Consider the following 57671-nt stretch of genomic DNA (forward strand, 5'->3'; position numbering starts at 1 on the left):
TACATTCACTGCCATGGTGATTTCTCCAATTGATTTTCCGGTATAGCGGTTTCCGACGTCTCGGAAAACCAAGTAGTTCTCTCAAAGTTACTTTTAATAACGGCGCGAAAATCAGAAGCTTTAGAAAAACTTTCAAAAAACCACAAAAAAAATATTAATCTGATATTTATCAACAACTTAATTTTCATCATTTTCTAATACAGCGATAGATTTCAATTGGAAAAAGATCTTAATCTGTTCAGAAAGCGTACGAACCGCCGTCTAAATGGCTCAAGGTCGAGAAATGATCAATCGCCAAAGATCTCTGACTTACGCAAATCTTGTGTAATAGATGACATTATTTGTCGTGAAGAAGAACCATCAAATAGAGATTTGGAAAAGGTAGTGCGAGAAAGTTCACAGGAAAATAAATAGCAAAAACAAGAAATACAGAAAGGAAAAAGCCCCTTTTCCTTTGAGAGAACCGGGGCTAGTTGGCGCGTCAGAGCCTGTGTGGAGATCATCGAGAAATGAACACATTTCCGACTTGCCGTTGCATTCTTACTGCAAAAATGGATAGCAGGTGAGAGATGAGAGAGCTAAACATTCAATAGTAAGTATGCTTGCCAGTTTCCCTTGCTGCATGGCTCACGTCTGAACACGAGCAGCAAGTTCAACCAATAACTATTGCAATAATGACATTGCAGAGTTAGGCAACTGTTTTGCTTGAGCAAGTATTGAAGTACCTGCTTGTTGCAGAATTTGTGATTTGGTCATTTGCGTCGTCTCTTTCGCAAAGTCCGTATCTTTGATTCGGCTGTTTGAAGCGTCTACGTTCTCTTGTACGTTTGCCAAGTTATTAATACTGTGGCTTAGACGGTTCTGTTTTGCACCCAAATCAGCACGCTGTGAATCCACGTACTTCATTGCAGAATCAATCACGCTGATCGCGTTCTGTGAACCCGCAACGCTGGTTAAGCTAACATCTTGAACCGAGGTTGCGCGGCCTTCACTCTTAATACCTAGCTCAGACGCTAGACCACCAGAGATAGACATTGGGCCGTCAAGGTCAGGTTCAGCAACGAACAGTTGAATGCGACCATCATCAGTAACCGATGCGTTCACAAGATCAGACTGACCATTAATGTAAGTCGCAAGCTCTTCGATATCATCGCCCGCTTTGGTATTGATATCTAAAACGATGTCTTCACCCGCTTTGGTTTTGAATTCGAACTTAAGATCGCTCGCTGTTGGCGGCACTTCCCAGTTCTTATCTTTCGCGTTTTCTGAATCGAACGTAGTACCACCCATACGGTAGTCATCTGCACGGATACTTGTCAGAGCCATGATCATTGCTTCACCAGAGTTAGAACCGATCTGGAATGAAGCTTCACCGAATGAACCGTTCAGTAGACGACGACCACCAAACGATGTGGTTTCCGCAATACGGTTAAGCTCATCTTGAAGTGCCATTGACTCTTCGTTCAGTGCAGTACGCTCTGCCGGCGAGTTAGTGCCGTTTGATGATTGAATCGCTAGATCACGCATACGTTGTAGTACGTTAGTCGATTCGTTCATCGCGCCTTCTGCTGTTTGAGCAATCGAAATACCGTCGTTGGCATTACGCATTGCCACATCAAGACCACGAGACTGAGCGGTTAGACGGTTCGAGATTTGCAGACCTGCCGCATCATCTTTCGCGCTGTTGATCTTGTGACCAGATGACAAACGCTCCATAGAAGTCGCTAAGTCATTAGATGCTTTATTCAGGTAACGCTGTGCTGTCATAGCAGATACGTTAGTGCTTACATTGATAGCCATTTTGCTCTCCTTATGAGTTCGCAAAGTTTCTGCGAAGCGGCCAGCTTTACTCTCATATGGATAAGCACTGACCGTGTATTACTCGATAAACCCTATACAAGGTTTAAGATCTGTATTAATCATTTATAACCAACACAGATACAAGTTGTATGCCAAGTTTAATATCATATAAATAATTTTTTAATTATCTAAAAATCAGAAGCTTACAAACAACACTGCGCAATTATGATTTTCTACTATTAGAAGATGAAAAACATTCACCTTCCTTATTGCCGTTTTTTGCCGCTATTCTAGAAACATCATGCTTCGTACAAAAAAGCGGCAAACTGTGGCGTCATTCGCACGTATGGCATAGCACATACGGCAAGGAATCAACGCCATGGTGATCGACAAGCCACCATTAAATACCGATTGATCATTAAATATAGTTAAACAAGGTCAGGTCTTTGGTTTTGCCAAACGCTTGTTGAGAAGCTTGTAGTGCTCGAGAGTTTTCATTGAACTCAATGATCGCTTTCGAGTAATCCAAGTCTTCAAAGTTGCTTTTTGCTTTTGCTAAAGACAACTTGAAATCTTCATGTTGTTGCTCTTGAATATCCAAAGTACTCAAGCGTGCACCAACATCGGTTCTTGCCTTGGTCAAATGGATAAACGCAGCGTGGAACTCTTCAGTTACTTGGTGCAGTTTCGCTGTTGCTGATGCATCCGATACCGGGTTTTCAGCCTGCTCAGCAGCCTCTTTGAACGTATCAAAGATAGAGAAAGTCTCTCGTGGTTCTAAGGTGATCGAATCACCTTTAGTGATTTGGCCTTTGATTTGAATATTCAGCCCTTCATAAACAATGCCTGTCGAAGGATCAAAATCTTCTGCCGCAACCACTGCGCCGTCTTTTTCAAGCTGATAAGCGAAATTGCCCGTCTGCATGTCGACAAACGTCACTTTATAAGTAGACCCATCTTCATCGCTGTTGGTCGCACGCCCGAGCAATAACTCAGACGCAGATTCAAGCTCGTACTGAGGTTCGTAGTCACCGAACGGGTTGTCTATTTCCATAAACATCTTGCTGCCCGGATCATTCATTGCCATTTCAAAGCTGCTTGCCACACGCATCTTGCGTTGGTAGTCATCACCTTGATATGTCACATTCCCTTCGTTATCTCGAAAGAAAGGCTGATTTTTCGGCTTAGTGCCTGCAAACGTGTAGTTACCCGACTCATCTTGAGAGTTGGCTAAATGCAGGAAGTTATTCGCCAGTTCTTGAATTTCACGCTTCTTAGCTAAACGGTCTTCCGGAGAAAGCGCACCGTTGATCATTTCCATCACGGTTCGTTTTGCTTCATCAGCAAAGCCTTCAGTGTTAGAAACCAATACTTCATGATGCTCAAGACGGTTTCTGACTAGAGTAATCGCATCGACATACTGTTTAAGCTGTTCTGACTGCTGACCAATGTTCTGTAAATAGTGCGTCGCTAATGGGTCATCACTTGGCGACTGTAACTTCTTACCCGAAGCAAGTTGTGCTTGGTTGTGATGCACCTTGTTCTCTTGACGGCGCAAGTCGTTTTGTACTGACTGATAATTATGGAAGCTAGAGATACGATTCAACATTTATACCTTCCTATCTCAGAGCCAAAATAGTGTTAAACGTATCGTTGGCTGCTTGCATGATACGTGAAGAAGCCATATACGCTTGCTGAAATTTCATCATGTTTGCCGCTTCTTCATCGAGGTTTACTCCCGAGATAGAAGCAATACGTTCTTGAGCCGACTGTTTTTCTAATGTCGCAATATCACTCAGGCGATTTGCCGTTGAAGACTTCAAGCCCGTATTAGTATTCAAGTTGTGGTAAAGGTCTAAAATCGTAGACTCACCATCATTCAACAGCTTTCCTGTTTGAAGATCTTGTAGCTTACGCAGGTTACCGTTGTCACCTTCTGATGGGACAAGGTTTGCCGTAAACTTATCATTTGCCACCGCACCGGGTGTGAGCTCAAACGTTGTACCGTTGATGGTCACTGGCCCTTGTGGCGGATACGGTTGAGGCTGCATTAAAATGTTACCCTTCGGATCCGTCACAGCAAACTGCTCACCTTTTGGTGAGACAATCACTTCAAACTCACGCAGTTGACCTGCTTCTAGGATTTTAAATCCCGCTGTACCCTTGGCAAACGTGGTCGATGCCTCATAACTTTGCGCAGCAATGTCTTTCGGGTCTTTGGTTTCCATATGAATCTGCGCAGCAAAATTACGCGTTGGACGCAGTAACAGTTTCTCTCCTAGTTCAGGAGGGTTACGTACTTCCACTCGCATGCCATCAAGATAAAAAGCACTACCGCTAGAGTCGGTCGCCATCTTAACGGTCTCACCGTTCGGCTTAGTCACGACATAATCACTGCCATCGTATTTCAGTCCATACTCACCGCCTTTTAAGGCAGAAGTATCATCAATGTATACCGCAACATCGGCTTTCGATTGCCCGCTAGCCGTGACACGAGATTTTGCCACCAGCTCTGAGTTCACGTCGGTAAACAAGTCCTTACCTACGTTGCCGTTAAGATCCAAACCTTGTTCTTGAAGACTATTGACCTCATATGAAAACGCGGTCGCCAAACGACCAAGCTCATCCATGATTGCTGGGATATGTTCGTCACGCATGTCTAGCATGGCGCCGATTTTTCCGTCGATATCACTGCTGGTGATCGGTTTTAAAGACTTACCTTCAACAATCGCTAGGCGGCGCTGATGTGCATCGGGTAAGCCATCAACCATCTTCAGCTGACTCGCTTCACTACCAGAAACCAAGGTATGGCCATTACCAATATGGACATTAAACCCTTCGGCATTTGAGCGTGGTGTCACCGTAACTTTGGTGTAACCAGAAAGCTCATTAATCAACTTTTCATGCTGATCTCGTAGGTCATTATGAGGCCCAGGAGTTCGCATCATTAAACGCTGAACATCACGGATCTCGTACGCAAGTTGGTTAACTCGCTCGATACCCATATCTAATTTTTTATTCGTAGAATCAGACTGTTGACGAACTGTTTCATGAAATTCATTCAAGGTTTTAGTTACAAGCCCTGCTTTCTCTAACACGACCTTACGCGCACCCACATCATTTGGGGTATCGGCGAGAGTCTTAACGGAATCAAACCATTCGTTGAGGTTTTCTGGAATCTTCTTTGAAGCGACCGACGACAACATGCTCGACAACATATCGAGGTTGGCTTCGGTATCGCCTTTGTTGGCGGCATTGGTTGTCGATAAGTTAAGTTCTTTGACGGCAAACTGATCCCAAGAGCGGCGAACATTTTCCACATGTACCCCCATACCGTAGGATTGCCCACCGTACTGGCGCGGGTCATTCACACCTTGAATCACAGACTGGCGGCTATAGCCCTCTGTGTTAGCGTTAGAAATGTTATGACCTGTGGTGTTGAGCTGTCTCTGAGCCGTAAGAACACTTTGTGCCCCTACATTCAGAAGATCCGACGCCATAATGCCCCCAAAAAACTTAACAAAACCAGAATGAACTGATTAACTACAACCGTATATTACTAAGATAAATGCAATATATGTGCCAACAAAAACAATAGGAAATTAAAAGACGATAATTTATTGAAGTGTAAGGAGATAACTATGGATTACGCGTAAGAACTGAAGGGGCGGAGAAGAAAAGAGCCTGCCAGTAGCAAGCTCTCTATGTTGATTTATGACGCTAGTTCATCTCATCAATCTTGGCTTTAACTCGTAAAACCTTGTCTGCATAGTTAGGGTCAGTTGCGTAACCAGCCTGATGAATACCTTTGATGAAATTCTCTGAATTGCCTTGATGCTGTAGCGCCGTTTCGTATCTTGGATTTTCGTTCAAGAACTTCACGTAATCATTAAAGCTATCTTCGAAATTAGAGTAAGAACGGAAGGAAGCTGACTCTTTAACGGCGGTTTTGCCATGGAACTCAAGAGTTTGAGTCGCGACCTTATCGCCCTTCCAACTTCTATCTGCTTTGATGTTAAATAAGTTATTGCTGTTGCCCAAAGAGTTCTTAACCATTTTAGAACCCCAACCCGTTTCAAGGGCAGCTTGTGCCAATAGAAGAGACGAGTCCACACCAAGCGCACTTGCCGCTTTTTCCGCGTAAGGCTTCATTGAGGTCACAAACGATTCTGGAGAATCAAAGGATACTGGCTGTTTTGCTGCTTGCGCAGGTTGAACGTCTGACGCTCGCTCTTCCGAACGGCCTGAATATTGCGGTCTTTGCAATGAAGCATCAAAGCCTTCACTGCGAACCTTCTCTTCAGACGTATCGCTTGCTTGGCCAGCGCTTAGTTGAGCCACGATCATATCTGCAAGACCTAATGAACCTGAAGCGCTTAACTCACTCGCCATTTGGTCATCTTGCATCTGACGATAGAACTGCTCGTTCTGGCTGTTCAACATATCCGACTTAAAGCTCGAGTTAGCATCGCGCATTGACTTAAACAACATCGAGGTGAAAATCGATTCAAACTGTTTTGCCGCCGCGGTTAATGCTTCTTTCTCGCTACCTTCTTCACCGTTTACCGCTTGTTGACGAAGACGGTCTAAACTACCGATGTCGTGAATAAAGCCGATGTCATTGTTATTCTTAATCATGCTTTATTCCTTAGATAATGATCAATTGGCCTTCAATCGCACCCGCTTGTTTCAGTGCTTGAAGGATTGCCATTAAATCAGAAGGTGCAGCGCCCACTTCATTGACTGCGCGTACCAAATCGTCCAGCGTTAGGCCAGGTTCAAATTTGAACATCTTACCATCGCCTTCCGTGATTTCGATATCAGAATCAGGGACCACTACCGTTTGGCCACCAGAGAATGCATTCGGTTGGCTTACGTTTAGATTTTCTTTAATTGCAACCGTCATACCACCGTGGGTGACCGCCGCCGCTTTTAGGCGAACGTGCTTACCAACCACAATCGTACCTGTACGAGAGTTGACGATGATTTTTGCAGAGCCTTCAGCAGGGTCGAACTCGATGTTTTCGATAGCCGACAAGAATGCTACACGCTGGCTGATTTCACGCGGTGCACGAACTTTTACTGAAGTTGCGTCTACCGCTGAAGCCATTTGTGGGCCTAGGAAATTATTAACCGCATCAGCCATACGCTGAGCCGTTGTGAAATCTGATTGGATTAGGTTGAAGGTGATGTAGTCACCACGACCGAATGGCGTTGGGATCTCTTGTTCAACCGTCGCACCGCTAGAGATGATACCAACGTTAGGGTTGTTACCGACAATCTTAGAACCGTCGTTACCTTGTGCACTAAAGCCACTTACCACCAAGTTACCCTGCGCGACCGCATACACTTGACCGTCTAGACCTTTCAAGAAGGTCTGTAGCAAGGTACCACCACGAAGGCTTTTTGCTGAACCGATAGAAGAAACGGTTACGTCAACTTCTTGGCCTTGCTTAGAGAATGCTGGCAGTTCAGCAGTCACAATAACAGCCGCGACGTTTTTGGTTTTTGGCTTAGTGCCGGGCGGCAATTGGATGCCAAAATTTTGCAGCATTGCGTTAAATGTTTGATCGGTAAAGGGAGTTGTCTCACCAGTACCCGGCAAGCCCGTGACCAAACCATAACCGACAAGTTGGTTACTACGAACACCCGCCACTTTTGCCACGTCTTTGATTCGCGCAGCATGGGCACTGGTGGCAAGAAATAGCATGCCGAATAGTACGAGTGTCAGTTTTTTCATTGAGTAACCTGTCTGTATTGCTTTAATTTATAATAGCTTAGCTAAATGTGGCTCAGTGATAGAGGCTGTCAGTATGTCGTCGTCCTATCAAGCTCTACAGAGATACATTAAAGAATCGTGCCAAGAATCCAGGCTCTTGCATATCTTTCTGCACGCCCGTGCCCGAGTACTGAATTCGTGCGTTAGAAACACGGTTTGAAGCGATGGTATTTTCAAAATCAATATCATCAGGACGGATGGTGCCGCTTAGGCGGATATACTCATCGCCTGTGTTCAGTGTCATCCACTTCTCACCACGAACCACTAGGTTGCCATTGGCTAATACTTCGATCACTTCTACGGTGATATAGCCGCTGATGCTGTTACTTTGGTTGGCTGATGCATCACCAGCGAAGGTATTGGTGTTGCTCAGATCGTAAGAGAAGTTGTACTTATCGATCGTCAGCTCTTGACCACCAACAGCCAGCGGCTCCATCGATGCATCATTCGACTTAGACATGTCTGCGTTGGCTTTTTTGGTCGCTCGAGTATTCTCATCTAGCGCTACAGTGATGATGTCACCAATACCACGAGGCTTTGAGTCGTCATACATGCTGCCAATGTGGTTCACATTAAACAGTGAGCCCGTTGCCGCTGCGTAATGCTCTGGCTTCTGCTTGGGGTTGATTGGCGCCCATGCAGGGTCACCAGCAATTGGATCGGTTCGCCCACGAAGCGTGTCAATAATGCCAGAGCTCTCTTGTGCCGACTTATCACCTTCCACAGCATCAACCACTGTGGTTGCATTTTCTTCCGCCGGAGTCTCGATCGGGTCCAGAACAGCACACCCCGACATAGACATAAACAAAGCTAAACAAAAAATACGTTTCATGGCGATATACTCTCAGCAGGCAGTGGTAAATGGGGCAATTAGTAAAAACAGATCGATTAATTAAAAAAGTAAACGGCGAATAAACCAATTACAGCTGTTGGTTAACAAAGCTCATCATCTTGTCTACCGACGAGATAACTTTCGAATTCATTTCGTATACACGCTGAGCTTCAATCATGTTTACCAGCTCTTCGGTTACGTTTACGTTCGATGTTTCTAGCATCGATTGGCGGATGTTACCTAGGCCATCAAAACCCGGAACCCCCTCTTGTGGGTCGCCACTCGCGCCAGTTGGCAAGTAAAGGTTTTGACCTACTGGCTCTAGACCACCTGGGTTTACAAAGTCAGTAATGGTAATTTGACCAACCACGACGTTGTTTTGCTCGCCACGTAGACGAACCGATACTTCACCGTCGTTACCAACCGTTACCGAGATCGCGTCTTCAGGAATCACAATTTCTGGTTGTAGAGGATAACCTTGGCCCGACGTTACGATCGCGCCTTCACCGTTCAGTGTGAACTGACCATTGCGGCTGTAACCTGTTTCACCGTCTGGCATTTCAACTTGGAAGAAACCGTCGCCTTCAATCATCATGTCTAGGCTGTTAGATGTCGTTTGTGCGTTACCGTGAGTGTGCACTTTTTGAGTCGCGACGACCTTAGAACCGGCACCCAGCATCAAACCACTTGGCAGCTCAGTATTCTGAGACGATTGACCACCCGGTTGATTAATATTCTGGTAGAACAGATCTTCAAATACCGCGCGGCTCTTTTTAAAACCAATGGTTGAGGCGTTGGCAAGGTTGTTCGAAATCGTTGAGATATTGGTTTGTTGGGCGTCTAAACCCGTTTTACTTACCCATAATGCTGGATGCATAGCAATGTCCTTTAAATTCTATTAGCTCATACGAAGCAGTGAATCAGACGACTTGTCCATTTCCTCTGCTGTGCTCATCATTTTGACCTGCATTTCAAACTGACGTTGTAAGTCAATTAGGCTGGTCATTTCACCTACGGCATTTACGTTACTGCCTTCGATAGCACCTTTTAGCAACGTTACCGCTGCATCTGCTTCGTATGCCTGATCTGGGTTTTTCGAACGGAATAGACCATTCGTGTCTTTAAACAAACTTTGGTTGTCTGGACGTACAAGCTTAATACGATCAACCACGGCCAATTCTTCAGCTGGAGCGCCTTGAGGAATCACCGAAATCGTACCGTCTGTACCAATTTCTACTTTGCTGATTGGGATTGGCAGCGTGATTGGTGCATCGTTTTCACCAAGCACTAAGTGACCGCTTGCGTTGGTTAGTAAACCGTTTTGGTCAACCCTTAGGTTACCGTTACGTGTTAAACCTTCACGGCCAGTATTGTCCATCACTGAAATCCAACCATCACCTTGAATGGTAACGTCTAGATCTCGGCCAGTAGTAACCACACTACCCTGAGCGAAATTATGACCCGGACGCTCTGTCATGCTGAAAACACGAGTAGGCATGCCTTCGCCATACGCTTGCATTGAACGTGCCTGTGCCAAATCAGCACGGAAACCCGTTGTACTTACGTTGGCAAGGTTGTTTGCACGTAGCTGCAAAGCTTGCATATTTTGCTTAGCGCCACTCATGGCAAGAAACAGTGCGCGATCCATAATTTTGCTCCAAAAATCATCTTCTGGGGCTAATAAAGCAAACACTGTGCCAATATTTTTAACTGTTATTTATCAATAATTTAAATAGAAAACGAACGAAGATGGGTGATCATCAAAGGATCATTGAGGAAGAATTGTTGCCAGTGGCATTACCGGGCGGCAATAGGGGCGGCAAATAAAAAGACAAACAACAATACCCAATTCAATAACATTGAATTGGGTATTCGCAGATGATTCAAACGCTTTAAACGATTAACGAATCTGAAGAATATTCTGTTGTAGCTGGTTGTGTACTTCTAGAGAACGCGAGTTCGCCTGGAAGTTACGTTGAGCAGAAATCAAATCAACCAGTTCTTGAGTCATATCGATGTTCGACTGCTCTAGCGAGCCGTTGTTGATGCTACCAAATGAACCTTTGTTCGATTCACCCCAGATCTTGTCACCAGAGTCGTTGGTAGAATCCCATTGAGTACCGCCTTTCTTATCCAGACCTTGCTCATTTGGTACACGAACCAAGCCTACACGGCCAAGCATCACGTTTTCACCATTTGAATAAGTACCTAGAACACTACCGTACTCATCGAAATCGATTTTTGTTAAGAAACCTGTTGTCGCGCCATCTTCATCAAACTTAGTCAATTCAAACGGAGCGGCAAACTGAGTTGAAGAATCTAAACCAAACTTAAGCACTTGAGTTGGATCAGCACCGTTCAAGTCAATAGGGTTCGCACCAGCACCCAGTGGTTCCGAGTTAATCGGCTGACCATTGTTTAGGCTTGCTAACGTACCGTCATTGTTGAACTTCATTGTGTGACCAACATGACCTTGTGCATTCGTCGCATCACCACCAGTAATGTTGACCGGCTTTTCACCGTTCTCATCTGACATGGTGTAGTACGTTTGCCAAGTGTTTGGTTGAGTCTGATCTTTGAGGTAGTAAGTCGTTAACTTGTAAGACTGACCCATAGAATCGTATACCGTCGAAGACGTTGCACGGTTATAAGTATCAGCATCTTTGAAGTTAAATGCAGCCGGGTCTTTAAGATCACCGTTTGCAGGAAGGTTAACTCCTACTTCAATGTTTTCTGTCTGTTTTGGTTTACCAAACTCAGCAGGAATGTCGAGAGGCTTTGGCGCGTAAGAAAGAACTTCACCCGAGTTTGGATCAACATCGTAACCTAAAAGAAACTCATCGTTAGCGGTAACCATGTAGTTGTCTTTGTTTAGGTGAAATGCACCATTACGCGTTAATTCGTTAATCTCTGGCACCATGCGGTCTTTCGATACTGCAAAGAAACCTGTACCACTTACACGTAAGTCCATTGGGTTGTTCGTATAAATACTTGAACCTTCGTGGAACTGTTGCGCCACTTGGCTAGCTTGCGCACCGCCACCTGCCGTCGTTTTTGCGTTAGTGAACAACGAGCTTGAATAAACATCACCGAACTCGGCACGAGACTCTTTAAAGCCAAATGTGTTTGCGTTCGCAATGTTGTTACTGGTTGTATTAAGATCTAATTGTGCAGCGGATAGGCCGCTTAAAGCTACATATGACATTCCATTATTCTCCTAATCTATCTAGCTAGCATAGTCACTCAATAAAGAGCTACGCTTTACCAACTTCTAGTACTTCAGCAAGTCGTACTGGCGATGTGAAACCAGCCAGATTGAGTAGTACGTTGCCATCGCCCTTACCAAGAAGCACACTGTTCACGTTCGCATAACTGGAAACTTGGAACTCTGTGTTCTCGCCATCCAGCAAACCCGACGCTTTCACGTTGTATTTACCGGCCGGCAATGGGTTACCGTCTTCGTCTTTTCCGTCCCATTCAACACGTGTATCACCAGATGGTTTAGAGCCGATATCAAATGTGCGAACCAATTGGCCAACTTCGTTCTCAACACGGACCATTACATTGTCCATTGCCTGAGGAAGCTTAACCATTGCCGCCATACCGCCATCACCGGGTTTTACACCTGCCGCACCAGGAACCAATACATCACGCCCAACTAAAGAGGAGGCCTGAAGAGCTTGGTTAGAGGTCATTGATGAATTCAAGCTTTCAAACTGTGTATTCATTTTGCCAATGCCATCTACGGTCGCAAATGAAGCCATTTGCGCAATCATCTGGTCATTGCTAACCGGCTTGAAAGGGTCTTGTTGTGCTAGTTGCTTAGTCAACAAAGATAAGAAGTCTTCTTGTTTAAGATCCTGCTTACCTGTTGTTTCGTCGGGCTTTTTAGCGCCATCTTGAAGACTCTTCAGCTGGTCAACATAGGACAAGCCGCTTTGACCAACATTGTTGTTGATTCCAGCCATGTGCTACCTCCTTATCCTTATTGACCCATCTGCAGCGTACGCAGCAGCATTTGTTTACTCGAGTCAGCAACCTGTACGTTTGTTTGGTACGCACGTGATGCCGAAATCATGTTTGCCATTTCTTCCATAACGTTGACATTAGGCTTGTAGATATAGCCTTCGTTGTTCGCTAATGGGTGATCCGGGTTGTACTCCGCGCTTAGCGGCTTATCGCTTTCCACAATACCTAATACTTTCACAGGCACAGTGTGACCACTGTTGCGTGCTTTATTTAACTCAGCGCCGAACACTGCGTGACGAGCCTTGTAAGTTTCTTCAGCAGAACTACTTACACTGTCCGCGTTCGCAAGGTTGCTCGAGGTCGTATTTAGACGAACAGATTCAGCACTCATCGCAGAACCAGTCACATTGAATACATTGAATAAACTCATCTAATTATTCCCCTTTAATCGCTTTAGTTAAATTCTTGAACTTACTTCCTAAGAAGTCGAGAGAGGCTTGATGCCTAATTTGGTTTTGCATGAAAAGGTTTCTTTCCAAATCCAAATCAACCGTGTTGCCATCTCCTGTATCAGGTTGGGTAGGAATGCGATACTTCGTTTCCCCGTTCACCGTTGTTGAGGCAGAAATGTGCCGACCATCTGTACGGCTAAGACCAATGCTTGCCCCAGAACTTGCCGCTTGCAGTGATTTCTTAAAGTCTAATCCCTTTGCTTTATACCCAGGCGTGTTTGCTTGCGCGATATTGGTGGAAAGCACCTCAGCGTTACGCTCACGTACACCAACTGTGTGCTGGTGAATGCCCAAAGCATTGTCAAAAGAAATAGCCATGTAAACCTCAACTCAAGAACTGACTGTTATGAAATAACCAAAGCAATATATATACCAACTTTTAAAACAAAGCGGGCTATCAATACTTTTACAGGTTACTCGTGGGTAAACTTGCAATATACAAGCCAAAAAATAGAGTAAATTGGAATGTCACTCTGACTTAAAGATATAGGTTAAGCCGGAAAAAGAAAACCCAGCACTTGGCTGGGTTTTGAAATTAGGCAGTAACGTTGCACCTAGTACTGGTGCCACTCATTACTTTAATTTGTAGATGATGCCTGGATTACAGCGAACCATTTCAAAACGATCCGTTAAGCCTGTTAACGATTCAGACGCACCCAATAATAGGTAACCACCAGGATTCAGGCTGTTTGCCATCTGGTTAAGTACCTTTGATTTCATATCAGGCGAGAAGTAAATCAGCACGTTACGACAAAAGATGATGTCGAACTTACCTAACAATGCGTAGCTGTCCATCAGGTTTTGAGGACGGAAATTCACCATGCGCTTAACGTTATCTTTCACTTTCATGCGGCCATCGCCCGCATCTTCAAAGAAAGTACGACGACGCTCAGGAGAAAGTCCACGTCCCAATGCAAGGTTGTCGTAAGCGCCAGTGCGGCACATATCCAACATACTTGCTGAGATGTCAGTTGCGGTAATCGATACATTTGGCAGCATACCTGGCTTACGAGCTTGAGTTTCAAGAATCGTCATTGCCATTGAGTATGCTTCTTGGCCTGAAGAGCTTGCCGCAGACCAAATCTTAATAGGACGTTTATTTGCCGCTATTTCCGGTAGAAGCTTATCCGCAAGCACAGCAAACGGGTAAGTATCACGGAACCAAAGTGTCTCGTTCGTCGTCATGGCATCGACAGCAGCCACACGCAGCTCACGGTTTCGACCTGTTACTACATCTCTCAACAAATCAGACAAAGAAGCTAACTTAAACTTCGTTACTAATGGGCTTAGACGACTGCGCACTAAATACTGCTTGCTGTCACCTAATACAATGCCACATTGAGATTCTAAGAAACGGCTGAAATCGCGATACTCTTGATCACTTATTGTTATAGCAGTCATTAATGTCTCTTTTAGTTAGTTAACGCAGCTTTTACAGCTGCACCAAGCTCATCTGGGTTGAATTTAGCGATGAAGGAGTTAGCTCCAACACGCTCAACCATGGCTTGGTTAAATACACCACTCAACGATGAGTGTAAAATTACGTATAGATCTTTAAGTTCGGCGTGACGACGAATCTCAGCAGTCAGCGTGTATCCATCCATTTCTGGCATTTCGATATCAGAAATCACCAATGAAATCTGATCGTAAATACTGCCTTCTGATGACATCTGTATCAGCTTCTCGTAGGCTTCTTTACCATCCTTCACCGAGATAACTTCAAAACCAATCGACTCAATAGCACGTTGAACCTGCTTACGAGCAACGGTCGAGTCATCAGCAATCAAGATGCGGCGAACCAGTTCTTTCTCTTGTTCTACTTTCGCAATATCTTCAGCAATCTTGCTGTCCATTGTTTCATCAACAGGAGAAATTTCTGCAAGGATCTTCTCAACATCAAGAATTTCTACCAATTCATTATCAATGTTGGTTACCGCTGTCAGGTAGTTAGCTCTACCTGCGCCATCTGGCGGCGGAAGAATCGATTCCCAGTGCATGTTAATAATGCGCTCAACTGAACTTACCAAGAAACCTTGAATGGTTCGGTTAAACTCAGAGATAACCACAAAACACTTTTCAATATCCGTTGTAGGACGGCCACCAATCGCTAAGCTCAAGTCGATCACAGAGATCGTTTGGCCACGAATGTGTGCTACACCTTTAACCAGTGGGTTCAAGTTTGGCATCTTTGTCAGCTTAGGGCATTGCAGCACTTCTTTTACTTTAAAGACATTAATGCCGTAACGCTGACGCCCCATTAGGCGAAAGGTTAGTAATTCTAATCGGTTTTGACCGACGAGTTGCGTACGCTGATTCACCGAATCAAGAATACCCGTCATGAGCTCATCTCCATATCAAACTTTTTTGTATAAAAAGTGTTAGTCTACTGCAGGCTACGAACCACCAGAGAAACGGAATGACGTATTATAAAACAAATTTGCCACCTCTTTCCATAGCAATGTGTAGAGCTACTTTTAAAACTGTCGCTAAGTTTATCGGCATTTTATCAATATTGTTTAGTTTTTTTGTACAAGCTGCGACCCCAGAACAAATTGAGATGATTCAGTCTGCAGCGGAGCAACATATCCTTGATACAGTTGAGCAGCCACAAGGTGGCGAACTCTTTGTTAATTCAGCAAATGTTGACTCAAGAATCAAAGCGACAGACTGCCCAGTGCCTTTAGAGACCAGCGCTTCAACGACCACCAATACCCGCAGCAGTATTACGGTTTTAGTGCAATGTGTTCCTGATGAGTGGCGAGTTTATGTACCGGTGCGCCTTTCGATGTCGGTGCCTCTTGTCACCACCACTCGCTCACTCGCGAGAGGCGAAATCGTCGGTCAATACGATGTCACCACCGCTATGATTTCTCTTAACAAGTTTCGTCGCCAAGGTTTCACAGCTCCACATCAGGTCATCGGCGCTAAGGTAAAAAAGAACCTAAGACCGGGCGATGTTGTAGAAAGAGGTGATATCTGTGTCGTGTGCCGAAACGAGAAGGTTATCATACAGGCAGTAAAAGGTGGCATGACCATTACCACCAAAGGAACTGCGCTTACCGATGGCTCTATGGGTGATCAAGTAAGAGTGAAAAATGATAAATCACAGCGTATAATTGAAGGGATTGTTACCAGCATGTCTGAAGTCACGGTTTACTTTTAACTCTTTACTTCTAAATTGACGGTATCGTTAGCGATTTCACCCTCAACTCTAACGCCAAATATAACGGCTGCGGTGTTTTGTCCCTTTTCGACTATTGAGCTAAAAATTGCTAAAGTATTCGAACCCTTGGTCGATATTGACTGTACAGGTTCCCATTTTTGAAGAAAAAGGCTTAACTATGGCAGGCATTGATAATATTCGTTCAGGGCAAACCCTAACGACCACTAACCGATCAGCAGTACGCTCTGATTCTAGTTCTGAGGCATCACGCTCTGATGTATCAACTAAATCACCAGCAAGCAAAGATGCGGTTTCACTGAGCCAACAAGGCAAAGCGATTGGTCAGCTCCACCAAGATATGGCAGCACAGCCAAGCTTTGATTCTGTGAAAGTAGCAGCGATCAAAGAAGCAATTGCGAATGGTTCATACACTGTCGATCCAGAGAAACTGGCTGACAACATGATCAAGTTCGAAGATGAATTAAAAGGCCTTTAAGAAAACACTAACTTTTCATTGAAGTTATTGTCTTAAAGTACACGAGGTTATGAATAGGTTTACGTTATGGCGGCACTAGCAGATTTAGTTAATTTTCAACTTCAAAATGCCAAAGCCTTATCTGAATTACTAAGTTCAGAGAAAACCGCTATTACGAGCCGACAATCAAACGATATTGAGCGAATCGCCAAAGAAAAAGTGGTCCTAGTTGAACAACTAAGATCAACCGATCAGCGAATCGCAGCCCATACCAATATCTCAGAACTGACCGAGAACCCTGAACTTGCTCAGTTAGTCACTAAGATCCAGTCCATAGTGCACGATTGCCAGCAAGCGAACCTTGTGAATGGCGAAGCCTTAAATCGAGCGCACCTTAGCTTCAAAAAACTCAGCAATATGATGCAGCAAAGTCACGGAAAAATTGGCATGACCTACAATGCCGGTGGTCAAACGCATACTATCTCTACGCTGGGAACCAACGTAAAAGCCTAGTTAAGTTAACTCTTCCTCTTCAGTAATACCCCTTGTTAACCGTTTATCTGTACCTCAGACTATTCCTGTCGTTATCTTTTATTAAAACACCTAATCAGCCTTTGAACGCCCTGACAAAATCGATAAACAAAAAAGCGGCAAGTATTTTCATACTTGCCGCTTTTACATTCATATTAGTTATTGGTTGCCGATACGCCATCTGGAAAACGAAAGCAGCCAATATAACTGGATAGTCCTATCGCTAGACGCCCCTTGGGCTAGAACAGCGTTTGTTGTCTCTTTTCAGGTACAGGTTGAACTTCACCGTAATTACGTAGCTGTTCCATCTTACGGATATCAAGCTGAAGCTCAGTAACATAGCTATCGCCCACAGGGTAGCTGCGTACCACTTCTGCACCGCGGATTACGCCATCAACCGCACCAGAAGTACGTTCCGTACCAAGGCGTTGATCTTCCAACTCTGCCCGACCACTCACTCGCATACCGTAAACTTGTTCTGCAAGTTCACGATAGGCGTCGATCTTAGAAGCTCTCATCGCACGGATACGTCTTTCTTCATCGTTACGTCCTTTCTGCTCACTGATACTCGCGTAGCCAACGGCAACTAAGTAGTCGTCTGGCCTCATGTTTTGCAGTGGCTGACAGCCAACAAGCAGTAAAGCGGCAACAACAAATATTAACTTCTTCATCTCGAACTCCTAAGGGCGAAGAATAACAGTATAAGGCTGGCTGATCGTTGGGTCAGAACGAATGATAACGCCATCTTGAGTTCGAATACTGTTTAGAGTATCTAGGTCACGACCAATACGGTCTGCAGGCAAGAAGCCTTGTGCCGTCGCCACGACAATGCGAGTTTGCATGCCAACAACACGAGCATTGACTAACACACCACCTTCTTGGCGAAGCATAGTGCCTGTCAGTACGTACTGTACGTCTTGTTCTTGAGCTAAGTCTTTCCAATCGCGGCTTAACGCAAAGTCACCTTGATGAGTCACTTGAATAGAACCTGTTGTTTTGAAATCAACAACCTTGAAGCCACGACGCTGAAACTGATGAATGAAACCTTCTGATACCGAGTTTCCTAGCCAGTTCGTTGTGTCCATGTGTTGCAGGTCAACAAACGACGTAATCGCTATCGGAGTTCTTGCTGAGATACTCGTATTCGAAATGATCAGATCTTCGGTCATACTTTCCACGAAGAAATCCATGGTATGACGAGGGCTATCCATCAACATAAACTGACTGCCTGAATATTCAGACTTGCCGTTATAGATTGGCGAATAAGCGCATGAGGTCAACAACATGACACTCATTACTACGAGCCATTTTTTCATTCTCTTATCTCCAGATAGGTTTAGTGCTCCCTGTTCCAATATGTTCTCACCATTATTCTTTTCAATGGATTACAATGTTGGAACAGTCTTTGCTTTTCATTAATGGTTCAGATTAAGAAAAACGCACTTAAGTCAGCTTCAAGCTTATAGTTATTTGTTAAGCAATATTTATACCCAACTGGTAACGAATAGATGAAAAAAATAATTTCTTACTTATTTTCAATAAGTTCACTGATAACCATAAGCTTCAGTGCTCATGCCTCTTGGTATGAAGTTACCGGTACCGCAGCCATCGTATCCTCAGAGGAAACGGCAAGGGTTCATGCTCTGGAAGACGCGGTATATAAAGCGATCCAGTTCTCAGGTGCTGATATTGGTAGTATCTCCAACCTCACGCCGTACCTCGACGCAAACAAGAAAGAGTTTCAATTTACCAATCATGAAGTGCGCTACATCTTGGTAGAGAAAGAGAAAAAACGCAGTGGCAATATAATGATCACCGCAAGGATCGATATCTATCCTTCGGCAAATGCTTGCCATGAGAGCCAATACAAGAAGACATTTTTAGTCGGCAACATTGATGTGACCTCCCCTCAGCAAGCTGTAATGGGCAGAATCTATAACATTGGTGATGATTTTGGCCATGTCGTGGACCGACAGCTGGCGCAAGAGTCTCGCAGCTTTGTTTCCGTTGGCACGACCAATTACGATATCGACAAGCGTCGACCAGAGGTGATCAAGATGATCGCCCAAGACACTGGCGCGCAGTACATCATTGGTGGCGACATTACCGATTTAACCGCGACCATCGAATCCAAGCTTTTGAAAGACGACATCATCAATCGTCAGTTTGCGTTAGAGATGCAAGTCTTCGATGGTAAAACAGGACATCAGGTTTACAACCGTAGCTATCGTGAAGTGGCAAAGTGGCCATTTGCTAAGACCAGTGAAGTGGACACCCGCAGTGCTCGTTTCTGGGCATCAACCTACGGCAGTATGATGCTGCGTGTTAGCCGCAATATTATGTTGGACTTGGAATCTGAAGTGTCATGTAAGATCACGCTTCCAGAGGTGGCAGCGGTATTTGGTAACACGGTGACCATTGATTTAGGTCGAATGCATGGTGTTCAACAAGGTGACAAACTGCAACTGTGGCACACAGGTTCGTTTATCGACCAACGCGGCTTGCCACGTAATAAGGTATCTCAAAGCGATATCACACTGACCGTTTCTCGCGTTTATGAAAACGAAGCAGAACTGACGATCGACCAACCAAGCCTTGCTGGAAGCATTCAAATTGGTGATGTGATGCAGAAAATCATGTAGTTAGCGACACGCCCGCCTCACAGTTTCTAATAAAGCCTTAGCACTTTTGTTAAGGCTTTATTTTTTTTCATGGGTATTAGTTTCGGTTTTGCAGTATTTGGCGTAATCTTATTAATAACATAATCATCACTTAGCAAACTATGAGTCAGAATAATCTAATTGGTGCTACCGGTTACCGCTTTATCTCGAAAGGTAAAACCGCTTTTAAGATCCACATTCATACTCCCGAAGATACGGTGTTGCATCGGTCGGTCGGTTTTGTTCGTATGGGTGAAGACAAAGCACTGAAGAAAACCATTAAATTAAGAGATGAACTGGGCAGACAGCTATGGGGCAAATTTTGGCCCAAAGTCCTCAAAGAGCCCTACCTGATGACGCGCCTGCCTCATAGTCTAGAACCCAAAATTGTATTCAAACCAAATCCAACTCAGAGTGATCCCGAACACCGCGACGAATGCTACATCGCTAAGTGGCGCGTCTTCTCTGAGAATGGTGACTACAAGTACAAAACCAAGGTATGTTCAATCAGAAAGCACGGCCGACTTGCAGCTTATAGCCAAACCAAACGTGCGCTGCTTGATGCTCACAAAGACGTAATTGATCTACTTATATTTATGGGACGATTGAACAGCATCGACTTAAAATAGGCTTAAATCCGATTAAGCTGACCGCCCATATTTTTCAGATACAAAAACAGCCGCACATTGCGGCTGTTTTTAATTTATGACGATCCATCGTGGCAATTTAGAGTATTGCTACATACAAAATCGATTACCTAGTTTCGGCATATCTCAGCCAGTGTCGCCAATCGGCGCTTAGACTCTTTCACATAAGGGTTGGCTTGATCCCATGCGTAACCCGCCAGAATTGAGCACACCATCTGCTTAATCTTTGGATTTGGATCTTGATAGAAAATCACATCCTGCAAAGTACCTGAGTACCACCCCTCAACATACGTTCTAAAGGTGTTTACACCAACCATCAAAGGAGCGGCATAATCGCGTTCCCAATCTACCTTCTCACCGTTAAGTTGCTTTTCGACACACTCAACCGCAAACTGTGCCGACTTCATCGCAATCGTCACGCCTGACGAGAACACCGGGTCAAGGAACTCGCCGGCATTGCCAAGCAACGCGTACTTATCCGTCGCCAAATGTTTTACATTGGCAGAATAGCCACCAATTTCACCCGCAGGGTTTGGATACTCGGCGCTTGCCAGTATCTCAGCCAAGCCCGGCTCTTCCGCTGCCAGCTGTTTAATTGCAGCAATCTTGTCTTCTGGATAGGACTCAAAGAACTTAGGCTCTCCTACCACACCAAACGAAGAGACACCGTTACTAAACGGGATCAACCAATACCAAACATCAGGGTTGGTTGGATGCACAGAGATAAGAATCTTATTTCGGTCATATTCAAGATCGGTATCCACCTCTGCAATATGATCGTTAATGTGCGTAAAAATAGCTTTGCGTGGAGGAAGCGATGACGGCTCTTCCAAGTTAAGCATTTTTGGTAGCACTCGACCAAAACCACTGCCATCCAGAACGTATTGAGCTTCTATCTGATAACGCTCTCCACCCAGCACTTGTACATCTAAAATGGTGCTGTCGTCGGTGAAATTAATGCCCATTAACTCATGTTGGTAATCAATGCAGACACCCTGCGCCTCAGCCGTATCTGCCAAAACCTTATCAAAGGCACCTCGCTGAACCTGAAACGTGGTTCCAGGGCCAGAAGAGAACTTGTCTTCAAAATTGAACGCCGTATAAACACCATTTTTGCGAAAGGCAGCGCCATCTTTGTATTGGAAGTTAGCGTTGATCACTGCGTCAGTCATCCCAGCCTGTTCAATCATTTCCATACAAGCTGGTAATAGGCTTTCACCAATAGAAAAGCGAGGGAATACGCTCTTTTCAATCACTCGAACATCGATGCCTTTTTTATGAAGTAAAGACGCAGCAATAGACCCTGATGGCCCAGCTCCGATGATCACCACTTGAGTTGATAGTTTTTTCATTATTTAAGCCATGTTTGTTATTTTTATTGCGCGCCAGCTTTCAATTCTAGAAGCGTGTGACCAAGACCGATATCGTCGGTACGCGTTACCACTTCAAAGCCCGCTTCTTCAACAATCTCTAAGAAATCTTCACTGCGGTAAAAACGACTGTTGCCATTGGCCAAGCAGGTAAAGTAGAGAGACGTCGCGTTTAAGCTATAAGAAGCCGCATCGTATTTCTGTGAATCCCAAAACAGTTCAAGGATATAGACAGTCGCATCTTCTGACATATGAGAGCGAACGCGCTTTAATATGCTCAGAATCTCCATTGGCGAGAAACAATCAAGGAACTGACTCATCCACCAAACATCCGCGCCCGTTGGCAGAGTTTGCTGTTTATCGAGCATATTCGCTGGGAATGGCGTGACTCGCTCTTGATGACCATGCTTTGCCGCGTTTGCCATTGCCATTTCTAGCTGCTGTGGCAAATCAACAATCGTCACCTCAACGTCCGCATCATGGTTGCAGCATTGCATCGCCCACTTACCCGTGTTGCCGCCGATATCCACCAGCGACTTAGGTTTCTTGCTGAAGACTTTTTCAAGTAACACAGGGAACGAGCGATCCGAATAGAAGTGATCAAACTTGAACCAACTCTCTTTTGCTTTTTCTGGCAATTGAGACAAGCCTTGGTAAATGGTTTCCCAATCACCCAACTCTTTCAAGCCTGCAGGTGTGCCTTCTTCAATCGCTTCTGTTAGATGCATCATCGCGGCATAACAAACATCGGCTGTGAAATCCATGTTTGCGTTAGTCATACCATCATGCAGAAGGTAGAAACCAAGGTTAGCCATTTTGTAGTTAGGCTTTTCCCAAGTCACAATATGAGCACTTAACGCCATATCGAGCAGGACTTTCACGCCGTACTCAGAGACACCGGTCGATTCAGAGATAGACTCTGCTGGTAAACCCTCGTTGCCCGCGTCATCTAACGCTTTCAAAATGCCTAAATCACGAAGTGTACGAGCAGTATGAAAAACAATCGGAGCGAAAGACAATTTCTGCGCTTCTGTTTTTGCTTCTAATGCGTTGAATGGATCTAATTTATATTCCGACACGAAAAACCTAACTTTAAATAATAGAGAGTTACTCAGCTGCCATTTGCGCAAGCTTACGTTTAATATCAACGTTTAAGTTATTAACCCAACGGTTGTAATTACGGTGTATTTCACCATCGTCGTACTTCAAATTCTCTGATTCAACGTAAAGAATAGAGTAAAACTTATCACTATAAGGAATTTCAACCACAGCGTGGTGCGAACGAACATACAATTCAGCGCGGATCAAACCAGGCTTTATTTCTGAAACCAACCAGCCTCGATTTTCAGCAGATTCAGAAATAGCTGATTTAACCTGTTTACTTTGAAGATTCAGTGCAACTGGAGTATCCTCAACATTCATTACAGGTTGGACGCGTCCACATCCTGCAAGAACGAATATGAATAACATTGAAACTGCTATTTTTAGTAATTTCATTTAAATTCCTTATCTGTGTTTATTTATAAGCGCGCATAGTATTTAGTTAGACTCAAAGCAAATCAATACTCTATGTCAAATCAATCCCAATTAATGTCGTTTAATATTGAGAAATGGTCTGCAAATTCGGCTGGTCTCAATTCTGTTGCCCAATGGCAAGCGTGGAGCACTAATTTAGATTGGCCACAAGATGGCTCAACTGAATTTAAAGCGATCCCACCGATGATGCGCCGCCGAATGAGCCTACAAAGTAAATTGGCCGTTCAAACTGCATTGACACTCTTAAAAGACAACTCGATTGATTATCTGGTTTTTGCCAGTCGACATGGTGAACTGCACCGAACCGCAACCTTGATCCAGTCGATATTGGAAGGTGATGATGCCTCGCCAATGGCGTTTTCACAGTCCGTGCATAATACAGCTGCAGGGTTAACTACCATCGCAGCGAAAGCACCAATCCCTCTGACCTCTATTGCGGCCGGCCAAGATACTTTCCACAACGCTCTGATCGAAGCTTATCTTTACCTACATCAGTACCCGTCACATCGTGTACTCGTCATTGACTTCGACCAGCCTTTGCCTGAGCTTTACCAAGAATACGAAACACAAGACTATACGGATTATGCTCTGGGCTTAGTGCTCAGCGTTGGCAGTGAATATTCTATTACTAGAACAGTAGAAGCCAACCAAGCACCTTCCGTGTTACCACAAGGGCTACAAACGCTCCAACATATCTTATTGGGCGCAAATAAGTGGGCTATTGCTGGCAAGCACCAAACTTGGTCTTGGGTAAATAACACCGAGACAGGTCCACAATCATGAGCAAAATCGACCAATATTGGCGAGTATTCGCGACAGGGCTGTGCTTTACCATCTTTGGTCTAGGTGGCTTAGTATTAAGCTTCTTAATCTTACCGACTATCGCGCTAACCAATCCCAATACCATTAAAAGAGAGCTTAAAGCACAGCGATTAATCCGTTTCTCATTCAATGCGTTTTGCCAGATCATGAAGTTCACCGGAGCAATCGATTACCGAATTGATGGTGCAGAACTACTGCGTAACGACCGTAACTGCATTATCGTCGCCAACCACCCAAGTTTGATTGACTATGTGCTGATCGCCTCTCAACTTCCTCAATGTGATTGCCTCGTCAAAGCGGCCATTTGGGAAAACCCTTTTATGAAAAGGATTGTCAAAGCGGCAGGTTATATACCGAACCAAGCCCCTGACGATCTTTTAGAGCGCTGTGAAGAACGCTTCTCACGTGGCAATGTCATGCTGATTTTTCCCGAAGGAACTCGCACAACGCCAGGAATTGAACCATCCTTACAGCGTGGGGCGGCACAAATCGCGACTCGAACACAAACCGATTTACGCGTGATTCATATTACGGTTTCTCCGACATTCTTAACGAAAGAGAAAAAATGGTATCAAGTTCCTGCGTCGAAGCCCTTTTTTCATGTCGCGGTGAAAGGTAAAATAGAAGTCGAACCATTTATTGAAGGCTCAAATAATTTAACTTCGGCAGCAAGGCGCCTTAATCATCATCTTGCACAAACAATTTTCCCTTCCGAAGAAAACATTTAGCGTATCAATAACATAACAGGCGATATCGGCATTTCGAAAATACCTCATATAATGTAGAATCGCCCCCTTAAAGCAGCATTCAGATAAAGCATTAAGTAGGCCAAAGTGGAAACATTACACAACGAACTGAAACAACTGATCATCGACGCATTGAACCTTGAAGACATGAGCATTGATGAGATTGAAACGGAAGCTCCACTATTTGGTGATGGACTTGGACTAGACTCTATCGATGCCCTTGAGCTTGGCCTTGCTATCAAGAAAAAGTACAACATTGTTATCGATGCAGATGATTCAAACACTCGACAGCACTTTGCGTCAGTTGAAAATCTAGCGAACTACATCTCTTCTCAAACGAATAACTAGACAGATCTTTATGACACAAGCTAACCAACAAGAAGTATACAACCAGGTTAAAGATGCGCTTATTGAGCTGTTCGAGCTTGACGCTGAAGATATCACCCCTGAAGCTCATCTCTATCTTGATCTAGACCTAGACAGCATTGATGCCGTTGATTTGGTCGTTCACCTACAGAACGTCACAGGTAAGAAGATAAAACCTGAAGAGTTCAAAGCAGTGCGCACCGTTAATGACGTTGTCGAATCTGTGGTTGAACTATTGAAGGACGCCTAATGCGTCCTCTGCTGACTTTACTGTCGGCAATTATACTTTTCACTTATCCAATAGCGGTTTACTTTGGACTCAACAAGTTTGGCTTACAAACCGTTGGTATTGCCTTAGCCGCTATCTTTGCTGTACGCATTTTCACCGGCGGTCAGGCTAAAATCAAAGAGCTAAAACACCTAGCTTGGATCAGTGGAAGTGCCGGTATTGTTCTGCTGGCTTTAGGCTTAGCCTTTAAGCAACACGGCTGGCTAACCTATTATCCCGTTATCGTTAATGTTTGTATGCTGGTTGTATTCGCTTCGAGCCTATGGCAACCACAAACGATTATCGAACGTCTTGCTCGCCTTCAAGAGCCTGAACTTCCGCAAAGTGGCGTTGATTACACACGAAAAGTCACCAAAGTGTGGTGCTTGTTCTTTGTTATCAATGGCTCTATTGCCCTTTACACCTGCTTCCAACCGCTAGAAGTATGGACCCTATACAATGGCTTACTCAGCTATCTGTTTGCAGGGTTACTCTTTGCAGGAGAGTGGGTAGTAAGACAGCGCATTCGTCAGAGTTAAATTGTTATGACCCAAACCGTATCTTACACCTCGTTGTCTGAGCTTCTTAGCCAGGACAGAGCCCCTGAATCTATTGTCTGCTTTGACGACAATAGCGAGATTACGTGGCAAACATTTAACGACGACTTATCTCAACTCGTACAATTTTTGTCTTTATCCCCTTTTCAACGAATCGCGATTTGTACCCAAGACAGCTACCTATTTGCGGTGGCCTTTTTGGCATGTACAGCAGCCAACAAACACATCATCTTACCGGGCAACTACCAGCCATGTGCGCTTGCTGAGTTAAGTAAGCAGTTTGATTGCCTGCTAGTTGATAACTCGATTGGCGAAGTTGAGGTGAATGACGTTCGTAATATCCAAACCTTATTGGATTCAAACACTGAAGCACAAAAACCTCTAACCGAGAATCTTACGACCATTGATTTGGCAACAGTCCCATTAACTCTGTTCACTTCAGGTTCAAGTGGCACGCCAAAAGCGATAGATAAAACGTTAGAGCACCTCGATATTGAGACCGCTCAGTTACACAAGAACTGGGGTGAGTTACTCAAGGGAAACCAAATCCAAAGCACAGTTTCTCATCAACATATCTATGGTTTGCTGTTTAGAATCTTATGGCCACTATGCTCTGGTGTTCCATTTGCTCGACACAACCTTGAATACCCAGAACAGATCTTATCTCACGCAAATCAAAACTGTGTACTGATCAGCAGCCCAGCGCTACTTAAACGATTAAAGCATGAGACCAACAAGGTACAACTTGCAGGAATCTTCTCTTCGGGTGGTCCATTGCCTACCGAGTCGGCTCACCAGTCACGAGATCTGCTTGGTCATTTACCGATTGAAGTCTTTGGTAGCACAGAAACCGGTGGCATCGCATTTCGTCAGCAAGAGAGCGCTCAAACGCCTTGGCAGCTTTTTGCCTGTATTGAGGCTAGTCTCAACAGTGAGAGTTGCATTAAGTTATTGTCGCCGTACATCGATAAGAATAACTGGTATCAAACCTCTGATGAGTGCGAGATGGTCTCGGAGAATCAATTCATATTGAAGGGCCGAACGGACCGAGTGATCAAGATAGAAGAAAAGCGAGTATCACTGGTTGAAGTGGAAAAGCGACTGGAGCAACTGCCTTGGATAAGTGAGTGCGTGGTTATTCCATTTGAGGAGCCTGAGCGATTAATATTAGCCTCTGTTTTGGTATTATCAGATGAAGGCCAAGCCGCTCTATCGACCATGAGCAAAGGTAAATTCTGGTTGATGCTGCGTACAGAACTCAGAAAGTGGTTAGAGCCAATCGCAATCCCGAGAAAATACCGTGTTGTCGATGAGATCCCCCTCAACAGCCAAGGTAAGCGATTAACATCTCACATAGAACAGCTAATAAAATCATAGAAACCGCTGATCGTATTTTACACTGAGATTATCTTTTTATATTTTTGTCAAAGAACCAATATTTGCCCAAGGATTCTAAGCACGCCCTATGGATAAAAGAAAACCAAACATCATTGCTGTAGACACGGTAGAAAATGAATCGACCCTGACACTTCATGTTAGCGGAGATATCACCGACTTTAATGGGCACTTCAAGAGCTTCCCTATTCTACCTGGCGTCACGCAAATTGATTGGGCACTTCACTACGCAGTCCAAGAGTTAGGCGTTCCTGGTTTCTTTAAAGGAATGGAAGTCATTAAGTTCCAAGAGCCTATCCTGCCTGACGCTACAATCCAGCTATCACTCAAATGGGATGCTGACAAAGACAAGCTGAGCTTTAGTTACACATCAAACAACGGTGAACAGACCCACTCTTCAGGCAAAATGAAGCTGGGAGAAAAAAGTGAATAGCGCTCCCGTCGAGGCTACTTCTCAACACCACACAAAAGAAAGCAGCTACAAGGCTTGCTTCCTTATCCCGTGCTTTAACCATGGCGCAACCATGCCGGCTGTGGTGTCGTCACTTCATCATTTTGAGTTACCGATCATCATCGTTGACGATGGCAGTGAACTCACAACAAAACAGTTTCTGTCTCCCCTAGCAGAGAATTCAAACGTAACCTTGGTGACGCTTGAACAGAACCAAGGTAAAGGCGGCGCAGTAAAAGCCGGAATCAAAAAAGCGCAGCAACTAGGCTTTAGCCACGCTATTCAGATAGATGCTGATGGGCAACACGACCTGGAAGCCTTGCCAACATTGATTGAGGCCTCACAAGCTAAGCCACAACGTCTGATATCAGGCCAGCCTATCTACGACGACAGCGTACCCAAAGCAAGGCTCTATGGGCGCTACGCGACACATATCTGGGTATGGATAGAAACCCTTTCTTTATCAATTAAAGACAGCATGTGTGGCTTTAGAGCGTATCCTATCAACCAAACTCAAACTGTGTTGAATAAGTACGATGTTGGTTCGAGAATGGACTTCGATATCGAGATTTTGGTTCGCCTGTATTGGGAAGGTTGCGACATAGACTTCGTTGAAACGCGCGTTATCTATCCTGAGAACGGCATCTCTCATTTCGATGCGTTGTGGGATAACGTCAAAATCAGTTGGATGCATACACGTCTATTCTTCAGCATGCTGCCAAGAGCACCAAAACTGATTGCTCGCCATTTCAAATCCGATTCAGCTGATAATAACCCAAATTTATCGACTGATTCAGAGCCGCAAGCTTCTGAACAACCACACTGGTCCCGCACTCAAGAACGCGGCACAGTATTAGGCATTAAGCTGTTATTAGCCATTTATACCTTGTTAGGTCGCGGTGTGTTCAACCTCATTCTGCGTGGTGTGATGCGTTACTACCACTTGACGGGCCAGCGTGCGCGAAACGCTTCCGAACAATATCTATTCCAATTAAAAGCCTATGCGGAACAGCAAAATATTGAGCTCCCCGGAGAACTAACCAGTTACAACCATCTGCTTTCATTTGGCCATACGATGCTCGACAAGCTCGCGGCATGGAAAGGTGATTTCTCGGCAGATAACCTGACTATTCATGGCCAAGACCAGTTCGAGAGCATGGTGGCAAATAAGCAAGGTGTGCTAATCCTTGGATCTCACCTTGGCAATATTGAGCTGTGCCGAGCTTTAGGTCGCAGACACTCGAACATCAAAATCAACGCCCTGGTTTTTACAGAACACGCCGAACGTTTTAATTCCGTGATGAAAGCGGTTAACCCGCAGTCTGATTTAAATCTGATTCAGGTGACATCGATGGGGCCTGATACCGCTATCTTGTTACAACAGAAACTAGAGCAAGGCGAATGGATCGTGATTGTTGGCGATCGAACTTCCACCAGCAAAGAGAGCCGCTCAGTATGGGCTGAGTTCTTAGGTAAGGAAGCTCCATTCCCTCAAGGTCCATTTATGTTAGCCTCGGTTCTCAAAGCACCCGTATTTTTGCTGTTTGGGTTACGTGACGACTCACAATCTAAGCCGCATTTTAATGTCTATTTCGAGCATTTTAGCAACAAGATCGAGCTACCAAGAAAGACTCGCGAACAATCTTTACAGCAAGTCGTGCAAAAATACGCAAATCGACTTCAGCACTACACACTGCAAGCACCGCTTCAGTGGTACAACTTTTTTAATTTTTGGACATTGAGCAAGCACCATGACGAAAAAGAATCCAAATAGCATCACCTTTGGTGCCGAGCGCCTCACGATTGAGGATGTTGTCGCTATCTCACAAGGCGCAAAAGCCTCGATGAACACAAGTGAAGCATTCACATCTAAGATCGACCGTGGTGTCGCTTTCTTAGAACGCCTATTGAAAGAAGAAGGTGTGATTTACGGTGTAACGACGGGTTACGGTGACTCATGTACGGTTGCGATTCCGCCAAACCTAGTTGACGAGCTACCACTGCATTTAACACGTTTTCACGGCTGTGGTTTAGGTGAAATATTGTCTCACGAACAAGCTCGTGCAGTATTAGCAACGCGCCTGTGTTCGTTATCACAAGGTGTCTCTGGTGTGACTCACGATCTACTCAACCAGATCGTTACCCTAATCAACCAAGACATCTCACCACGCATTCCTCAAGAAGGATCGGTGGGTGCCAGTGGCGACTTAACGCCGCTATCTTATTTGGCTGCAGCCCTAATCGGCGAGCGCGATGTTATCTACAAAGGCGAAGTTCGCCCAACCAGTGACGTCTACAAAGAGTTAGGAATTAGCCCTATCAAACTTAAGCCAAAAGAAGGCTTGGCGTTGATGAATGGTACGTCTGTAATGACGGCATTAGCTTGTATCGCTTACAAGCGTGCGGAATATCTAGCTCAGCTATCAACTAAGATCACCGCTATGGTATCAGTCGGTATGCACGGCAATGACTTCCATTTCGATGAAGCGCTGTTTGCAGTCAAACCTCATCCTGGTCAACAACAAGTTGCTGCATGGCTGCGTGATGATCTGCAAGCGGATCGCCCGCCAAGTAACAGTGATCGCCTCCAAGATCGTTACTCTCTGCGCTGTGCTCCACATGTTATCGGCGTGGTTCAAGACTCTCTGCCTTGGCTACGCCAAATGATCGAGAACGAGCTAAACAGTGCCAACGACAACCCAATTATCGATGGTGATAATGAGCGCGTACTGCACGGTGGACACTTCTACGGTGGACACATTGCAATGGCGATGGATACGTTAAAAACTGCAGTTGCGAACCTTGCTGATCTGCTTGACCGTCAAATGGCTCAGCTGATGGACTACAAGTTCAACAACGGTTTGCCATTCAACCTAACGGGTGCTGAAGGCGAACGTAAGCCAATCAACCACGGCTTTAAAGCAGTACAGATTGGCGTTTCAGCTTGGACAGCAGAAGCATTGAAACACACCATGCCAGCAAGCGTATTCTCTCGCTCAACTGAGTGTCACAACCAAGATAAAGTGAGTATGGGCACCATCGCAGCTCGTGACTGTTTACGCGTTCTAGAGCTAACCGAACAAGTGGCAGCAGCGTCACTACTGGCGGGGACACAAGCACTCGAACTTCGTAAGCGCCACAATGAGCTTGATGAGCACCACATGAGTGAGAACCTCAAGCACATTCGCGACGAAGTGCTTAAGGAGTTTGAATTTATCGTAGAAGATCGACCACTTGAAGGCGATCTACGCCACTTCATTGCTCGTATTCAAAGTCAGCACTGGTCACTTTACTCATAAAGTAGCCAACCCTTTACGCAATATTGTTGAGAGCGATTTATGTCTGAAATCCTTCACCCATTACAATCTGAGGTGACGCTTATCACCTCATTCCAAGATGCCGACCCAATGGGCGTGATCTATCACGGCAACTACTTCCGATTCTTTGAAGAAGTTAGGCGCATCATGATGGATAAGATTGAGTACAACTACCATGAGATGAAGGATTCTGGCTACATGTGGCCTATCATCGATACCCGCGTGAAATACATTAAGGCGATACCGTTTAATCACAAGATTAAGGTAACGGCGAAACTCACCGAGTGGGAAAATCGCCTGCGCGTCGATTATGAAATTCATGATGCTCTAACCGGTGCTCGAATGACACGTGCTCACACCATGCAGGTTGCCGTCACCATCGAAGAACAAGAGATGTGCTTTGCCTCACCCAAAGTGTTTACTGACAAAGTCGAACACTGGCACCAATTTGGTTGCTTACCTCTAGCAACTGAACATCAAACACAAACCTCTAACCCACAGCAGGTGAACCATGAATCTGTTTAAACGCAGTCGCAAATACATCAATATCGCGCTAATTGGACTTACTGCGATGATGGCAAGCGGCCTTGTAAGCGCCAAAGAAAACTCTGCTGCTGTCAATTCTATTTCAGAGCTGCAGACGGTGCTCAGCGAAAATAGTATTGTGCGTGGTGAGTTCACTCAAACACGCAATATGGAGATGTTCGCCCAGCCTTTAACGTCACAAGGTACATTTCTGTTAGACAAATCAAGTGGCTTACTCTGGACACAAACCACTCCGTTTCCCGTGAACTTAGTGCTCACCGATAACAAACTGAGCCAAAGGTTTGCCGATCAACCCGCAAAAATCATCACCGACAAAGAAAATCCAATGGCGTTTTATTTCAGCCATATCTTCTTGTCAGTGTTTCATGGGGACACGCAAAAACTTCAGGAACAGTTCGCACTCAATTTTGAGCCCGCAACTAACACCAGCTCTGATGAAAATGTACAAGCATGGACACTGACTCTAAAGCCCAAAAATGCACCGATGAATGCGGTGTTTGAGGCTATCACGCTGCAAGGCAACAGCGATATTGAACGTATTGAGTTGAAAGAGATTCGTGGAGATAGCACAGTGATCGAATTCAGTCAGTTAAGCCATCTACCGGAAGTATTATCAGATGCTGAAGCGAAACAATTCCAACTCTAGTCTTGCCCTTGTTTGGCTTGTTGTTGTAATGCTGTTTAGCGGGTTGTTGATAAAACAATTCGCTTTTTCTTCGTCGGTACCCATTGAAAGCAACATCCTAAAGTTACTACCAGAAAACCAGCAAGACCCAATGGTAGAGCAAGCCTTTCAGCAGATATCCAGCTCGATGAGCGAGCAAGTGGTGTTTATCATCAGCGCCCCCGACATCGAACAAACCATGGTTGCGACCGACGCTTTTGAAAAAGCTCTCAACCAAAGAGCCTTTTCAAGTCAGCCAACTCTGTTTCAGCAAGTTCAAGGCAAAATCAGTGCCAGCACCCAAAGCCAGTGGAGCGATTTCTACTTTCGTCACCGAGCTCAACTGCTTACCCAGCAACAAAAAGAGACGCTGACCCACTCGCCTGATTCACGAGCTCAATATGTGATTCGGTCTCTGTACAATCCGTTCTCAGGCGTGACTGCAGCCGAACTGTCGATGGATCCATTTCTACTATTTCGCGACTACATCAGTGCCGTTGGCGTTCAATCAAGTAATTTTGTTCAGAAAGAGGGATACCTCACCGCTCAATCTAATGACCAAACTCATATTTTGGTTACAGCAACTCTGGCTGGCTCGCCTTATAGCTTGGCGATTCAAGAACAACTTCCCGATCTTGATTCAATTGAGCGCGAGGTCGAAAAACAATTTGGCGTCAAGGTGCAGCATACTGGTGTGGTGTTCTACGCCAATTACGGTACCGAAAGCGCGAAATCAGAAATCAGTACCATTGGTTTGGGCTCATTGGCAGGCGTTATTTTATTGGTGTGGCTGACATTTCGTAGTGCGCTACCACTTGCCTTATCTTTACTCTCAATCAGTACAGGATTATTGGTTGCACTGGCAAGCACTGTCGCTATCTTTGGTAAGGTGCATCTATTCAGCTTGGTGTTTGGCGCTAGCTTGATTGGCGTATCCATCGATTACTCTTTTCACTATCTCACTGACCGTTTGGCCGCAGGAAGCCACTGGCAGAGCGATAAAGGCCTAAAGCATATTTTCATTGCCATCACTCTAGGTTTAATCACCAGCTTAATCGGATACTTAGGGCTACTGGTTGCGCCATTCCCAGGCTTGCAGCAACTGGCTCTGTTTTCGTCGATTGGACTGATCGCAGCTTACGCCAGTGTGGTGTGCTGGTACCCCGTTTTAGCGGTAAAACCAGGCCAAGAGCGCCCTCTTCCCCTGTCGAAACTTTGGCATACTTGGTTAAGCCTTTGGAGCAACCAAAAATTTAGAATTGGCTTACCGTTAACAGTGACTGTCGTTAGCTTGATGTCACTCAGTCAAATTCGTTACGACGACGATATTCGCCAGCTTCAGGCTATGCCCGAACAACTCAAACAACAAGAGCAAGCCATTACTGAGATATCAGGGTTAGGCAGTGGTCAAAATATGCTTTTGGTCACAGCTCAGAGCGACCAAAAGCTACTCAAAAAATTGACAGAAATCACCACAAGCTTAGATTCGCTGGTCAATAGCCAAGGTATCTCCGGGTATCGCAGCATCAATCAACACTTGTTAAGTAAACAAGAACAGCATGATAACTATCAGTTGGTTGAACAACTCTATAGTCAACAAAGCCATATATTACAAAGCTCTCTCGGTTGGTCTACGTTTCCAGAACTACCAAAATTCGAACCAATCACGGTATCTGGATTTTTGGAGTCTCCAGTCTCAGAGCCTGTTCGACCACTTTGGTTAAAACCTATCGACGGGCAAGCAGCGTCGGTCATTTTGATAAAAGACGTCACTGATGCTGAGCTGTTCTCACAGTGGTTGGAGTCAGATTTTGCTCAGAAGCAAGGTGTGAAACACCTCAATAAAGCGGATGAAATCTCCTCTCTTTTTGCTGAGTACCGCGTCAAGATTACCGAGCTGTTATTGATAGCATTGGCAGCTATTGGCATGCTGTTAGGCTGGCGCTATGGTGTGAAGCAAAGCCTGTTAATGCTGTTGCCTTCATTGATTGCAGGCGTAGCAGGTTTGGCGGTCACGGGCATTTTAGGCTCGACACTGAACCTATTTAACCTGCTTGGTTTGATTCTGATTTTAGGGATTGGCATAGACTACACCCTATTCTTTGCTGAGCAAAAGAAATCGCTGAGCACCTTATTAGCGATCACCTTGTCAGGTCTCACAACACTACTTTCATTCGGCTTACTGTCGCTGAGCCAGACTCATGCTATTCATAGCTTCGGGGTGACGGTTCTGACAGGGATCTTTGTCGCTTGGCTGCTTTCTCCACTCGCGATCAACAGTAGTAAAAACGTAGAAGGACCAATTACTCGAGAGGCTTTTAGATGATCCAGACATTAAAGGTAACCTTCGCCATACTAGTGGGCATTCTAATGAGTGCCTGCTCGATGGTTTCTCAGCAGCCAAGTGGTGCGAGCGTGTCTATCGATCAAGACACCGATCTAGCACTACCACTGCCAGCTGAACTGGGATACTCATTAACAGCCAGTCAGTTGATTAGCGCTACGTGGGAAAATGATACACAGCAGCTTCCGGTTCAAGTCGAAGTCACACCAGGTAAAGTGGTTTTGGCGGGGTTCTCCTCTTGGGGTACTCGCATTCTATCGCTGCAATACCAGAATCAAGTAATTGATACGCAGGTTTTGTCTGGGCTTGGCGCAACTTTGCCACAACCTGAACAGGTGCTATTTAATTTAATGCTTACCTTATGGCCGGCTGAAGCATGGGCTCAGCCTTTACAAAGCATAGGTTGGCACCTAGTCGATACCGACAAAACAAGAACCGTATTTGATGAAAACCAACAGGCAATCATTCAAATTGATTACCAAACAGATCCTGGTACACACAAAACGGCAGGCGACATTGTTTTCAAACATTTGACCCTGGGCTACAACATCACCATACAAACGTTGAACTCAACGATTGTCGACAATCCAAGTAAGAGTTGAACACTATGCCTATTTACATCCAAGACTGTGGTTTCCACTCAGCGCTAGGCTCAGAGATTGCCGATATTCATGGCTGTCTAAAAGACGAGCGTGAATCAAATATGGTCGAAGTGCACGATATGCTGAACGATGGTAAACACACTGTCGTTGGTCAGATCGCGGGTGAACTACCACCGATTCCTTCAGATCTTACGCAATACGCCACTCGCAACAATCAACTGGCGCTGTCGGCTCTTCACCAAATTGAAGATTCTATCGAGCAAGCCAAATCTCAGTTTGGCGCAGATAGAATTGCTGTTGTTATTGGCACCAGCACATCTGGGATCTCCGATGGTGAAGCAGTCTTCAAACAAAAATTGGCAAACGGCGAGTTTCCAGCAGATTACCATTACTCAAAACAAGAGCTTGGTGATACCTCAGAGTTCGTTAGCCAGTATTGCGCATTAACGGGGCCAAACTACGTCATATCTACGGCTTGCTCATCCAGTGGCCGCGTATTTCTGACCGCCCAGCGCTTATTAGATTCAGGTATGGCTGATGCCGTGTTAGTGGGTGGTGTGGATACATTGTGTAAGCTGACACTCAATGGTTTCCACGGTCTTGAAGCACTCTCAACAACACATTGTAAGCCATTTAGTGCAACCCGAGAAGGTATCAACATAGGAGAAGCAGCGGCATTTATGTTGCTCAGCAAAACAAAGTTAGCCGGTGTTAATGCAGCACAAGACACGTCAAACATTGCCTTATTGGGCTGTGGGGACAGCTCTGATGCACACCACATTTCAGCGCCTCACCCTGAAGGCAATGGTGCTGAACAAGCAATGAAAAAAGCGTTACATTCTGCACAGTTAAACGCAGAAGACATTGGTTATATCAATGCACATGGTACAGCAACGCCACTCAATGACTCGATGGAAAGTAAAGCCATTCATCGTATTTTTGCAAACAAGGTTCCCGTCAGTTCTACCAAACCGCTGACCGGGCATACTCTAGGCGCAGCAAGTGCGATTGAGGCTGCAATTGCGTGGCATATTTTGAAATATGACTTACCGCTTCCCTTACAAAAATGTCAGGATAAAGCTGAAGATATTGAGATTGATTTGGTAAACTGTTCACAGAAACTTAAAGCAAAGAACATCTTAAGCAACTCGTTTGCTTTTGGTGGCAACAACATTAGCCTGATTTTTGGTGTAGTAAATGACTGATATCCCTTCTGTAGACCAACTTCTCCCTCACGATGATCCGATGATATTAATCGCTCGTGCTATCAGCGTAGAGGCGTTGTCGATCCACTGTCAGGTCGATATTGGTGACCATAATCTGTTCTTTGACGCCGAATCTCAAACGGTACCAGCATATGTTGGAATCGAGTTTATGGCGCAGTCTGTAGCGGCATGGTCTGGATATCACGCACTTAAAAACGGCACCACGCCCCCAATCGGATTCTTACTCGGCTCTCGTCGCTATAAATCACTGTGTGATGAGTTTACTCAAGGTCAGACCCTTGATATCTACGCCGAACAGATGATGGAAGACAGCGGTATGGCTGTGTTTACCGCAAGAGTCGAAGACCGAGGTGAGTTAGTGGCTCAATGCCAACTCAACGTCTACGTGCCGACCGAACAAAAATTACAAGAAATGAAAACTAGGAGCCCATCATGAGCCGTCAGGTTTTAGTCACTGGTGCCAGTAAAGGTATTGGTAAAGCGATCGCTATTCAACTCGCGAAAGACGGGTTTGAAATCGCCGTTCATTACATGGGTGACAAGCAAGGTGCTGAAGAGACGCTAAAGTCGATCACCGAACTGGGTGGCGCTGGACGTCTTATTCAATTTGATATCAGCAAACGAAGCGAGTGTCGCGAAAAGCTTGAGTCTGATATCGCTGAACATGGTGCTTACTATGGTGTAGTGAACAACGCGGGCATTACTCGTGACACTGCATTCCCCGCGATGACGGAAGAAGAGTGGGATGGTGTGATCCATACCAACCTAGATAGCTTCTACAACGTACTTCACCCTTGTGTAATGCCTATGGTTCAAAAGCGTAAAGGTGGCCGTATCGTCACTCTAGCGTCGGTATCCGGCATTATGGGTAACCGTGGTCAAACTAACTATGCTGCAGCAAAAGCGGGGGTGATTGGCGCAACTAAGTCTCTTGCTCTAGAACTCGCAAAACGCAAGATCACGGTAAACTGTGTCGCTCCTGGCTTAATTGACACAGGTATGGTTGACGAGCACGTGAAAGATCATGCACTTCCTCAAGTACCACTGCGCCGTATGGGTGAGCCGGAAGAAGTAGCCGGCCTAGTCAGCTACCTAATGTCTGATATTGCAGGCTACGTAACTCGCCAAGTGATTTCAGTAAATGGAGGCTTAGTATGACCCGCCGCGTTGTTGTAACTGGAATGTCTGGTGTTACTGCTTTTGGTAACGACTGGCAACAGATAGAGCCTAAGCTAAAGGCCTGTGAAAATGCGACTCAATATATGCCAAGCTTCGAGCAATATGATGGTCTCAACACAAAACTTGCCGCGCCTATTGATGACTTCCAACTGCCTAAACACTACAAGCGTAAGCAAGTGCGTGGCATGGGCCGTGTATCACGCCTAGCTACCGTTGCGACTGAGAATGCATTGGAGCAAGCCGGCTTAATTGGTCACGATGTATTGACCAATGGCGAAACTGGTATCGCTTACGGCTCTTCAACTGGCAGTACCGATGCGGTTGGTGCTTTCGGAGTAATGCTGAACGAGAAGTCGACACGAGCAATCACAGCAACCACTTACGTTCAAATGATGCCACACACAGCCGCGGTAAACGTAGGTCTGTTCTTTGGTCTGCGTGGCCGCGTGATTCCCACCAGCAGCGCCTGTACTTCAGGAAGCCAAGCCATTGGTTACGCCTATGAAGCGATCAAGCATGGTTACCAAACCGTAATGGTTGCCGGTGGTGGTGAAGAGTTATGCCCAACTGAGTCTGCCGTTTTCGATACCCTTTTCGCTACCAGTTTAAAAAACGACACACCCAAGAAATCCCCTAGCCCATACGACAGCGAGCGTGATGGCTTGGTTATCGGCGAAGGCGCTGGAACCCTGATCCTTGAAGAGTACGAACATGCTGTTGCTCGTGGCGCAAAGATCTACGCAGAAATCATAGGTTTTGCGAGCAACTGTGATGCGGCTCATGTGACTCAACCTCAGATGGAAACCATGCAAATCTGTATGGAGAAAGCATTGAGAGACGCACAACTTCCAGCTGAGAAGATTGGCTATGTTTCTGCGCACGGTACTGCGACTGAAAAAGGTGATATTGCAGAGAGTAACGCGACAGCGAATATCTTTGGTGAAGTACCAATCAGCTCTCTTAAGAGTTACTTTGGCCATACGCTTGGTGCGTGTGGTGCAATTGAAGCGTGGCTCAGCCTAGAGATGATGCATAGCGGTTGGTTCAGCCCAACCCTAAACCTTAAGAATGTCGATGAACAGTGCGGCAAGCTCGATTACATCACGGGCTCAGGTCGCGAATTGGATGTTGAATACTTGATGAGCAACAACTTTGCTTTTGGTGGAATCAACACCTCTATCATCTTCAAGAAAGTCTAAGCTTAGCTACATAAAACGCTAAGTAAATAAAAAGGGCCAGTAACCAAGTTACTGACCCTTTTTTGATTCTATCAATCGCTCAAATTAAGCGTTAGCTTCACGCTCAGCGATGAACTCAAGAGCCATCTTGATACGAGCGATTACGCGCTCTTTACCAACAAGCTCCATCACTGCATCAACAGAAGGAGACTGACCGCCGCCTGTTACTGCTACGCGAAGTGGCATACCGATTTTACCCATGCCGATCTCTAGCTCTTCACATACTGCTGCGATAACACCGTCTTTGATGTTTGCAGTCGTGAAATCTTCAAGCGCTTCAACCTTAGCAAGCGCAAGCTCTAGTGGGCCTTTAGCAACACCACGTAGGTGCTTCTTCGCTGCGCCAGCTTCAAACTCAGAGAAATCTTCGTAGAAGTAACGAGATTGCTCAGCAAGTTCGATAAGCGTGTTACAACGCTCGCCAACTAGCTTGATCACTTCAGTGATAGCTGGACCGTTTGTTGTATCGATCTTCTGTGCGTCTAGGTGCCATTGCAGGTATTTTGCAACGTACTCAGGCTCAGATGTCTTGATGTAGTGGTTGTTCAACCAAAGTAGCTTATCAGTGTTGAATGCAGAAGCAGACTTGCTGATAGCGTTCAGGCTGAAGAATTCAATCATCTCTTCTTGAGAGAAGATCTCTTGGTCACCGTGAGACCAGCCTAAACGAACTAGATAGTTGTTTAATGCATTTGGTAGGTAACCTTCATCGCGGTATTGCATTACAGAAACAGCACCGTGACGCTTAGAAAGTTTCGCACCGTCATCACCAAGAATCATTGCACAGTGAGCGAACGTTGGAACTGGCGCGCCTAGTGCTTCATAGATGTTGATTTGACGAGGTGTGTTGTTGATGTGGTCTTCACCACGAACAACGTGTGTGATACCCATGTCCCAGTCATCCACTACTACTACGAAGTTGTAAGTTGGTGCACCGTCTGTACGACGAATGATCAGGTCATCAAGTTGGCTGTTTGCGATTTCAATGCGACCACGGATTTGGTCATCAAATACTACGCTGCCTTCTTTAGGGTTACGGAAACGGATAACGCACGCATCGCCTTCTTTTGCTGCTTCGTTTGCTGCAACAATTTTAGGGTGGTTAGCATCGTAGCGAGCCATTTCTTTGTTTTCTTCTTGCTCTGCACGAATTTCATCAAGCAGCTCTTTAGACGCGTAGCATTTGAATGCTTTGTCTTCAGCAAGTAGCTTATCAACCATTTCGTTGTAACGGTCAAAACGCTTAGATTGGTAGTAAGGACCTTCATCCCATTCCATACCCATCCATTGCATGCCTTCTAGAATTGCATCAACCGCTTCTTGAGAGTTACGCTCAAGGTCCGTGTCTTCGATACGTAGAACGAATTCACCACCTTGGTTCTTAGCGAATAGCCAAGAGTAAAGTGCAGTACGTGCACCACCAACGTGAAGATAGCCAGTTGGGCTAGGAGCAAAACGAGTTTTAACCGTCATTTAAATACCTTGATTATGTAGGTGATTCTTTTAGTGCTCGCCATTACAAAGCCTGTAACAGAAAAATATCACTAAATTTTGGGCGCTATTTTATCACCACCGCTTAAATCTACAATCAGTAGTGAATGATTAATGCACTGTTGTTGTACGAAAGCTGTTATTGAAAGGCCAATTACGTCTTCAAAGTAGCAAATCGATGGTATTAGCCTGTAGGTTATAGTCGCACATTCTTTATTCCCCTCTCTCATTCCCAAATTGAATCCACCAGCTAATGCACCACTAAGATCAAATTCTTGAATTTATGTTTGACCTTACCCTTACGGGAAGGTTTATGTTAGGCGTAGATGAGAATTGGAGTATCGATATGAACCACTACACAACCGCGCTCAACGGCTTAAATTGCATGGGTTGTGCGAAGAAAGTCCGCACCCTGTTTGCTGATCTCGACAACACGACGATCAATGATATATCGCCGACCTACATCGATATTTCGACTCCATTTAATTACGTTCAACTCAACGAACAGTTGGCGACGCTTGGTTATAGCATGGGCAATAAACTGCACCTTTCGTTATCCGGTCTTAGCTGCGGTAAGTGCGTTAGCAAGCTGACTCAAGCACTTGAACAAACCGAGCAAATCTCAGACCTAGAAATCAGCAAACATGAATTGTCCTTGGTTACTCAGCTTTCAGAACCCGAGCTTATTGAGTTGATCGAAAGCGTGGGTTATCACGCGGCTTCCTACTCAGAAGTTAATGAGCCTTTATCTAATTCAGATTCAGAATACGATAAAAAAACAGCGCCAGTGGAGCCGACACAAGATAAACCTGCTGCTAGCCAATATACCTATCACCTTGTCCTTGAGGGAATGACGTGTGCGAGTTGTGTTTCTTCGGTAGAGAAAGCACTGAAAAAGAATGAGTTCGTCGACCAAGCTCAGATCAATCTCGCAGAACAGACAGCCTTAGTTTTCACCTCTAAAACACGAGACGTCATCGAAAGCGCGCTAATAGAATCCGTAAAAACCGCAGGTTATGGTGCAGAGTTCGTTGATGACGCGGCGACTCAACAACAAAAACAGCAAGAACAACAACTTCGTACCCAAAAAGCTTTCCTAAAAAATTCGGTAAGCGCGCTGCTTATCGGTGCTCCGCTGATGGCGTGGGGTCTGTTTGGTGGCAGCATGACTATTGCTACATTTAACGACCAATTGGCTTGGGGCTTAATCGGTGTCGTCTGTTTGGTACTGCTAGCCACTTCAGGTCGTAGCTTCTTCACCAATGCTTGGCAATCACTGATGCACAAGCGCGCGACCATGGATACGTTAGTTGCTTTGGGTACAGGCGCAGCATGGTTCTACTCCATGCTAGTTGTGTTGATTCCGTCATGGTTCCCTGAGGCCTCTCGCCATGTCTACTTTGAGGCGAGTGCGATGATCGTTGGTCTAATTTCTTTGGGCCACTACATTGAAGCCAAAGCCAAAGCTCGCACCACAAAATCACTACAAGCTTTGATTAACCTACAACCTCAAAAAGCGGTGGTGATTGTCGATGGCAAAGAACAAACTATTGCTGTAGAAGCTATCCAAGTAGGCATGCAAGTACGCGTCAAACCGGGTGAGAAAGTGCCAGTTGATGGTGTTGTGGTATCGGGTGAGTCTTACATCGATGAATCCATGTTGACCGGTGAACCACTTCCCAACGTTAAATCGATGAGTGATGGCGTTTCAGCGGGCACTATTAATGGTGATGGCAGCTTAGTTATTGAAGCGACAGGAATTGGCTCAAGCACTATGTTGGCACGCATCATTCAAATGGTTCGCCAAGCACAAAGCAGCAAACCTGCGATTGCGAAACTAGCCGACTCTATTTCTGCCGTGTTCGTACCCGTTGTGGTCGCGATCGCAGCTGTTGCCGCCCTAGTTTGGTTTTTTGTTGGCCCACAACCAAGTGCAAGTTATATGCTTGTGGTATCGACTACCGTGCTGATCATCGCTTGTCCGTGTGCCTTAGGCCTAGCGACTCCGCTTTCTATTACCGTCGGCGTAGGTAAAGCCGCTGAGCTTGGTGTTCTAATCAAAGATGCCGATGTGTTGCAATCTGCAAGCAAAATTGATGCTGTCGTGTTTGATAAAACAGGCACCCTAACCCAAGGTAAGCCAACCGTTCAGCAAGCCTTTTATGGCGATTTATCAGAACAAGAATTACTGGCTTGTGCTTATTCAGTAGAAGTAGGATCTGAGCACCCACTTGCCAAAGCCGTTTGCCAATATGCAGAGAGCTTGGAAGTTTCAGTACTCCCACACAGCGAATTTGAAAACCAACGAGGGCTTGGGGTTCAAGCAACAATTAACGACAAGAAAGTGCAAGTTGGCTCGCTTAAGTACCTCACCCAATTAGGTATCAATACAGAGGTTGGCGCGGATTTCATCGAGCTTTGCCGCTCGCAAGCGTGGACGCCTATTTTCATTGCGATTGACCAAAAACTGGAAGGCATATTGGGCATTTCAGACGCGTTAAAAATAGATAGCAAACAGGCGATAGCTCAACTAAAATCCGCCGGAATTCACACTGTGCTATTAACGGGCGACAACGACTCTGTAGCTCAAGCGATAGGTAAAAACGTCGGTATCGACGAAGTGATTTCAGAAGTGCTTCCAGAGCAGAAAGCTCAACACATTGTTCAGCTGCAACAGCAATATAAGAGTGTTGCCATGGTCGGAGACGGTATTAACGACGCGCCTGCACTTGCTCAAGCAGATATAGGCATAGCAATGGGTAGCGGCAGCGATGTGGCGATTGAAAGTGCGCAAATGACACTACTCAACTCGTCGCCATTATCTGTCAGTAACGCGATTGAGCTTTCCCAAGCGACCGTGAGAAACATGAAGCAAAACCTGTTTGGTGCCTTTATCTATAATTCACTTGGTATTCCAATTGCGGCTGGTGTGCTCTACCCATTCTTTGGATTTTTACTTAGCCCTGTCGTTGCAGGCGCTGCGATGGCGATGTCATCAATCACCGTAGTCAGCAATGCCAACAGATTAAGACTGTTCAAACCCACTCATTCTAATATCAACAAAAACCATATTCATGAGGTTAACCATGATTCGTAAAATTATGACTCTTACTGCACTCGCTGCAATCTCAGGACAAGCTTTAGCTACTGATGTTCTAAACCACAAATCTCCATACTGCGGCTGCTGCACAGAATGGACAGAACATATGCGAGATGCTGGGTTCGATGTTACTGAGAAGCTCCACGATGATATGAACCCAATCAAGCAGAAGCTAGGGGTAACACAGGAGTTAGCCTCTTGCCACACTGCAGAGATCGACGGTTACGTATTTGAAGGACACATTCCAGCAGATGACATTAAAGCCTTTCTAGAAAACCCACCACGTAATGCGATTGGTTTAGCGGTTCCGGGTATGCCAATGGGTTCGCCAGGCATGGAGTATGGCGATAAGAAGAACGAGTATTCTGTGTATGCGTTTAATGAAAAAGGTCAGGTGTTTGAATACCGTCACTACAACGGAAAATAGAACCTAAACAGACCAACACACAGCAATAAAAAGAAGTCATAAAAATAGAGCCTAGCATTCAGTAAACCCAAGACTGTGGTTTACTTGCTAGGCTCTTTGCTTTTGGACAGTAAAGCAAATCTTGTCGCGGCACCAACCGGGCTGTTAGTACCGCTATGTTCCCCTCGCTAATTAGCTAGCAAGCTATTTAGCAAAAAGCTATTTAGCGAAGAAGCTCACTCGGCTAATAATCTAATAGACTAAGCAACCAAGCGAATCAGCTTAGAAGCCGTAAGAAGCACCGAATACGAATGCGTTGTTCTGCTTAGAATCGCCGTTTGCGAAATCTACACCGTTAGCTTGGCTACGGAATTCAAAGTAAGGTTGAACACCTTGACGAGTCCATGTTGCACGTAACTCGTGGTCCATCGCTTCAGCATCAATCATGTAAACGTTGTTGTAGCTAAGCGCTAAATCAGCATTCACTGTGTAAGCAATGCGGTTATCCATACGGTAATCTGTGTCAGCATTAGCTGAAGTATCATCGATGTGTGCACGAGTACGGTTACTAATAGAGATGCCGTTGTCGAAGTTGTAACCGATCTTAACTAGTGGACGGAACTGAATGCTTTCACCCGCAGAGAATAGATGTTGGTAACCCGCAGCAACCCATAGGTTGTCAGTGATGTTGAAAGATTGCTCCCCACCTACAGTGATGCCTGGAGTAGTATTACCTGCACCGCCATTTTCAGATTCAAGTTTGCCCAGTTGGATACCATCAAACTCAGAATAAACCGTGAAACCGCCTAGAGAGTTATCAAACGTGTGACCAGCTTCTAGCGTAGAAGTCATGTCAGAACCGTGGATACGGCCATCGTCATGAATTTGGATGTTACCCGTTACGTAAGAAGAACCAGCAAAAGCACTAGAAGCGAAAGCAAGAGAAAGAGCACTTAGAGCGATAATTTTTTTCATAGTAAACTGCCTTAGTTTAATTTTTTCAGCGGCACATCTTCGGTACATCATTCACCTTCACCGCTTGAGTAGTTGGTAGCCTCCCTGGCATGAAATCTATGTTGCTCGAATTAATTCGCGTTTAAAAATAAAAGGGACAGCAGAGTGATCCCTCTCACTATCAAAAAAAGACAAGTTATTTAAAACTTTAAAATCAACAACTTAAAAACATAAAAATTGATAAAAAACTTAAGATGGAAAAATATACAGATCGGGATCACGTTATTTCACGAAGAAAAATTAGATCTAGATAGTTGAATCACATCTGATTTAGAGTTTTTTACAGGGGGCTTATTTTTTGAAGAGAATAATGAGAAGCGCGTCACTTTTGGGATTAAAGTCACCTTATGTGCATTGTTGATGATATGACCAAAGGCGATTTCTATATGTTTCAATTTTGGATATGCACCTAATTCGCAGTAAACAAAAAGAGCTCCCGTTTTATCTTGAATAAGATAAAGGTCAGGAGCTCTTCTACTAATAGTGCTTATCGATTATTTAACTGAGGTCACTCGACTTACTTTCTCACCACTTTCTGAAATAGAGCGGATGTAAGTCTCACCAGAAACTGATGGACGTTGTTGCTCATCGTATGTTAGCCAGTTTTCGCCATCAGCAGAGTATTGCAGCTCTACACCTGGGAATTGAACGTTCATCGCTAGCTTACCGTCAACAACCTTCGCACCTGGAACTGGTAGTCGGTAATCAATACCCGCTTTTTCTAGCTTAGCTAGCTCACGTTGACCAAGAATATTCGCGAAGCGATTAAAGTCGCTGTTCAACGCTTGCTTATTCACTAAGTTAGTTTCTTGAGAGTATTCAACACCAACCTTGTAGTCGTTTTCCCAATCTGCTCGGTGCCATGCGCGCTCTGCTGCTGCCAATACGCGAGGGAACACCATGTATTCATATTGCTCGTCAGTACGTACTGTTTCTGACCAAAGTTGAGCTGACAGACCGTAGAAAGGTTTCGCTTCAACCTCACCTTTACCAGTAAAACCATTGCCATCACGGTCTAATGATGTTTCTGCGTTTTGTGGCATGTTTTCTGGTGCGAAGCCAAACATCTTACGAGTATCGGTTGCACGTGTTGCCCAGTAGTAACCACGCTCAGCTGCATCAACTTCGTATGGCATATCCATGTATACGTAGTCTGGGTTAGAGACAATCACGTCATACCCTTTTGCTGACCAATCGTATACTGATGAAGTTCCGCCCCAGTAAAGAACGTCCCAGAAGTTCACGCGTGTACTTTCGGTCGCAAATGCTTCCTCGCCTTCGCTGTATTTCAGACCATCTTGCCATGCTTGGAAGTGGGGAATACCCTTCTCAGCAACAATCTTAGAAACCTGTTCTGCGAAGTGGCTTGGTAGATGACCGAAATCGCTTACAGTACCATCAGCGATCAATGACTGACATTGTGGTGATTGTTGGAACGGCTTATCTTGCTTAGACAAATCGATGTTGCCTTTCCAAGCCACTTTATCTTCTGCATTAATATCTTGTAAGCCTGCGCCTAACTTGATGTTTTTCGCTTCATCGCCGCCGAAGTGCCAAGTCGTTAGCGGTACGCCCGCTTCTTGGTGCATTGCCGCCACTTCAGAGATTACTTTATCGACGAAGTGAGTTGATGACTCCATACATGGGTTAATGAAGCTTTGCTTATCGTAGAACTGAACCGTGGTTACATTCGATGTATCTTGCGGATCCATCAAGCGGTATTCGTTCGCTTCTGCTTCTTTGCCTTCCGCCATGAGACGAGTGTAACGCGCTTCCATTGATACCACAGCTGAACGAGCGTGTGCTGGCATATCAATTTCAGGGATAACTTCGATGCTGCGCGCTTTAGCGTAGCTTAGGATCTCGACGTAATCCGCTTTACTAAAGAAACCAGAGCCAAAGTTGTCTGTTGTTGGACCAGAACCTAGCTGAGGCAGTAAGCAGCTTTGTTCATCCAAATCAAAACAACGATTAGACCCTACATCCGTTAGCTCTGGTAAACCTGGAATTTCTAAACGCCAACCTTCATCATCCGTTAGGTGAAGGTGCAGTTTATTCATCTTGTATGCCGCCATTTGATCTAGCGTTGCTAGGATGGCATCTTTTGAGTGGAAGTTTCGAGCAACGTCCACCATCACACCACGATAATCAAAGCGCGGCGCATCTTTAATTGACAGTTGTGGTAATGATTCAGCGTTCTGACTATCTATTAGGCCAAAAATAGACTGAACTGCGTAGAAAGCACCCGTTTTATCAAACGCTTTAATTGCAATCCCCTCTTCCGAGATGCTTAGTTCATAAGCGCCAGATTTCGCTAAATCACCCGTAAACTGAGTAGGAACAACAGCGACACTCACAGGTAGGTCGCCACTCACATCTACGTTTACCACATCTGCACGTTCTTCAATTGCAGCGAACTGATCAGCGTCGAATGCGTCGTTTGGTAAAGCAATACCACCAGCAATACTTACAGAACCTTCACCCGCTTCTACCGACATTGGCGTTGGCAATAGCGTTGTTGATACATCTTGAGTTGCTAGATCAGCATTCTTTTCAAAACGCGTCACCGCTGTCGCCATTACGTTATTATCATCAGGCGTACGCTTAAGGTTATTACCCTCTAGACCAGTTACGAACGATGCAACATCTTCTGTATTCAATGATGCAATCATCTTAGGTTCTGCGTTTGGCGCCGTCACGAATGCACCTGGCATAAAGTCAGTTTCAAACAGTTGCCAGTATTCACTGGTTAATGGAAGAATCACTTCTTCACCAGCCGCAAAGCCGTCAAATTTTTCAGTAGGTTCTAGCTTGTGAAGGTCACCAGTAACGCGAGTGATCTTAAATTGCTCATTATCAACATCTAAAATAAGACGAATACTGTGGAAGTAGATGCTCCAATCTTTAGAGTCAATCGCTTCACCGTCATTGGTTAGCGTCATGTTCACTTTATTACATGACGCCCATTCAGCACCTAGGTCCTGACAAGCCAAGCCTTCATTCGCACCATGATTAGTTAGAATTTCGTACTGAACATCAAGATTATCAGCCAGTGCATTCACTACTTTTTGTTCTGGTGCTTGCGTTACTGCACAACCTGTTAGGCCAGCCAATACCGCTACAGATAGTAAGTTTCTCTTTAACATCGTATTCACCCATAAATTAAAAATTGAGTAAGAAGCAAAATGGAGCGCTTCGAAAGTTAGATAAACTATATGGGCTTATTTTTTACCGTGAATTAAATCGAGCTAATAAAGTGATCGGCTTCAAATCTCAAAAATATTGATAAGTTTAATTTAAATAAAATCATCAAGTTACAAGCAACGGCACTTCCGTCATTTTAATTTTGACGTAAAATTTGAGAAATGAATCACAATCTTTTTTACCGATTTCATAAAATCGTGTCATTGGTAGTCAGAAAGGATTTAGAGTTTCAGCGTATTATTATACTTTTCGTACAAACAACGTGACATTGTTCTCAAAAAAAACCGTTAAAAAACACCGTCAAAATCGATTTTAACGAGTTTAATACTTCCTTAAGGAGCTCCCTTTGCGTCCACTCTGGTACATGGTTTTATTCGTTCTCGCTTTTTCAGCTAGGCAAGCGGTCGCCGAGCCCCTTTATTGGCAAGCACAAAAGGATGATCTGACACTCACTATCTTAGGTTCAGTGCACGTTGGAGACGAGAGTATGTACCCCCTTCCTTCGGCGATCACCGACGCGCTAAAAAACAGTGATGGCTTAATTATCGAAACGGATATCAGAAAGTCTGATGGCGTTGTATATCCCCGCAACAAACTCACGACTGCCGATGTACTCAATACAGAACAGCTGCAATTATTAACCGACATATCAAAATCATTGGGCATGCCGACGCAACAACTGCTTCGCTCACCGCCTTGGGCAACTTCTCTCTCCATACAAATGCAGCAGTTAAAAAACCTTGGTTATGGCTCCGCCAGCGGCGTTGATGCGACGCTAGCGAACAAAGCGACTACCCAAGATGTTCCGGTTATCAGTTTGGAGCCTCTGCAATTCCAAATAGACCTGATGACAAAACAAAAGGACGACGGTAAAGAGTGGTTAGTCAGTAGCCTTGAAGAATTTGACCAAACTGATCGCGTGGTTCATTGCCTGATTGAAAGCTGGAAAGCGGGTGATTTAGCGAAGCTGGAAGCCTTCTCAGAACTGTCAGAGATGTCGCCTGAACTTGAGAAAGCATTCTTAACCGATCGCAACATAGACTGGGCAAACAAACTATCCTCCAATGATTGGAAGCTTAAGACTAAAGGGAACTACATGATAGTAGTTGGTACCTTGCACCTAATTGGAGAAGGTAACCTTATACAGTTATTAGAAAAGAAAGGCTTCAGTGTCATTCAGCAATCACAAAGCCAATCAGCCCAATGTCAATTTGAGACTAGCTAAAAAAGCTAACGATGCTCAACCTCATTTTGTTTTCGTTATAAAAGCATTTCCTTAATAACAGAATCTTTACATTTAATAGCACCATTGCAGTGCTATTATCTTTCGCTCTTTTTACCTATAGCGTTGTTCTAATGAAACCAGTACTTTTTGCTTTCCCTTTAGCCCTCACGATGCTGATGCCCTCAATAGCCTCAGCCAAAGAAACATGCACCATCGAACAGTTTCAGGCGATAGACATACAACCGGATACCAAAGGCGGTGTATTAGATAAAGAAAGCGGACAGTTTTTGATTACAGAGAAACCACCGATGCGCTGCGCCAATATTACGTTCACAACATCTACAACACGAAACCGTATCGCAAGCCAAATGAACAACAATTTTGAAGCAAACTTTTACGACAACCAAACGGGAAGCTCTCACTCGGTGACGTTTGATGAAGATGAAATAAAGGCAGGTTACATTCGAATAGGCCCGAATAAGCCAGCGGAAGCGTATGTTTGTTTTGTTACCTCGGAAACACCGATAAAAGATATTACGTGTGATGTGAATTGATCATTGAGTTGCTTGAAGAAAAAAACAGGGCTAAGGGAAAGGTCCGTTTTCCGCATAGCCCTATTTTGCTGCTTACTCGGTTGCTTACAATATGTCGGCGCTCTCTTCGGAATAACGAGCAATAATTGGATTTTGTAGTGCATTAGGATCGCCCGGCGACCACATTCCACGCTTCATGCCTTTTACAATAAGATGTATTACCGCAGCATCAATCGCTGACATCACAGCGATATTAACGGGTTCATTTTGGCTGTAGCCCATTTCAACTTCTAATAGTTCTTTGTAGTCAACAAACCTGAATGCGCCGAATCCTATCTCATGTGATGAAATGGTTTTTGTCGTAGTCACACTCAACAGAACTTGCCCTGTTCTTACATCAACGGCTCTTAAGTTAACTGTCACTTGATCGGTTCTATACTGCCCTGAGCCACCAATGCCAAGATACTTCGCACCAGCCCCACCTGTAACAATATTAGAGTCATAAGCAACAATACCGCCTTCAATAACGATATTCGCAGAGCTCAACGATGTTAAGTCGGCTCCGTGATTGTTCACTACCTTGTCTTTTTTCTGAGCAGCACGAATGATCTTACGTTCCGTCAACAAGTTCTGGAGCCCTTCACGCTCTAGAGGAACAAACCACTGGGAATCTATCAATGCCGTGGTCAGTAAAGACGTTCCACCCTGTGGCACTGCTGTGGAAAAGTTACTGTTTGGCTGAGGTTTATACTGTCCCGTTTGATCTCTAAAATCATAAACCGAAACAAGTATTTTACCGCGAGGCTGAGGTAATGAGATCAGGTCCGTATAAGTCGATCCTCTCGGCATCAACTTTGGCGTTTCAGAAGTCTCTGGAATTTGCATAGAGTAAGTGCACCCTCCCAACACAAAGGTCAAGAAGACGATAATGATCGATTTCATAACACAATCCTTGTGATTAGAGGTCGGGGTTTAATCCAGAGACACTGATTTCTGTCGATTCCCCAGTCTCTTTATCGACGATTTGAACCAACAAAGTCCCGGAATCATCCACAATATTCAGGAAAAAATCATCAGTTTCCAACTGCCCCGTGTTTCCATTACCCACGTCAGCAAGCAATTGGCTAATTAAACGGGACTCTAAACTAGACGCTAAACGATCTAAGGCTGATTCTTGCTCATCAAAGATATCCCTTGCACTTGGGTCTTCATAATCATTGATAGCATTAGCGTGATTAAAAAGGTGAGAACTGTTTAAAGCGTTTCCGCCAAAACTTGGATTTACGGGCGTATAAACTAATTCGCTTGAGTAAACCGAAGGCGAAACTATCAGCGCAATGAGCGCGGCCTTTCTGAAAAATATCGACATCCTTGGCTCCTTAAAATTCATCATGGTCTAGATCGTAAGTGTCCTGAAAGATCCGTTCCGCTTGCCATCGGATGATGTAATTCCCAACCACTCGTGTTGCATCGGCAGCGCGTTCTTTCGCTTGTCTACGACCAGGGGACAACGCCGTACGGAAGATCGGTTTTCTAGAGTGTTGAACCTCTATGATGCTTCCTGATAACGCCGTTGGCCTTTCTTTTACCGTCAAATTTTCCTTAAGGTCGGGATAACTATCATTGAGCGATTGCGAGAAGAAAAAATAGAAATCCTCTCCCAACCGCGTAATGGTTCTGTCCACAATGATTCCATCGACTTCACTGAAGTCATTGAATTTTTCCTTAAGATTATTTGTCGAGTCCTCAAGTTTTTGTCCATTTTCTAAAGGAGCAGCATTTTCAAGACCATGACTCTTTTCTTCTGCATGAAGAGCAAAGGAAAGCAGAGTTATTGTAAGCAGCTTGATTTTCATATGTGCTCCCATTCAAAGTCTATTTACAAAATGAGAATGTGATTCGTTGAAACTGAATAAAGCGTAATTCATGCTTACAGTGGCATATATAAACTTTCGAATTAATTACTGAAGGGAATTGATTAACTAAGGTTGGTAGGATTCGGTCAAATACTAATTAAATTTCATATGAACAACTAAATATTTTCAACTTTAAGTTTATAGCTGTTCGTAAATTCAAGGCCTAGGATTTCGATAAGACAAAGGTTCACTCATTCCCTACGCAGTTTATTTTCGTAGGGATCATAATCACGAACACTTTAAGGTAAAGATGATGGTAATTGGGAAAGCATCACTTATCAGCTTAACTTGTTTATATTTTTTATCAGGAGGTTTTAATAATGCTATCGCGTCAGATATAGAAGGGGATTTTTTACATAATGTTAATCAAGATATAGTCAATGATTATAATTATTTAGAAAGCTTCTCTTCTGGAGATTTAGATAATTATTCAGAATTAAATATATCTAATGCTACTGATTCAATAGCAATAATAAAGCAACGCAGTCCTGGTATTACCGCGAACAACAGAGCGAAGATAACGCAAAGCGGAAGTTCTAACTCCGCATACATTGGTCAAACAGGGCGCAATAATACCGCCTTAATAGACCAGAATGGTTCAAATAACGATGCCGCTATTGGGCAACTCGGAGTAAATTCTGAAGCGCTTATTTCCCAAGACGGGAATAACAATTTAGCAGTTATCGGACAAGCTAACTTCTCAAGACAGAGTAGTCAGCTGAGCATTGACCAAAAAGGCAATGGCAATACTGCTTATTTGGTTGGTTCTGGAAGAAGTAATTTAGGAATTTCTCAAGACGGCAACGACTTTGCTTTAGTGAAAGCGTCTAGCTCAATGAGAATTCACATCAATCAAGCCAATTAGCGCGCAGTATGGAAAGCTTGATTCACCGTTGCTTCTCGATGAAGTAACAACATAGTCGACATGGAAATGTATAAGGATACAACTTATGAAAGTTACACAAATTGGAATTATAGTCGGTGCTATTCTGGGCTTTAATGCAGCATACGCAGATAATTTACCTGCTCCTTTTCCAGCCTCTGAGCCAGCGTTGGGGACAATAGAAGGAACAACCGATCTTGGCATATCATCGACAGTAGCCGGTATTCAACCTTTAGCGATGGATAATACTGCCGTTTGGCAAATGGGTAGTGGCGATAATGCCAATGTCACCATTAACCAGAACACGTCTGGTGTTACTGATGGGCATGTTGCACTAGTTGACACACATGCTAGCTATAACTCTGACGTAGTGGTTCAACAAGATGGCAATCTCAATGAAGCTCACGTTAAGTTACGCTATGTAAACAACAACGCCTGGGTTGATCAAGATGGTGTTAGTAACCAAGCCCAAATTACAGTTCAACCTTATGGTCGAAGCAATGATTTACGAGTTACACAAGTGGGTAACGAGAACATCTCTGTCGTCAATGCTCTAGGTGGTGCTGACTACAATGAAGCTGATGTGAATGTCTCTGGTAACTCCAATACAACCTATACCGAGTTTAGTAACGCGAGTGTTGATAATAATGATGTAGACATCGATATCAGCGGCGATAATAACTATGTTCAAACGATAGTCAACACCGATGTTGGTGGTGGCGACGATAACTATGTCGATATCGATCTCGTGAGCAGTAGCGATAACCGAGTATTCACGTTACAAACAGGATCTCATTCAGATGCCATTGTTAGCTTAACAAACAGCAGTTCAAACCAATTTATGATTGAACAAACCTCTTATGATACTGCTCTCGTTTCAGGTAATGGCGCAAGTGGTAATGTCGGTATAATTTATCAGAATTAATATGATAAAGAGTGCATATATTAAAACGGCGTTGATCGCCGTTTTATTTATTTCTTTCCATTTTAATGGATTTTCTTCTGATTTAAATTCAGTACAGTGCCTGATAAAAAATAAAAGTCTTATTCTGACCATAAATAACAGTGTGGCATCTTCATTAACGTTGAGTACGAACACCAACTCTAATTTCAACCAGAATACGAATAGTGGTATTACAACGTTGATTATTAATATAAATCAGTTTCCTGCCACTATAAAACTTCACCCAAACAAGGGGATCTGGAAAATTCATAAAGACTGTACAATCAATAAAATAAAACCATAAATCTCGGTAATTCCCTCTTTCTACTTAAGTATTATTTTACCTTCGACAATACTATTAAATTAATTTCATAGATTTGATGAATAATTAGCTTTAAAAATTAGCAAAATAACAATACGTGCTTTAAACTAAAACACCTAAAGTTCAAGTAATGAGTTAAGAAAAGGAGTTCCACATGGCTAAACTGGAGGCTCATAACGCCATTTTACTTGCGGAGAACAATTTACAATCGATACTACTAAAAGAGTCTATAGAACAGAAAGTTAACCTGAACATAAAACTCATATCACCGGAAAGGCTCAGTGCTAAATCCCTAAAAAACGATGACTTAGTTCTGATTATTATTGATTTCCCGACAATGAGTAAGCAATACATTGAGAAATACCAGGAGCTCAGAGATGACGTAGCAAGTGATGTCCATGAAGTGCTACTCAATACACCAGGCGATTTCCCGCACTCTGAAATGCTTAAATGGCAGTATCTTGTCGGCATTTTTTATACGTCGGACACGCTTGAAAAGCTCGTGGCCGGCTTTAACTGCATTTTGCAAGGCGAGATGTGGATGAGTAGAAAGCTCATTTACCAGTACATTAGCTTCTACAGAGAGAGGCAGTGCGCGAAAACCAGTCCTTATTACCTCAAGCTGACCAAACGCGAGCAGCAGATCATTAAGTTACTCGGTGATGGAGCATCTAACACTCAGATAGCAGATACCCTCTATGTCAGTGAGAATACGGTCAAAGCACACCTTCACAACACGTTTAAAAAAATCAAGGTGAAGAATCGCTTACAAGCTTTGATCTGGGTTAAGAACAACGTTGCGACAAATGAGTTTGTCCAATAGACCTAACTCTCTGCCCTCAACCATAAACAGTCAATGCAGTTAGAATGTAGAAATCCCAAATACAAAAAAGCCGTAGCATTTCTGCTACGGCTTTTTCTAATGTGGTCGGTGAAGAGGGATTCGAACCCCCGACCCTCTGGTCCCAAACCAGATGCGCTACCAAGCTGCGCTATTCACCGAGATATCTAACTGGCTCATTGCCTGTCGATGGAGCGTATAATACGGGTTCTGAATTTATCCGCAAGGGCTTTTTCTCATATTTATTGCGATTTTGAATCGTTCGAACAAAAGACATACAACAACGAGCATGATGTGACGAAAAACACACAGTTACCAACAAGTATTTAACTTATGAAACAGGATTGATCCAGATCAGTGAATTGATAATGCTTGTTAATACACTAAGCCATGTCATATAACTTTGAGGTATACACATGGACTTTTGGCTAGATCTCCTATTTGGTAATGCGGTGGGACTATCTTCAATGATAGTAATCTTCGGGGCTCTGGGTCTCATGATGTTTTATGGAGGCTTCTTCATATACAAAGTTATGACTGAAAAATCTCCTCACTAGAATCGCTCTGCCTAAATCATTTACTTTTAAGTATTCTTTTACTTTATAAGTAAATGTCAAAACGCTTTGCACCGGAGCAGACTTATTGTCTTCTCCGGTTTTTTCATTTTTAAACCTAACCTCAACTTAGGTATACTTACCCTATCCTTCTCCAACTTGAGATACACACTATGTCTCATGATGATGACTTAGATCTATTCCAAGAAATGATGGGCGATGTTAAACGTATCGACCATGACACCGCTGAACACCAGAAAGTACACCGAGTCACCGAATCTCACCTTGCTAAGCGTGAAGCCGCAATGTGGCTGTCTGACGACGAGAAAGACTACTTATCATTAGACTATTCGCCAATGATCAAGCCAGACGATGTTGTTGCTTATAAAAAAGACGGTGTACAAGAAGGCGTATACAAAAAGCTGCGCCTAGGAAAATACCCTATTCAAGCCAAGCTCGACCTTCATAGGAAAACACTGAAAGACGCACGTAACGAAGTGCTTTCATTTTTGCGTCAGTGTTTAAGAATGGATGTTCGTACCGTCATCATTGTTCATGGTAAGGGTGAGCGTTCGAATCCACCTGCAATGATGAAAAGCTACGTGGCAAATTGGCTAACACAAATCAACGACGTTCAATGTGTTCATTCTGCTCAGCAATTTCATGGTGGTACGGGCGCAGTCTACGTAATGCTCAGAAAGAGTAATGAGAAAAAGCTAGAGAACAGAGAGCGCCATCAAAAACGCACCAGTTAATAGGTTGAGATAGATAAATGGACTAGTAACGATTTTGCATCAAGATCGATATTTCGTGCCTAGACTCACACCAAGTGCTAAAATTACCTCAGTTAACGAATTTCAACTCAAAGCAACTATCCAAAGGTTGCTTTTTGTTTATCTACATTTCCGTTGTGAAACGCTAAGAGAATATCATGCCACAAGAATCCCAAGCTAAACGCCTTAATAAATACATCAGTGAAACTGGTTTTTGCTCACGCCGCGAAGCCGATAAACTGATTGATGCAGGCCGAGTTACTATTAACGGTAAGATCCCTGAAATGGGTACTAAAGTCTTGCCAGGTGATGATGTTGAGATCGACAATAAGCCTGTTCGCTCAAAAGAGAAGCCGATTTACATTGCTCTCAATAAACCAACAGGTATCACCTGTACGACTGAGCGTGATATTCCTGGCAACATCGTCGACTTTATTGGCCACCACAAGCGCATTTTCCCGATTGGTCGTCTAGATAAGCCTTCTGATGGCCTTATCTTCCTAACCAATGACGGCGACATCGTAAACAAGATCCTACGTGCAGGTAACAACCACGAGAAAGAATACGTGGTGCGTGTAGATAAGCCGATTACGACGGAATTCTTGAAGCAAATGGGCGCTGGCGTTCACATTCTCGATACAGTCACTTTGCCATGTAAAGTAGAGAAAGAGACTAAGTTCTCATTCCGAATTACGCTAACACAAGGCCTTAACCGCCAAATTCGCCGTATGTGTGAAGCGCTCGGTTATGAAGTATTTAAGCTACGCCGTGTTCGTATTATGAATATCTCACTAGACGGTATTCCTAACGGCAAATGGCGCTACCTGAGCGACGAAGAGATCACTGAAATTTTAGCGATGTGTGAAGGCTCAGTAAGTACGGAAGATGCGTCAAAAATGAACGCGAAAGGTCAACGCATTCGCAAAGCGACTGACGCGAAACTTTTTGATAGCCGTGAAGAGAACCAAGCTTCAACAGCGCGCCGTAATCAAAACGAGAACCGTACTCGCACTTACCGCGGTAACAATGCGGATGAATTCCGTCATGCACCTAATTCAAAGCGTGGCCGCAATTCATCGAATGGTGAAAGCGGTGGTAATACCGAGAACTGGAAATCGAACTCTCGTTCAGAGCGTTCTAATTCAGATAGAAATCGTTCGGATCGCAATCGCACAGATCGCGATAATACCGATCGTAGAAGCGGGAAGCCGGCAAACCGCAGCCAAGATTCAAACAGACCGAACAAACCTGCACCAAAGCGTGTTGGTGGTACTTTAGGTCTGAAGAAGTAGTCTGAATCAGTAAGACGAGACTCTCGATAAAAACGCCCGCTAGATTAGTCTAGCGGGCGTTTTTGTTGGTCATTCGATAGTTTTATCATCATGACGACGACAATCTATAAACATAAATCAGCAAACTGGCCGCGAGTCAGAAGTGTTAAGTCTTTTGGGTCTAATTCAATCTCTAGCCC

General features: G+C 44.4%; 58 protein-coding genes and 1 tRNA gene (1 of these 59 running past the window's edge). 32 read left to right on the plus strand and 27 right to left on the minus strand.

From position 1 onward, the window contains the following. Positions 1 to 663: 663 nt before the first annotated feature. From AB4249_RS20220 to AB4249_RS20285, 14 genes are all read right to left on the minus strand, one after another. Positions 664 to 1800: a flagellin gene (locus tag AB4249_RS20220; RefSeq protein WP_017064128.1), complete on the minus strand. Its 1137-nt coding sequence runs from the start codon at positions 1798 to 1800 to the stop codon at positions 664 to 666. Between the two features lie 418 nt (positions 1801 to 2218). After that, positions 2219 to 3409: a flagellar hook-associated protein FlgL gene (flgL, locus tag AB4249_RS20225; RefSeq protein WP_372104560.1), complete on the minus strand. Its 1191-nt coding sequence runs from the start codon at positions 3407 to 3409 to the stop codon at positions 2219 to 2221. A 10-nt stretch (positions 3410 to 3419) separates the two neighbouring features. Further along, positions 3420 to 5300: a flagellar hook-associated protein FlgK gene (gene flgK, locus AB4249_RS20230; protein WP_017067655.1), complete on the minus strand. Its 1881-nt coding sequence runs from the start codon at positions 5298 to 5300 to the stop codon at positions 3420 to 3422. 220 nt (positions 5301 to 5520) lie between these two features. Next, positions 5521 to 6438: a flagellar assembly peptidoglycan hydrolase FlgJ gene (flgJ, locus tag AB4249_RS20235; RefSeq protein ID WP_017064131.1), complete on the minus strand. Its 918-nt coding sequence runs from the start codon at positions 6436 to 6438 to the stop codon at positions 5521 to 5523. A 10-nt stretch (positions 6439 to 6448) separates the two neighbouring features. Continuing rightward, positions 6449 to 7540: a flagellar basal body P-ring protein FlgI gene (locus tag AB4249_RS20240; protein ID WP_017062257.1), complete on the minus strand. Its 1092-nt coding sequence runs from the start codon at positions 7538 to 7540 to the stop codon at positions 6449 to 6451. A gap of 94 nt (positions 7541 to 7634) precedes the next feature. Beyond that, complete coding sequence (gene flgH / locus AB4249_RS20245; protein WP_017064132.1) at positions 7635 to 8411, minus strand: flagellar basal body L-ring protein FlgH; 777 nt, start codon at positions 8409 to 8411, stop codon at positions 7635 to 7637. An 88-nt stretch (positions 8412 to 8499) separates the two neighbouring features. Then, positions 8500 to 9288, minus strand: a complete 789-nt coding sequence (flgG, locus tag AB4249_RS20250) for a flagellar basal-body rod protein FlgG (RefSeq protein WP_017062259.1) — start codon at positions 9286 to 9288, stop codon at positions 8500 to 8502. Positions 9289 to 9309: 21 nt separating this feature from the next. Further along, the gene (gene flgF, locus AB4249_RS20255; RefSeq protein WP_017056855.1) at positions 9310 to 10059 is read right to left on the minus strand and encodes a flagellar basal-body rod protein FlgF; all 750 of its coding nucleotides are present in this window, start codon (positions 10057 to 10059) and stop codon (positions 9310 to 9312) included. Between the two features lie 252 nt (positions 10060 to 10311). Further along, on the minus strand, positions 10312 to 11616 hold the full coding sequence (flgE, locus tag AB4249_RS20260; protein WP_017062260.1) for a flagellar hook protein FlgE: 1305 nt from the start codon (positions 11614 to 11616) through the stop codon (positions 10312 to 10314). Positions 11617 to 11665: 49 nt separating this feature from the next. Beyond that, on the minus strand, positions 11666 to 12379 hold the full coding sequence (gene flgD / locus AB4249_RS20265; protein ID WP_010439286.1) for a flagellar hook assembly protein FlgD: 714 nt from the start codon (positions 12377 to 12379) through the stop codon (positions 11666 to 11668). A gap of 17 nt (positions 12380 to 12396) precedes the next feature. Beyond that, positions 12397 to 12810, minus strand: coding sequence for a flagellar basal body rod protein FlgC (flgC, locus tag AB4249_RS20270; protein ID WP_004736176.1), 414 nt, complete (start codon positions 12808 to 12810; stop codon positions 12397 to 12399). Between the two features lie 4 nt (positions 12811 to 12814). Next, a complete protein-coding gene (gene flgB / locus AB4249_RS20275; protein ID WP_004736175.1) occupies positions 12815 to 13210 on the minus strand; it encodes a flagellar basal body rod protein FlgB in 396 nt (131 codons plus the stop codon). Between the two features lie 255 nt (positions 13211 to 13465). Continuing rightward, a complete protein-coding gene (locus AB4249_RS20280; protein ID WP_004736174.1) occupies positions 13466 to 14293 on the minus strand; it encodes a protein-glutamate O-methyltransferase in 828 nt (275 codons plus the stop codon). An 11-nt stretch (positions 14294 to 14304) separates the two neighbouring features. Next, positions 14305 to 15231, minus strand: a complete 927-nt coding sequence (locus tag AB4249_RS20285) for a chemotaxis protein CheV (protein ID WP_017066180.1) — start codon at positions 15229 to 15231, stop codon at positions 14305 to 14307. 77 nt (positions 15232 to 15308) lie between these two features. Here AB4249_RS20285 and flgA point away from each other — a divergent pair, with 77 nt between their 5' ends. From flgA to AB4249_RS20300, 3 genes are all read left to right on the plus strand, one after another. After that, positions 15309 to 16055 carry a flagellar basal body P-ring formation chaperone FlgA gene (gene flgA, locus AB4249_RS20290; protein WP_017064135.1) on the plus strand — a complete coding sequence of 249 codons (747 nt, stop codon included), beginning with the start codon at positions 15309 to 15311 and terminating at the stop codon, positions 16053 to 16055. Between the two features lie 178 nt (positions 16056 to 16233). Beyond that, positions 16234 to 16551 (plus strand): flagellar biosynthesis anti-sigma factor FlgM, encoded by a 318-nt coding sequence (gene flgM / locus AB4249_RS20295; RefSeq protein ID WP_017062263.1) that lies wholly within the window; start codon positions 16234 to 16236, stop codon positions 16549 to 16551. Positions 16552 to 16617: 66 nt separating this feature from the next. Next, positions 16618 to 17043, plus strand: a complete 426-nt coding sequence (locus tag AB4249_RS20300; protein ID WP_017064136.1) for a flagella synthesis protein FlgN — start codon at positions 16618 to 16620, stop codon at positions 17041 to 17043. 257 nt (positions 17044 to 17300) lie between these two features. Here AB4249_RS20300 and flgP read toward each other — a convergent pair whose 3' ends face one another. Continuing rightward, positions 17301 to 17732 carry a flagellar assembly lipoprotein FlgP gene (gene flgP, locus AB4249_RS20305; RefSeq protein WP_017062265.1) on the minus strand — a complete coding sequence of 144 codons (432 nt, stop codon included), beginning with the start codon at positions 17730 to 17732 and terminating at the stop codon, positions 17301 to 17303. Positions 17733 to 17741: 9 nt separating this feature from the next. Next, on the minus strand, positions 17742 to 18377 hold the full coding sequence (locus AB4249_RS20310; protein WP_017064137.1) for a FlgO family outer membrane protein: 636 nt from the start codon (positions 18375 to 18377) through the stop codon (positions 17742 to 17744). Positions 18378 to 18569: 192 nt separating this feature from the next. Here AB4249_RS20310 and AB4249_RS20315 point away from each other — a divergent pair, with 192 nt between their 5' ends. Together AB4249_RS20315 and AB4249_RS20320 are read left to right on the plus strand one after the other, a co-directional pair. Next, positions 18570 to 19703, plus strand: coding sequence for a flagellar assembly protein FlgT (locus AB4249_RS20315; protein WP_017064138.1), 1134 nt, complete (start codon positions 18570 to 18572; stop codon positions 19701 to 19703). 140 nt (positions 19704 to 19843) lie between these two features. Further along, positions 19844 to 20350 carry a hypothetical protein gene (locus AB4249_RS20320; protein ID WP_017062268.1) on the plus strand — a complete coding sequence of 169 codons (507 nt, stop codon included), beginning with the start codon at positions 19844 to 19846 and terminating at the stop codon, positions 20348 to 20350. A 128-nt stretch (positions 20351 to 20478) separates the two neighbouring features. Here AB4249_RS20320 and AB4249_RS20325 read toward each other — a convergent pair whose 3' ends face one another. Genes AB4249_RS20325 through AB4249_RS20335 form a run of 3 tightly spaced genes read right to left on the minus strand, consistent with a single transcriptional unit; the run spans position 20479 to position 23235 of the window. Next, positions 20479 to 21720 carry an NAD(P)/FAD-dependent oxidoreductase gene (locus AB4249_RS20325; protein ID WP_048659807.1) on the minus strand — a complete coding sequence of 414 codons (1242 nt, stop codon included), beginning with the start codon at positions 21718 to 21720 and terminating at the stop codon, positions 20479 to 20481. A 23-nt stretch (positions 21721 to 21743) separates the two neighbouring features. Next, positions 21744 to 22817 carry a methyltransferase gene (locus tag AB4249_RS20330; protein ID WP_017062270.1) on the minus strand — a complete coding sequence of 358 codons (1074 nt, stop codon included), beginning with the start codon at positions 22815 to 22817 and terminating at the stop codon, positions 21744 to 21746. Between the two features lie 28 nt (positions 22818 to 22845). Next, positions 22846 to 23235 (minus strand): hypothetical protein, encoded by a 390-nt coding sequence (locus AB4249_RS20335; protein WP_017062271.1) that lies wholly within the window; start codon positions 23233 to 23235, stop codon positions 22846 to 22848. A 72-nt stretch (positions 23236 to 23307) separates the two neighbouring features. On the opposite strand from AB4249_RS20335, the gene AB4249_RS20340 reads away from it, so the two are divergent. The 17 genes from AB4249_RS20340 (at position 23308) to AB4249_RS20420 (ending at position 38956) form a co-directional block, all read left to right on the plus strand. Further along, positions 23308 to 24057 (plus strand): beta-ketoacyl synthase chain length factor, encoded by a 750-nt coding sequence (locus AB4249_RS20340; protein ID WP_170962821.1) that lies wholly within the window; start codon positions 23308 to 23310, stop codon positions 24055 to 24057. Beyond that, complete coding sequence (locus AB4249_RS20345; protein WP_372104564.1) at positions 24054 to 24824, plus strand: lysophospholipid acyltransferase family protein; 771 nt, start codon at positions 24054 to 24056, stop codon at positions 24822 to 24824. Before AB4249_RS20340 ends, AB4249_RS20345 begins: the two co-directional genes overlap by 4 nt. Positions 24825 to 24929: 105 nt before the next feature. Further along, the gene (locus tag AB4249_RS20350) at positions 24930 to 25190 is read left to right on the plus strand and encodes a phosphopantetheine-binding protein (protein WP_004736154.1); all 261 of its coding nucleotides are present in this window, start codon (positions 24930 to 24932) and stop codon (positions 25188 to 25190) included. A 10-nt stretch (positions 25191 to 25200) separates the two neighbouring features. Beyond that, positions 25201 to 25458, plus strand: coding sequence for an acyl carrier protein (locus tag AB4249_RS20355; RefSeq protein ID WP_004739745.1), 258 nt, complete (start codon positions 25201 to 25203; stop codon positions 25456 to 25458). Beyond that, a complete protein-coding gene (locus tag AB4249_RS20360) occupies positions 25458 to 26015 on the plus strand; it encodes a septation protein IspZ (protein WP_017062274.1) in 558 nt (185 codons plus the stop codon). Before AB4249_RS20355 ends, AB4249_RS20360 begins: the two co-directional genes overlap by 1 nt. Before the next feature lie 6 nt (positions 26016 to 26021). Beyond that, complete coding sequence (locus tag AB4249_RS20365; RefSeq protein ID WP_017064141.1) at positions 26022 to 27410, plus strand: AMP-binding protein; 1389 nt, start codon at positions 26022 to 26024, stop codon at positions 27408 to 27410. A gap of 88 nt (positions 27411 to 27498) precedes the next feature. After that, on the plus strand, positions 27499 to 27861 hold the full coding sequence (locus AB4249_RS20370) for a 3-hydroxyacyl-ACP dehydratase (RefSeq protein ID WP_017062276.1): 363 nt from the start codon (positions 27499 to 27501) through the stop codon (positions 27859 to 27861). Then, positions 27854 to 29653 carry a glycosyltransferase gene (locus tag AB4249_RS20375; RefSeq protein WP_017062277.1) on the plus strand — a complete coding sequence of 600 codons (1800 nt, stop codon included), beginning with the start codon at positions 27854 to 27856 and terminating at the stop codon, positions 29651 to 29653. The genes AB4249_RS20370 and AB4249_RS20375 overlap by 8 nt, the downstream gene beginning before the upstream one ends. Beyond that, complete coding sequence (gene hutH / locus AB4249_RS20380) at positions 29631 to 31178, plus strand: histidine ammonia-lyase (RefSeq protein WP_372104567.1); 1548 nt, start codon at positions 29631 to 29633, stop codon at positions 31176 to 31178. Before AB4249_RS20375 ends, hutH begins: the two co-directional genes overlap by 23 nt. 39 nt (positions 31179 to 31217) lie before the next feature. Continuing rightward, a complete protein-coding gene (locus AB4249_RS20385; protein ID WP_017062279.1) occupies positions 31218 to 31721 on the plus strand; it encodes a thioesterase family protein in 504 nt (167 codons plus the stop codon). After that, positions 31708 to 32388 carry an outer membrane lipoprotein carrier protein LolA gene (locus tag AB4249_RS20390; protein ID WP_017064143.1) on the plus strand — a complete coding sequence of 227 codons (681 nt, stop codon included), beginning with the start codon at positions 31708 to 31710 and terminating at the stop codon, positions 32386 to 32388. Before AB4249_RS20385 ends, AB4249_RS20390 begins: the two co-directional genes overlap by 14 nt. Beyond that, positions 32360 to 34732, plus strand: coding sequence for an MMPL family transporter (locus AB4249_RS20395; RefSeq protein ID WP_102428629.1), 2373 nt, complete (start codon positions 32360 to 32362; stop codon positions 34730 to 34732). The genes AB4249_RS20390 and AB4249_RS20395 overlap by 29 nt, the downstream gene beginning before the upstream one ends. Continuing rightward, positions 34729 to 35352: a DUF3261 domain-containing protein gene (locus AB4249_RS20400; protein ID WP_029235193.1), complete on the plus strand. Its 624-nt coding sequence runs from the start codon at positions 34729 to 34731 to the stop codon at positions 35350 to 35352. The genes AB4249_RS20395 and AB4249_RS20400 overlap by 4 nt, the downstream gene beginning before the upstream one ends. A gap of 5 nt (positions 35353 to 35357) precedes the next feature. Further along, positions 35358 to 36557, plus strand: a complete 1200-nt coding sequence (locus AB4249_RS20405; protein WP_017062283.1) for a beta-ketoacyl-[acyl-carrier-protein] synthase family protein — start codon at positions 35358 to 35360, stop codon at positions 36555 to 36557. Then, positions 36550 to 37014 carry a hotdog family protein gene (locus tag AB4249_RS20410; protein WP_372104570.1) on the plus strand — a complete coding sequence of 155 codons (465 nt, stop codon included), beginning with the start codon at positions 36550 to 36552 and terminating at the stop codon, positions 37012 to 37014. The genes AB4249_RS20405 and AB4249_RS20410 overlap by 8 nt, the downstream gene beginning before the upstream one ends. Then, a complete protein-coding gene (locus tag AB4249_RS20415) occupies positions 37011 to 37736 on the plus strand; it encodes a 3-ketoacyl-ACP reductase FabG2 (protein ID WP_017062285.1) in 726 nt (241 codons plus the stop codon). The genes AB4249_RS20410 and AB4249_RS20415 overlap by 4 nt, the downstream gene beginning before the upstream one ends. Beyond that, complete coding sequence (locus tag AB4249_RS20420; RefSeq protein ID WP_017062286.1) at positions 37733 to 38956, plus strand: beta-ketoacyl-ACP synthase; 1224 nt, start codon at positions 37733 to 37735, stop codon at positions 38954 to 38956. The genes AB4249_RS20415 and AB4249_RS20420 overlap by 4 nt, the downstream gene beginning before the upstream one ends. A gap of 84 nt (positions 38957 to 39040) precedes the next feature. Here the strand turns inward: AB4249_RS20420 and gltX are convergent, their stop codons facing one another. Further along, positions 39041 to 40468, minus strand: coding sequence for a glutamate--tRNA ligase (gene gltX, locus AB4249_RS20425; protein WP_017069020.1), 1428 nt, complete (start codon positions 40466 to 40468; stop codon positions 39041 to 39043). Between the two features lie 331 nt (positions 40469 to 40799). Between gltX and AB4249_RS20430 the strand changes: the two genes are divergently transcribed. Both AB4249_RS20430 and AB4249_RS20435 read left to right on the plus strand, forming a co-directional pair. Next, complete coding sequence (locus AB4249_RS20430; RefSeq protein ID WP_372104573.1) at positions 40800 to 43583, plus strand: copper-translocating P-type ATPase; 2784 nt, start codon at positions 40800 to 40802, stop codon at positions 43581 to 43583. After that, complete coding sequence (locus AB4249_RS20435; RefSeq protein ID WP_017066855.1) at positions 43573 to 44013, plus strand: DUF411 domain-containing protein; 441 nt, start codon at positions 43573 to 43575, stop codon at positions 44011 to 44013. The genes AB4249_RS20430 and AB4249_RS20435 overlap by 11 nt, the downstream gene beginning before the upstream one ends. A gap of 261 nt (positions 44014 to 44274) precedes the next feature. Here the strand turns inward: AB4249_RS20435 and AB4249_RS20440 are convergent, their stop codons facing one another. Both AB4249_RS20440 and AB4249_RS20445 read right to left on the minus strand, forming a co-directional pair. After that, the gene (locus AB4249_RS20440; protein WP_017064150.1) at positions 44275 to 44967 is read right to left on the minus strand and encodes an oligogalacturonate-specific porin KdgM family protein; all 693 of its coding nucleotides are present in this window, start codon (positions 44965 to 44967) and stop codon (positions 44275 to 44277) included. Positions 44968 to 45500: 533 nt separating this feature from the next. Further along, positions 45501 to 48152 carry a beta-N-acetylhexosaminidase gene (locus AB4249_RS20445; protein ID WP_372104576.1) on the minus strand — a complete coding sequence of 884 codons (2652 nt, stop codon included), beginning with the start codon at positions 48150 to 48152 and terminating at the stop codon, positions 45501 to 45503. Between the two features lie 404 nt (positions 48153 to 48556). On the opposite strand from AB4249_RS20445, the gene AB4249_RS20450 reads away from it, so the two are divergent. Both AB4249_RS20450 and AB4249_RS20455 read left to right on the plus strand, forming a co-directional pair. Beyond that, a complete protein-coding gene (locus AB4249_RS20450) occupies positions 48557 to 49435 on the plus strand; it encodes a TraB/GumN family protein (RefSeq protein WP_029235194.1) in 879 nt (292 codons plus the stop codon). A 131-nt stretch (positions 49436 to 49566) separates the two neighbouring features. Further along, positions 49567 to 49989: a hypothetical protein gene (locus AB4249_RS20455; RefSeq protein WP_102321503.1), complete on the plus strand. Its 423-nt coding sequence runs from the start codon at positions 49567 to 49569 to the stop codon at positions 49987 to 49989. An 84-nt stretch (positions 49990 to 50073) separates the two neighbouring features. On the opposite strand, the gene AB4249_RS20460 is transcribed toward AB4249_RS20455, so the two are convergent. Genes AB4249_RS20460 through AB4249_RS20470 form a run of 3 tightly spaced genes read right to left on the minus strand, consistent with a single transcriptional unit; the run spans position 50074 to position 51824 of the window. Beyond that, on the minus strand, positions 50074 to 50910 hold the full coding sequence (locus tag AB4249_RS20460; RefSeq protein ID WP_102428681.1) for a CsgG/HfaB family protein: 837 nt from the start codon (positions 50908 to 50910) through the stop codon (positions 50074 to 50076). A 16-nt stretch (positions 50911 to 50926) separates the two neighbouring features. Continuing rightward, a complete protein-coding gene (locus AB4249_RS20465; RefSeq protein ID WP_102333662.1) occupies positions 50927 to 51337 on the minus strand; it encodes a curli assembly protein CsgF in 411 nt (136 codons plus the stop codon). A 10-nt stretch (positions 51338 to 51347) separates the two neighbouring features. After that, on the minus strand, positions 51348 to 51824 hold the full coding sequence (locus AB4249_RS20470; protein ID WP_017064155.1) for a curli production assembly/transport protein CsgE: 477 nt from the start codon (positions 51822 to 51824) through the stop codon (positions 51348 to 51350). A 313-nt stretch (positions 51825 to 52137) separates the two neighbouring features. On the opposite strand from AB4249_RS20470, the gene AB4249_RS20475 reads away from it, so the two are divergent. From AB4249_RS20475 to AB4249_RS20485, 3 genes are all read left to right on the plus strand, one after another. Beyond that, positions 52138 to 52749, plus strand: a complete 612-nt coding sequence (locus AB4249_RS20475) for a hypothetical protein (RefSeq protein WP_017064156.1) — start codon at positions 52138 to 52140, stop codon at positions 52747 to 52749. 85 nt (positions 52750 to 52834) lie between these two features. Beyond that, on the plus strand, positions 52835 to 53692 hold the full coding sequence (locus tag AB4249_RS20480; RefSeq protein WP_102428680.1) for a curlin: 858 nt from the start codon (positions 52835 to 52837) through the stop codon (positions 53690 to 53692). A gap of 494 nt (positions 53693 to 54186) precedes the next feature. Beyond that, positions 54187 to 54855, plus strand: a complete 669-nt coding sequence (locus AB4249_RS20485) for a LuxR C-terminal-related transcriptional regulator (protein WP_017064159.1) — start codon at positions 54187 to 54189, stop codon at positions 54853 to 54855. A 102-nt stretch (positions 54856 to 54957) separates the two neighbouring features. Here AB4249_RS20485 and AB4249_RS20490 read toward each other — a convergent pair. Continuing rightward, a tRNA-Pro gene (locus AB4249_RS20490) sits at positions 54958 to 55034 on the minus strand. 255 nt (positions 55035 to 55289) lie between these two features. Here AB4249_RS20490 and AB4249_RS20495 point away from each other — a divergent pair. The 3 genes from AB4249_RS20495 (at position 55290) to rluF (ending at position 57492) form a co-directional block, all read left to right on the plus strand. Continuing rightward, positions 55290 to 55430, plus strand: a complete 141-nt coding sequence (locus AB4249_RS20495) for a DUF3149 domain-containing protein (RefSeq protein WP_017062321.1) — start codon at positions 55290 to 55292, stop codon at positions 55428 to 55430. Between the two features lie 170 nt (positions 55431 to 55600). Further along, positions 55601 to 56182 carry a DNA endonuclease SmrA gene (smrA, locus tag AB4249_RS20500; RefSeq protein ID WP_017062320.1) on the plus strand — a complete coding sequence of 194 codons (582 nt, stop codon included), beginning with the start codon at positions 55601 to 55603 and terminating at the stop codon, positions 56180 to 56182. A gap of 176 nt (positions 56183 to 56358) precedes the next feature. Next, positions 56359 to 57492: a 23S rRNA pseudouridine(2604) synthase RluF gene (gene rluF / locus AB4249_RS20505; protein ID WP_372104579.1), complete on the plus strand. Its 1134-nt coding sequence runs from the start codon at positions 56359 to 56361 to the stop codon at positions 57490 to 57492. A gap of 104 nt (positions 57493 to 57596) precedes the next feature. Here the strand turns inward: rluF and ybaK are convergent, their stop codons facing one another. Continuing rightward, on the minus strand, positions 57597 to 57671 hold the 3' portion of the coding sequence (gene ybaK / locus AB4249_RS20510) for a Cys-tRNA(Pro) deacylase (RefSeq protein ID WP_050651812.1). Its footprint extends 399 nt past the window's final position; the window shows 75 of its 474 coding nt (coding positions 400-474); its start codon lies beyond the right edge, outside the window — the gene reads right to left on this strand; its stop codon occupies positions 57597 to 57599.

This window comes from Vibrio sp. 10N.261.55.F4, from assembly GCF_041470465.1.
Taxonomy (GTDB): Bacteria; Pseudomonadota; Gammaproteobacteria; order Enterobacterales; family Vibrionaceae; genus Vibrio; species Vibrio crassostreae_C.

Bases quoted from the DNA above. Each gene is read 5' to 3' on its own strand.
- AB4249_RS20220 (WP_017064128.1), bottom strand. From the start codon at position 1,800: ATGGCTATCAATGTAAGCACTAACGTATCTGCTATGACAGCACAGCGT.
- flgL (WP_372104560.1), bottom strand. From the start codon at position 3,409: ATGTTGAATCGTATCTCTAGCTTCCATAATTATCAGTCAGTACAAAAC.
- flgK (WP_017067655.1), bottom strand. From the start codon at position 5,300: ATGGCGTCGGATCTTCTGAATGTAGGGGCACAAAGTGTTCTTACGGCT.
- flgJ (WP_017064131.1), bottom strand. From the start codon at position 6,438: ATGATTAAGAATAACAATGACATCGGCTTTATTCACGACATCGGTAGT.
- AB4249_RS20240 (WP_017062257.1), bottom strand. From the start codon at position 7,540: ATGAAAAAACTGACACTCGTACTATTCGGCATGCTATTTCTTGCCACC.
- flgH (WP_017064132.1), bottom strand. From the start codon at position 8,411: ATGAAACGTATTTTTTGTTTAGCTTTGTTTATGTCTATGTCGGGGTGT.
- flgG (WP_017062259.1), bottom strand. From the start codon at position 9,288: ATGCATCCAGCATTATGGGTAAGTAAAACGGGTTTAGACGCCCAACAA.
- flgF (WP_017056855.1), bottom strand. From the start codon at position 10,059: ATGGATCGCGCACTGTTTCTTGCCATGAGTGGCGCTAAGCAAAATATG.
- flgE (WP_017062260.1), bottom strand. From the start codon at position 11,616: ATGTCATATGTAGCTTTAAGCGGCCTATCCGCTGCACAATTAGATCTT.
- flgD (WP_010439286.1), bottom strand. From the start codon at position 12,379: ATGGCTGGAATCAACAACAATGTTGGTCAAAGCGGCTTGTCCTATGTT.
- flgC (WP_004736176.1), bottom strand. From the start codon at position 12,810: ATGAGTTTATTCAATGTATTCAATGTGACTGGTTCTGCGATGAGTGCT.
- flgB (WP_004736175.1), bottom strand. From the start codon at position 13,210: ATGGCTATTTCTTTTGACAATGCTTTGGGCATTCACCAGCACACAGTT.
- AB4249_RS20280 (WP_004736174.1), bottom strand. From the start codon at position 14,293: ATGACTGCTATAACAATAAGTGATCAAGAGTATCGCGATTTCAGCCGT.
- AB4249_RS20285 (WP_017066180.1), bottom strand. From the start codon at position 15,231: ATGACGGGTATTCTTGATTCGGTGAATCAGCGTACGCAACTCGTCGGT.
- flgA (WP_017064135.1), top strand. From the start codon at position 15,309: ATGACGTATTATAAAACAAATTTGCCACCTCTTTCCATAGCAATGTGT.
- flgM (WP_017062263.1), top strand. From the start codon at position 16,234: ATGGCAGGCATTGATAATATTCGTTCAGGGCAAACCCTAACGACCACT.
- AB4249_RS20300 (WP_017064136.1), top strand. From the start codon at position 16,618: ATGGCGGCACTAGCAGATTTAGTTAATTTTCAACTTCAAAATGCCAAA.
- flgP (WP_017062265.1), bottom strand. From the start codon at position 17,732: ATGAAGAAGTTAATATTTGTTGTTGCCGCTTTACTGCTTGTTGGCTGT.
- AB4249_RS20310 (WP_017064137.1), bottom strand. From the start codon at position 18,377: ATGAAAAAATGGCTCGTAGTAATGAGTGTCATGTTGTTGACCTCATGC.
- AB4249_RS20315 (WP_017064138.1), top strand. From the start codon at position 18,570: ATGAAAAAAATAATTTCTTACTTATTTTCAATAAGTTCACTGATAACC.
- AB4249_RS20320 (WP_017062268.1), top strand. From the start codon at position 19,844: ATGAGTCAGAATAATCTAATTGGTGCTACCGGTTACCGCTTTATCTCG.
- AB4249_RS20325 (WP_048659807.1), bottom strand. From the start codon at position 21,720: ATGAAAAAACTATCAACTCAAGTGGTGATCATCGGAGCTGGGCCATCA.
- AB4249_RS20335 (WP_017062271.1), bottom strand. From the start codon at position 23,235: ATGAAATTACTAAAAATAGCAGTTTCAATGTTATTCATATTCGTTCTT.
- AB4249_RS20340 (WP_170962821.1), top strand. From the start codon at position 23,308: ATGTCAAATCAATCCCAATTAATGTCGTTTAATATTGAGAAATGGTCT.
- AB4249_RS20345 (WP_372104564.1), top strand. From the start codon at position 24,054: ATGAGCAAAATCGACCAATATTGGCGAGTATTCGCGACAGGGCTGTGC.
- AB4249_RS20355 (WP_004739745.1), top strand. From the start codon at position 25,201: ATGACACAAGCTAACCAACAAGAAGTATACAACCAGGTTAAAGATGCG.
- AB4249_RS20360 (WP_017062274.1), top strand. From the start codon at position 25,458: ATGCGTCCTCTGCTGACTTTACTGTCGGCAATTATACTTTTCACTTAT.
- AB4249_RS20365 (WP_017064141.1), top strand. From the start codon at position 26,022: ATGACCCAAACCGTATCTTACACCTCGTTGTCTGAGCTTCTTAGCCAG.
- AB4249_RS20370 (WP_017062276.1), top strand. From the start codon at position 27,499: ATGGATAAAAGAAAACCAAACATCATTGCTGTAGACACGGTAGAAAAT.
- hutH (WP_372104567.1), top strand. From the start codon at position 29,631: ATGACGAAAAAGAATCCAAATAGCATCACCTTTGGTGCCGAGCGCCTC.
- AB4249_RS20385 (WP_017062279.1), top strand. From the start codon at position 31,218: ATGTCTGAAATCCTTCACCCATTACAATCTGAGGTGACGCTTATCACC.
- AB4249_RS20390 (WP_017064143.1), top strand. From the start codon at position 31,708: ATGAATCTGTTTAAACGCAGTCGCAAATACATCAATATCGCGCTAATT.
- AB4249_RS20395 (WP_102428629.1), top strand. From the start codon at position 32,360: ATGCTGAAGCGAAACAATTCCAACTCTAGTCTTGCCCTTGTTTGGCTT.
- AB4249_RS20400 (WP_029235193.1), top strand. From the start codon at position 34,729: ATGATCCAGACATTAAAGGTAACCTTCGCCATACTAGTGGGCATTCTA.
- AB4249_RS20405 (WP_017062283.1), top strand. From the start codon at position 35,358: ATGCCTATTTACATCCAAGACTGTGGTTTCCACTCAGCGCTAGGCTCA.
- AB4249_RS20410 (WP_372104570.1), top strand. From the start codon at position 36,550: ATGACTGATATCCCTTCTGTAGACCAACTTCTCCCTCACGATGATCCG.
- AB4249_RS20415 (WP_017062285.1), top strand. From the start codon at position 37,011: ATGAGCCGTCAGGTTTTAGTCACTGGTGCCAGTAAAGGTATTGGTAAA.
- AB4249_RS20420 (WP_017062286.1), top strand. From the start codon at position 37,733: ATGACCCGCCGCGTTGTTGTAACTGGAATGTCTGGTGTTACTGCTTTT.
- gltX (WP_017069020.1), bottom strand. From the start codon at position 40,468: ATGACGGTTAAAACTCGTTTTGCTCCTAGCCCAACTGGCTATCTTCAC.
- AB4249_RS20430 (WP_372104573.1), top strand. From the start codon at position 40,800: ATGTTAGGCGTAGATGAGAATTGGAGTATCGATATGAACCACTACACA.
- AB4249_RS20435 (WP_017066855.1), top strand. From the start codon at position 43,573: ATGATTCGTAAAATTATGACTCTTACTGCACTCGCTGCAATCTCAGGA.
- AB4249_RS20440 (WP_017064150.1), bottom strand. From the start codon at position 44,967: ATGAAAAAAATTATCGCTCTAAGTGCTCTTTCTCTTGCTTTCGCTTCT.
- AB4249_RS20445 (WP_372104576.1), bottom strand. From the start codon at position 48,152: ATGTTAAAGAGAAACTTACTATCTGTAGCGGTATTGGCTGGCCTAACA.
- AB4249_RS20455 (WP_102321503.1), top strand. From the start codon at position 49,567: ATGAAACCAGTACTTTTTGCTTTCCCTTTAGCCCTCACGATGCTGATG.
- AB4249_RS20460 (WP_102428681.1), bottom strand. From the start codon at position 50,910: ATGAAATCGATCATTATCGTCTTCTTGACCTTTGTGTTGGGAGGGTGC.
- AB4249_RS20465 (WP_102333662.1), bottom strand. From the start codon at position 51,337: ATGTCGATATTTTTCAGAAAGGCCGCGCTCATTGCGCTGATAGTTTCG.
- AB4249_RS20470 (WP_017064155.1), bottom strand. From the start codon at position 51,824: ATGAAAATCAAGCTGCTTACAATAACTCTGCTTTCCTTTGCTCTTCAT.
- AB4249_RS20475 (WP_017064156.1), top strand. From the start codon at position 52,138: ATGGTAATTGGGAAAGCATCACTTATCAGCTTAACTTGTTTATATTTT.
- AB4249_RS20480 (WP_102428680.1), top strand. From the start codon at position 52,835: ATGAAAGTTACACAAATTGGAATTATAGTCGGTGCTATTCTGGGCTTT.
- AB4249_RS20485 (WP_017064159.1), top strand. From the start codon at position 54,187: ATGGCTAAACTGGAGGCTCATAACGCCATTTTACTTGCGGAGAACAAT.
- AB4249_RS20495 (WP_017062321.1), top strand. From the start codon at position 55,290: ATGGACTTTTGGCTAGATCTCCTATTTGGTAATGCGGTGGGACTATCT.
- smrA (WP_017062320.1), top strand. From the start codon at position 55,601: ATGTCTCATGATGATGACTTAGATCTATTCCAAGAAATGATGGGCGAT.
- rluF (WP_372104579.1), top strand. From the start codon at position 56,359: ATGCCACAAGAATCCCAAGCTAAACGCCTTAATAAATACATCAGTGAA.